Source organism: Pantoea conspicua (genome assembly GCF_002095315.1).
GTDB lineage: Bacteria > Pseudomonadota > Gammaproteobacteria > Enterobacterales > Enterobacteriaceae > Pantoea > Pantoea conspicua.
The window spans coordinates 109292-165535 of the sequence record NZ_MLFN01000001.1 but is presented as its reverse complement, the minus strand read 5'-3'; the positions used below and the strand labels follow the sequence as shown (position 1 = coordinate 165535).

Genomic DNA, 56244 nt, shown 5'->3' with positions numbered 1-56244 from the left:
TCCGCTTAGCCTGGCCGCAGTTTACGCAGCGTGAGGCCGATGATGCCGACGTGCGGGCGTTTAACGCCTTTATTCAGCAAGGCGGCGAAAGCCTGTTACATCAGGCGCTGTTTGATGCGCTGCATGCCGACCAGATGGCGCAGGATAGCCAGCGCTGGGGCTGGCCGGTGTGGCCAGAGGCGTTACAGCAACCTGACAGTCCGGCAGTGCAGCAATTCCTTCACCAGCAAGGCGATCAGGTGCGTTTCTGGCTGTGGTTACAATGGCTGGCTACAGAGCAGTTTGCCGCCTGTTGGCACTGCAGTCAGCAGCAGCAGATGCCGATTGGACTCTATCGCGATCTGGCGGTCGGCGTGGCGCAAGGCGGGGCCGAAACCTGGAGCGAGCGTCATCTCTACTGCCTGGATGCCAGCGTCGGCGCGCCACCCGATATTCTGGGCCCACGCGGCCAGGACTGGGGATTACCGCCGATGGACCCACAGGTGATGCAGCAGCGAGCCTGGCAGCCGTGGATTGCTCTGTTGCGCGCCAATATGCGCGACTGTGGCGCGTTGCGTATCGATCATGTGATGGCGTTACTGCGCCTGTGGTGGATCCCTGCTGGTCAGGGCGCAGCGAACGGCGCTTATGTCCACTATCCGATCGATGATTTACTGGCGATCCTGGCGCTGGAAAGTCAGCGTAACCGCTGCATGGTGATCGGTGAAGATCTCGGTACCGTTCCGGCAGAAATAGTCGATAAGCTGCGCGACGGCGGGGTTTACTCCTACAAAGTGCTCTATTTTGAACAGGCCACTGCGCAGGGTTTTCGTCCACCGGCCGAGTGGCCACGTCAGGCGATGGCCGTCGCCACCACGCATGATTTGCCGACGCTGCGCGGCTGGTGGCAAAGCGACGATCTCACCCTCGGGGCCAGGCTCGGTCTCTATCCTGACAAAGTGGTGCTGGCGGGGTTATATCAGGATCGGTTGCGGGCGAAACAGGCGTTGCTGAACAGCCTGCACCGGGTCGGCGCGCTGCCTAAACGTGCTGGCCGCGATGCACGCCGTACCCAGATGAGCAATGCGCTGAACCGGGCGATGCAGCGTTACCTGGCTGACAGCCACAGTGCATTGCTGGGTCTGCAACCGGAGGACTGGCTGGATATGGCGGCCCCGGTTAATATTCCCGGCACCAGCGACGAGTATCCGAACTGGCGACGCAAGCTCAGCGCCACGCTGGAGACGCTATTCAGCGATCCCGCCACCGACACGCTGCTGCGTGATCTGACGGCTCGCCGGAAAAGTCTTGTTAAGAGATAAGGGATGAAGCACTGAAGCACAGTTAAAAAACCAGGCGGTCAGTGATGAGCCTGGTTTTTAACTCAACCTCTGCCGGTGGGCGGGTTGTGCAAAACCGCAGGATCAGGGTTCAGGAGGAGAGAGATAGACGGCGTAAAACAGCAGCAACCTGATCGGGCGTAACAGCGCCGGTCGCGGCCGAGACGGTTAATTCCTCAAGTTCGTCATCTTCATCCCGAATAGCAATTCCGTTACGGTTTAAAAAAACCATCGCAACGAAAAAGGCTGTTCGCTTATTGCCATCATTGAAAATATGCCCACGGGCGATCGCAACCAGATAAATTGCGGCCAGCGCATAAATATCTGTCACATTTTCATAATAAAGCTGATTTTGTACCCGATGAATAATCGCCTCGGCCCTTTCGGGATCAGGCATCCCCGGGATGCCCGGCAGCAGAGTCAACAAGCGATCATGGAAGCCTATCACCTCCTGCGCACTGACCCAATTCATCGATCAGCCAGCGCCTTAATGGTTCGGCCATGTCGCCCCATAATGGTGGCAAATTCAGCATCCAGTTTCGCCTCTTGCCACGCGTTGAAGTCATTGCGGCTAATCAGCACGGCGGAAGAACCATCACGCCGGGTGATCTCTACCGGCTCGCCAGCGGTGGCTTTTTCCATAACCTCAGCAATATTTTGCCGGGCCTGAGTTGTGGTATAGCTGCGCATAAAACCTCCATCAATGTTATTCTGAAATGTACATAACAAACGTACAACTCACAAGGTATATCGTCTCCCTTTGGCAGCACAAAATCAGAAACCTTACGTTTTTTGCACGACGTGGAATGGGTTGCGGGTATCTCATAGATGGGCAGAGTAGCCGCCCGGGATGACGGATGGAACCGTTCTCAGACAGGGAATATCTGCCGCATAAAAAAGGTGCGCCGCAGCGCACCAGGTGGGACAACATCAGTATTGTCGGGGCGTTTCACCCCTTGCCTTTAACACTACTGATAAAGGTCTGCCGGGCAGAGGTCGATCCCAGCCGCTCGGCTTCATCCAGCAGCTTCAGCGCCTTATCGATATTGCCGCTATCAACCGCCTGTTTAATTTTCTGATTAAAGTAACCTTCTGTGTCACTCATGATCGGCTCCGCTTTTGCCGCAGGCGCTGTGGCCGCTGCAGGTGCAGCACGATAGGCCGCCGCCGGAGCCGTGTTGCCAACGGTAACCGAACCCGGACCGGAAGAGCCAAACAGCGGGCCGACCAGAATTGATGATCCGGAACTGGTCTGTAACTTCAGCTTCAGCGTGCCTTGACTGATGTGGCGCGCAATCGGATCGGGAATATCCGGCACCGCGTGACCCGTGCCCTGCGCGTAAGCCTTGGCCGGATCAAGCAGCGTGGTGGTCTGTGTCAGATCCTGTTCGGTGGTAAACACCAGCAGGTAAATTTTTTGCTGGCCCAGCGCGGGCGTCAGCTTCATCACCCCTTCCAGCCGGTCCGCTGCCATCACACCCGGTTTCTGGTAGGTAAAATAGCGGCTCGGGAACCAGGCGGCGGGCCGCATATTTTCATCCAGCACCAGCACGTTCGGGGCGAAAACCTGATTGTTCGCCACTTCGCTGCTCAGCGTCACCGTCAGTTCACCGATATTGGCTGGCAGACTAAAGGCCGCCACCGGTCCGGCAATGTGCGGGGCATTCAGCGATTGTCCGCTGTTCGCCAGCTGGATAGTCTGGGTCTGTGAAGCACTCACCGGCTGCCAGCTCAGGTGTTGCAGCTGGTCCGGTGCAACCTGCGGGGCAGAGGAGAGATCCTGCGGCACCAGATTGATGTCCGCCAGGGCTGGCAGACTGTGTCCGGCCAGTAACGCCGCGCTCAGGCAGAGCGCCGTCAGAGTTTTTGTCATTTTCATTATGCCTACCTTATTGCAGGCCACGGCGCGAACCAGGCAATGGCGCACCGTGACCCAAAAGACCTGTCAGGCGCGCAGCCGCGCCTGTGCTGGAGAGCGTCGGCTTACCACCAGATTTCCATCTGCGCACCGAAGGTAATCTCGTCGTTATCGCCACGGCTGTTAGTCAGGATGCCGTTACCGGTACTGTCAGCAGAGGCGAAGGTGGTGAGATCGCCAGAGCTGTCTTTGCTGTAGCCCCACTTCTCATCCCATTTGGCGTAAGTTGCGAACACGCGCAGTGCCGGACGGGACCAGATGCTGTCACCGGCCTGCCACTGCTGTGCCAGCGTCACTTTATACTGGCCGTTGCGCTCGTTAGCCTGCTGCGACTTCACATTGTCGTAGCCCAGCTCCAGCAGGGTACTCATGATAGGTGTCCATTTGTACATCGGGCGCACGCCCACGGTGTACCATTCGGTTCCGCGGTTATTATCCAGATCGATATTCTGATACATCGCCACGTACATCAGATCCCAGCGTTCCGCCAGCGAGATCGCGCCGTGATCGAGGATACGATACATGTCGCCGTTGTTGTTGAGGCTGGTACCCTGCGGCACGCCTTTGCCCTGCGAGGTCAGCGCATCAGTGGCATACTGCAGCACAAATTTGTTGTAGCCCTTCAGCATGCTCTGGGTATGTTCAGCCGTGAACATCCAGCCATCTTTGGAGGCGCCATCTTCCAGACGGTAGTCGTCACGGGCATTGGCGCGACCGTAGTCGACCCCCAGTTCCAGTACGCCGTTGGTGTTGGTTTCCAGCCCGGCCAGTCGCACGTCAAACACATCGTTGGCGGTGCTGGTGGCGAAGTCACGAATACGATCGCTGGAGAAGGTATATGAACCGCCCGCTTCTGACGAGCGGGTGGCGGCGAATGACAGCTTACCGAAACCGAGATCCACATCTTCCAGACCGGCGCCCGGACCGGAGATATCCCAGTAGTAGAAGTCAATCATGTGAACGTCATGGCGCTGATAGAAACGCTTACCGGCCCAGATGGTGGAGCCTGGCAGCGCATCGATCAGGTTTTTTCCCTTCACGTTCGCTTCACGGAAAGCTGGTGACGTCGCTTCCCAGTCATTCTGCTGCGCCACGGAGTAGGCCACGTTGGTGTCGAAATAGAAGCTCTTGTCGCCTTCTTTCCACACTTCCTGGCCTAATTTTAATTCGGCGTAGGTTTCGCATTCGTTACCCAGACGGTATTTACTTTGAGCACCGGTGGCCTGAAAGCATTGCTGTTCACCACCACTGCCGGTCCAGCCAATGCCGGAACGGGCGTACCCGGTAAAATCGACCGCCATCGTCGGGGCGGAGAGGGTTCCCACCGCGACGGCAACGGCGAGGGGAAGTTTGCGCATAGTTAACATTTTCTATCTCCTGAGGTCATTGCTTTTATTGTTTTGGCAGGGCTATACACCCGGCTCCTGATACAGCCTGCGACAGGCGCTCCCGTCCTCACGGAACAGGTGACAACGCTCGGGCGGCAGGCCGATACCGAGGATGGCGCCCTCTTTTACCAGCACGACGTCCTCCTGGCGGTAGACCAGGTTTTGACGAATGGCGGGAATCTGGATGTGGATCTGGGTTTCGTGTCCCAGTTGCTCCACCACCTGCACTTCACCCTCAAGGGTAACGTCAGCGATATCGCTGGAGAGCAGATGTTCAGGGCGGATGCCCAGTGACATGTTGCTGCCGATCTGCACGCCTGCGCTGTCGACCGGCAGCCAGACCAGCTGCTGATTGGGCAGCCGGACCTGCACCTGATCGATGGCGGTAGCGGTCACTTTGACCGGCAGAAAATTCATTTTCGGTGAGCCGATAAAGCCGGCAACGAAGCGATTGGCGGGATAGTGGTAGAGCTCCAGTGGCTTACCCACCTGCGCGATATGCCCGGCATCGAGCACCACAATCTTATCGGCCAGCGTCATCGCTTCGATCTGATCGTGCGTGACGTAAATCATGGTGCGTTTCAGTCGCTTATGCAGACGGGAGATCTCAATCCGCATCTGGACACGCAGCGCCGCATCGAGGTTTGAGAGCGGTTCATCCAGCAGGAAAACCCGCGGTTCCGCCACCAGCGTCCGGCCAATCGCCACGCGCTGACGCTGCCCGCCGGATAGCGCTTTGGGGCGACGGTCCAGCAGATGCGCCAGTTGCAGGATCTCCGCCACCTGATTCACCCGCTGATGAATTTCGGCTTTTTTTACCCCGGCCAGCTTCAGGCCAAAAGACATGTTTTCCGCTACCGACAGGTGCGGATAGAGCGCATAGGATTGAAACACCATGCCGATACCGCGCTCGGCGGGCGGCACCTCATTCATGCGGCGGTCACCAATCAGCAGCTCCCCGCTGGTGATGGTTTCCAGTCCGGCAATCATGCGCAGCAGTGTTGATTTTCCACAGCCTGATGGGCCAACAAAAACGACAAATTCCCCTTCACGAATAGTGAGATCGATATCTTTCGATACCACCGTATCGCCCCAGGCTTTTGTGACATTGCGTAGCACAACGCTCGCCATGATCCCTTCCCTCTTAGCTGCTCATTCGTGTCTGCTCTCGGCAGACGGGTTCCGGGGCTTACTATGCGCAACGATGGCGGGGCTAACATCCTCCGCCGTAGCGCAACCTGCTGGGGGAGGAGACGGGAGGAGGAGAAAGCGGGGCTGACGCGGCCGCAGGCGGCGGGCGGCTGTTTTTTGTGATCGCTAACGCAGACCTGCCGGTTTTTTTGCCCGTATCCGGCCGGTTCGCCCACTTTTTGCCAGCGCGATCACACCCCTCAGCCACAGGGCGTAGAGCGAAGGAGGATGAGAAGCGGTGACGGATGCGCACAATGTTGCCGGTAGAGTAATCACCGCTTCCGCAAACAGGATGGACTTATGACGATGAAAACCGGTGCACGAATTCTGGCCCTCTCTGCCCTCTCTGCCGTGCTGTTTTCAGCATCCGCAGTGGCGAAAATTGAGGAAGGCAAGTTGGTCATCTGGATCAACGGCGACAAGGGCTATAACGGCCTTGCCGAGGTCGGTAAGAAGTTTGAACAGGAGACCGGCATTAAAGTGACGGTGGAGCATCCTGACAAGATGGAAGAAAAATATCCGCAGGTTGCCGCCACCGGCGATGGCCCGGATATCATCTTCTGGGCGCATGACCGCTTTGGCGGCTACGCCCAATCCGGCCTGCTGGCTGAGATCAGCCCGGACGCCAGCTTCCAGCAAAAAATCTTCCCTTTCACCTGGGATGCGGTGCGCTTCGACGGCAAGCTGATCGGTTATCCGATTTCGGTTGAATCCCTGTCGCTGATTTACAACAAAAAGCTGCTGCCACAACCACCGAAAACTTGGGAAGAGATTGCCGGGCTCGACAAGCAACTGCGCGCCAAAGGCAAAAGCGCCCTCATGTTTAACCTGCAGGAACCCTACTTCACCTGGCCGCTGCTGGCCGCCGGTGGCGCTTATGCCTTTAAGCTGAATGACGGACGCTATGACGTGAAAGATGTCGGTGTGGATAACGCCGGTGCCAAAGCGGGTATGCAGTTCCTGGTCGATCAGGTTAAAGCCAAAACCCTGAATGCCGACACCGACTATTCGATTGCTGAAGCCGCCTTCAATAAAGGGGAAACCGCCATGACCATTAACGGTCCCTGGGCGTGGAGCAACATCGATAAAAGCGGCATCGACTACGGCGTAGCTGAGTTACCGACCCTGAACGGTAAACCGTCGAAAGCCTTTGTCGGGGTGCTGAGTGCCGGGATCAACGCCGCCAGCCCTAACAAAGAGCTGGCAAAAGAGTTCCTGGAAAACTACCTGCTGACCGATGCCGGACTGGATGCGGTTAACAAGGACAAGCCGCTGGGTGCCGTGGCGCTGAAATCATTCCAGCAGACGCTGGAAAAAGATTCCCGTATTGCCGCCACCATGAGCAACGCCCGCCACGGCGATATCATGCCGAACGTTCCGCAAATGGCCGCGTTCTGGTACGCGATGCGCACCGCTACCCTGAATGCGCTGGGTGGTCGTCAGAGCGTGGACGCCGCACTGAAAGATGCACAGGCGCGCCTGAAAAAGTAATCCTCCCTTTATAGCCGGGGCAACCCGGCTTGAGTGACCGTTAAGGAAAACCGCATCATGTCAGGAAAACCGAAAACGCCGGGTCTGTTGATTAAAAGCGTTCTCATCGGGATCTGCTGTCTGCTGGTCGGCTATCTGCTGGTGCTGATGTACGCACAGGGCGAGTATCTGTTTGCGCTGCTAACGCTGATTCTCAGTGCGCTCGGCCTGTGGATTTACGCTAATCGTCGCGCCTACGCCTGGCGCTATGTCTATCCCGGCGTGGCGGGAATGGCGCTGTTTGTGCTATTTCCCCTCGCCTGTACCATCGCTATCGCCTTCACCAACTACAGCAGCACTAACCAGCTTACCTTTGAACGGGCACAACAGGTGCTGATGAGCCGTTCTTTCCAGTCGGGCGAAGCGGTTAATTTCTCGCTTTATCCGGCGGGCGACCGCTGGCAGCTGGTGCTGAGCGAAGGCGAACAGCATTATGTTTCTCCGCCGTTTCGCTTTGGTGACGAACAACAGCTGAAAATGCAGCCCGCCGCGCAACCGGCTGGCGATCGCGCCACGCTGAGGGTGATCACCGGCAATCGCCAGGCGCTGAGCCAGATCAGTGCGGTGCTGCCGGATGGCCGCCAGTTACGCATGAGCTCGCTGCGCCAGTTCTCCGGTACTCAGCCGCTGTATCAGGTTGGCGCGCAGGATGAACTGACCAATCAACAGAGCGGCGTGCATTATCGCGCTAACCCGCAAACCGGTTTCTATCAGGCGATTAACGCCGACGGCAGCTGGGCAAATGAAACATTGAGTCCTGGTTTCACCGTCAATACCGGCTGGAAGAATTTCCTGCGGGTCTTTACCGATGAGGGCATACAGAAGCCGTTCCTGGCAATCTTTGGCTGGACGATGTTGTTCTCGTTGATCACTGTGGTGCTGACCGTGGCGGTCGGCATGGTGCTGGCCTGTCTGGTGCAGTGGGAGGCGCTGCGCGGCAAAGCGGTTTATCGGGTGATGCTGATCCTGCCTTATGCGGTGCCGGCGTTTATCTCGATCCTGATCTTTAAGGGACTGTTCAACCAAAGCTTTGGCGAGATCAACGTGATGCTCAGCGCACTGTTTGGTGTCAAACCGGCCTGGTTCAGCGATCCGACGCTGGCGCGCACCATGCTGATTATCGTCAACACCTGGCTCGGTTATCCCTACATGATGATTCTCTGCATGGGGCTGCTGAAAGCGATTCCTGACGATCTCTATGAAGCTTCGGCGATGGACGGTGCCGGGCCGTTGCAGAACTTCTTCCTGATTACGTTGCCGCTGCTGCTCAAGCCGTTGATGCCGCTGATGATCGCCAGCTTCGCCTTTAACTTTAATAACTTTGTGCTGGTGCAGTTGCTGACCAACGGCGGACCGGATCGCATCGGGACCACCACCCCAGCGGGCTATACCGATTTGCTGGTCAACTACACCTGGCGCATCGCTTTTGAAGGCGGCGGCGGACAGGACTTTGGACTGGCGGCGGCGATCGCTACCCTGATCTTCCTGCTGGTGGGTGCGCTGGCGGTGATTAACCTCAAAGCGTCGCGAATGAAATTCGACTAAGAGTCTGGCCCAACTGGCGTCATTGTTGCAGGCCGTCCGGAGACGGACAGCGCGGAACAAGCAGGCGTACACCTGGTACGTGAGGATGATGAGCACTGCCCAGGTTCAGACTGACAAATAAAATAGCCTGATGGACCAGGTTCTAAGGAGTTGTTATGGCTATGGTACAACCTAAATCGCAACGGCTGCGTCTGCTGATGACGCACCTGCTGCTGCTGTTATTTATTGCCGCAATCCTGTTTCCACTGCTGATGGTGATCGCTATTTCGCTGCGTGCCGGCAACTTCGCCACCGGCAGCCTGATCCCGGAGCAGATCTCCTGGGAGCACTGGCGGCTGGCGCTGGGCTTCAGCGTTGAACACGCGGATGGACGGATTACGCCGCCGCCTTTCCCGGTGCTGCTGTGGTTGTGGAACTCGGTCAAGATTGCCGCCATCAGTGCGCTGGGCATTGTGGCGCTCTCCACCACCTGCGCCTATGCGTTTGCACGTATGCGCTTCGCCGGTCGCGCCAGCCTGCTGAAAGGGATGCTGATTTTCCAGATGTTCCCGGCGGTACTGTCGCTGGTGGCGCTGTATGCCTTGTTTGATCGGCTTGGCCAGTATCTGCCCTTTATCGGACTGAATACGCATGGTGGGGTGATCTTCGCCTATCTGGGCGGCATCGCGCTGCATGTCTGGACCATCAAGGGCTATTTCGAAACCATCGACGGTTCGCTGGAAGAAGCCGCCGCGCTGGACGGTGCTACGCCCTGGCAGGCGTTCCGGCTGGTGCTGCTGCCGCTGTCAGTGCCGATTCTGGCGGTGGTGTTTATTCTGGCGTTTATTGCGGCGGTCACTGAGGTACCGGTCGCGTCGCTGCTGCTGCGTGATGTTAACAGTTACACCCTGGCGGTGGGGATGCAGCAATACCTGAATCCGCAAAACTATCTGTGGGGCGATTTTGCCGCGGCTGCGGTGCTCTCCGCCATTCCGATCACGCTGGTGTTCCTGCTGGCGCAGCGCTGGCTGGTCAGCGGTTTAACCGCTGGCGGCGTGAAAGGGTAAACGATCATCATTGTACGTTGCCACTGCTTACACAACATCTGTTGTGGTTGAGGATTCGGCGGCCTGCGGGCCGCCATTTTTATGCTGTCAGCGTCCGGCTACCGGCCACCAGTGCCAGGATTATCGCGGTTAACGTCTGCTGACCTTCTGCCTGACTGATATCGCCGCGCACCACCGCGCCGGCTATCGCATCTGCGGCCCCCAGCATCCCCCACATCCCGGCCTCAGCAATCCCGTTTTCGCCACTAAAAGGCGCAAACCAGTGCTGACAGCGGGCGATAAAGTCGAGCTGATAATGGCGTTTAACGGCGGCAAGTTCAGGCGAGGTGCTGAGCGCTGAAAGCAATTCAGGGATTTCACGCCCCTCCGTCATCACGCAATCCACATAACAGGCGGCGAGCACCTCCGCTTTCTGTTGTAGCACTACGGGCGCGGCACGCATGGCCGCCTCCATCAGGTCAGTCTGGCGGCGATCAAAGTCGGCATAGAGCGCCGCCAGCAGACCATGTCGGGTGATGAAGTGATCGTACACTACCGGCTTACTGACTCCCGCGGCTTCGCCAACCCGGGCCAGCGTCAAAGCCTCACTGCCTTCGGCCTGCATCAACTGCCATGCAACGTCTAACAACTGTCTGCGTCGGGCTTCACGCGACAGACGCGGCCTGGCGGACTTTTCACTGATCATAAGGTCTCCGATCGGCAAACAAACCCTGACCCAACTGCTGGGCCTGTTGAAAGTGCGACTCAGGATAGCCCTCATCGCCGGTCAGCAACAGTTCGCTGGTCACCACCGGCGCGCCACAGTAATCAAAGATGCCATGATCAATCTGATTCCGCATGCTGGCGAAGTAGCCGTGCCGCAGGTAGGTTCGGGTATCGGCAGCCCCCAATGCAATCAGATGAACAGGAAGATGGCCGAGACGTTTCACTATCCGCCCGTCCTGCTCCTGATAAGCCCAGCCCTGAGTGAAGACCCGATCAATCCAGCCTTTCAGCTGCGCCGGAAAGGACCACCAGTAGACCGGATAGACCAGCACCAGCGCATCGGCGCGATCCACGCGTTGCTGTTCTGCCAGCACATCCGGCGGCGAAGCAGCCAGCCCTTTGAACTGTGCGACATCACCGGGATTGAAACGCGGATCAAATCCTTCTGCTGCCAGGTCTGCCCGTTCAACCGTATGGTGGACTGTGGCGGTTATCCCCTGCTGCAGTTGGTCTGCAACGCGGTGAGTATGAGCATCCCGATCGGGATGGGCTGTCACTATTAATGCGTGCATCGTCGTCACCTGCCTTGAGTTACCGGTAAGTTACTAAAGGTAGGTTACGGTTAGTAGGTTAGCAAGCACTGTTTTACACCGGTGGCGCAGACCGCATTGACGGTTTAAACGCCGCGGTCGCCCGTAGCGCCTGTTCAAGCCGGTGTGAGTCAATAGTAAAGGGCAGATCCGCCAAGCTGGCGGCGGGGAAATGAATATCCTGGGCGATCTGCCGCAGCGCTGCATCAGGAAGAGTGGCGGGCAGCGTCAGCGGACTGTAGAAACGCCGCAGCAGTGATAACAGTGTCGGCTCCACCTGACCGTTATCCTGCTCGATCAATGAATGCACCAGCAGGCTGAAGCCCACCTTTTCACCGTGCAGCCAGTGATGAAGTTCAGGCTGATGCGTCAGCCGGTCGTGAATCACATGCGCAAAGCCGGGAGTCGCCATGCTGTCCTGAATGCTGTTCGCCAGTCCGGCCAGCACAATATTGGCTTCGATAATTTTTTCCAGCGCGGGGGTCACCTGCTGCGCGATGTTGGCCGCCACGGCCGCTTCGCCCCAGCGTTCACACCATTCCAGTGCCTGCCTGGCGGCGTTGACTTTCAAATCCAGCGCCAGCCGGTGCGGCGTCTGCCGCTGATAGGGTTCAAACTCAATCCATTTCGCCAGCGCATCTACCATGCCGGCGCGCAGATAGCGTATATCGCTGTTGGCAATCACCTCGCTATCCACCAGAATCCACTCCGGCATACAACTGAGCGGCTGGCTGCGCAGATGACCACCCTGTTGATTGTAAATAATCGCCAGCGGTGACCAGGCCGCGCAGGTCGCTGCCACCGTCGCCATATTAACCAGCCGTACCTGCGGCAGCGCATCATTGATCGCTTTGGCGCAGTCCAGCACCCGGCCGCCGCCGATCGCCAGAATCAGCGATGCGCCATGCGTCTGCACCTGTTGCTGGAGATCGGCAATCGCCGCATCGGTGCATTCACCGGGCAAATAGTCGAGCTGCCAGCGTATGCCGGCCTGCTCCAGACTGATACTGAGCTGCGGGTTGACCGCTTGCCAGGCGCGCGGCGAGGTCAGGATATGAATATGCGTGGCCAGCGGCCGGATGATTTCACCCACCTCCGCCCGCAGGCCGGGACGTTGCAGATAGCCTTTCGGCGACATCACACGAAACATCAGCGCCCCTTAGCGACGATAGGCCAGCGAACGGACCAGCCGATCGCCCAGTTTTTGAATCAGCATCACCAGCGCCAGCAGCACCACGATGGTGGCCGCCATAATCTGGTTATCAAAACGCTGATAACCGTAACGGATCGCCAGATCGCCCAATCCCCCTCCGCCGACTACACCGGCCATCGCTGAGAAGCCAATCAGCATCACAATGGTCAGGGTAATGCCCGCCACCAGCGCCGGTAACGCTTCCGGTAGCAGGACGCGACTGACGATATGCCACAGGGTGCCGCCCATCGACACCACCGCTTCAATCCGTCCGCGATCCACCTCATCCAGCGCGTTCTCGACGATGCGGGCAAAAAAGGGAAAAGCGCCCAGGGTGATCGGCACGATCGCGGCGGTACTGCCCAGCGTGGTGCCCACCAGTAAGCGGGTAAACGGAATCAGCGCGATCAACAGCACCACAAACGGCAGCGCCCGGCCCGTATTCACCAGCGCATTCAGCAGCCATGACACTCCCCGGTTAGGCAGAATGCCCTGCGGGCGGGTCAGAAACAGTAAGACGCCAACCGGCAAACCGATCGCCACGGTAAACAGGGCCGCCAGCAGCACCATGTAAAGCGTTTCTCCGGTGGCGTTCAGCAGCAGTTGCTGAAAACGTTCGCTGGTCAGGCTACGCATCGTGTCAGGGCTCCACGCTGATATTTTTCGATAAAGGCCCGGTCCGCTTCGCCATCTTTCAGCAAAAGCTGCCGCAGACGTCCCTCTTCACGTGCCATGATCTGACTCAGTGACCCGCTCTCCACCAGCCGGCCCTGTTCAAGCAGCGCGGCACCGTCGCAGATCCGTTTCACCACCGTCATCTCATGGGTGATGAGCACGATAGTAATATTCAGCTGCTGCTGAATATCCGCCAGTAAATCCAGAATCGATGCGGTGGTTTCAGGGTCAAGCGCGCTGGTTGCTTCATCACACAGCAAATAACGCGGCCTGGCCGCCAGCGCGCGGGCGATACCGACCCGCTGTTTTTGCCCGCCGGAGAGCTGCGACGGCCGCGCCGCTGCAAAAGGGGTCAGCCCAACCAGTTGCAGCAGTTCGCTGACCCGCTGACGCCGCGCGGCGGGCGGTACGCCAGCGATCTCCAGTGGCAGGTCGATGTTGTCATGCACATTGCGCGAGTGCAGCAGATTGAAGTGCTGAAAGATCATCCCCATCTGCTGCCGCTGCTGGCGCAACTGCGCCAGGCTCATGGCGGCAATGTCCGCTCCATCAATCTCAATCTGGCCACTGGACGGAGTCTCCAGCCGGTTCAGGCAACGCAGCAGGGTACTTTTCCCGGCGCCGCTGCGGCCTAAAATGCCAAAAATTGTCCCCTCTTCGATGGTCAGCGACAGGTCATCCAGGGCGGGGGTTGCCGCGCCGGGATAGTGTTTGCTGAGATGTGAAAGTTTAATCATGCTGCGGGTCCGCTACCGGGATCACCGAGCCGTGATAATTTTTGCGGATAAAGTCGGCCACCTGCGGCGAGCGCAGATCTTTCGCCAGCTGCAGAATACGCGGATCTTTAACCAGCCCGGGCGTGGTCACCAGCAGGTTGGCATACGGATTGTGATTCGCTGACTCCAGTCCCAGCGCATCTTTCGCTGGCGTCAGCCCCGCCTCCAGCGCGTAGTTGCCATTGATCACCGCCGCATCCACATCATCCAGCGCCCGTGGCAGCTGCGGTGACTCAATCTCAATGATTTTGATCTGTTTCGGGTTGTCGCTGATATCTTTTGGCGTCACCAGCGTTGAACCCGTTTCGCCCTGGGCGCCCAGTTTAATCAGCCCTTTGTCCTGCAACAGCCACAGCGCCCGGCTCAGGTTGGTGGAGTTGTTCGGCACCGCGATGCTGGCACCCTGCGGCAGGGCCGACAGGCTTTTCACTTTATGAGAGTAAATGCCCAGCGGCTCTATGTGCACACTGGCCGCCACCGCGAAGGTTTTCCCCAGCGCTTTTTCCTGATCTTTCAGATAAGGCAGATGCTGGAAATAGTTGGCGTCGACATCACCTGATGCCAGCAGCTCGTTGGCATTCACGCCGCCGCTCAGCTCGACGATTTTAAAATCGAGTGTCGGATCGAGGGTTTTGACATATTCCAGAATTTCCGCGTGTGGCACCGGATCGGCTGCGACACGTAATGGCGCTGCCTGCAAACTCTGAGCAATCAGCAAAGTGAGCCCGGCAAGGGCTAAGACGCGCTTTTTAATCATCATTTATCTCTTATTATCAGTGTTGAGCTTGTTCAGGGTAGAAACGCTGGGCGACTTCCGGATGGGAACGTAACCGGCCTTTGAGGTAGTTCCAGCCCACTTCACGTAACAGCGGATTAAGCGGATCGCTGCTCGGTCCCTGCGCCAGCCGGGCCAGCGACGGCGGCAACTGATAGATCGGCACCACGGCATCCAGCTGCGCCCCCAGGAAGAAGGCGATAGAGAGCCGTTCACTGGCCTGCTGAGGCGACACCACCCGATGCACGGTGGCGCGCAGGTAGCCGTTGGTCGCCAGCTCCAGCAGTTCGCCGATATTCACCACAAAAGCGCCGGGCAGCGGCGATGCGTCAACCCAGTGGTCAGGCGTAACCTCCACCTGCAAGCCTGGCTGATCGTCCTGCAGCAGCAGCGTCAGAAAGCCTGTGTCTTTATGCGCACCCACGCCCTGACGCGATTCGCTGTCGGTACGACCCGGGTAGCGGATCAGCTTAATGTGTTCGTTGGGGTAGTCGCCATACAGGTTGTCGAAGGCGTGACGCGGCAGATCCAGCGCCTCGGCAAAGGCCCGCAGCAGCTCCAGCGCCACCGAGGTCATCTCCTGCTGCCAGCGGGTCACCACCGTTTGCAGCTCAGGCAGCGCGGCGGGCCACTGGTTCGGACCCTGCATCCGCTGCCAGGCGGGAGACTCAGCGGTGACCGGCAACGCCTCGCGTTCAGCGCCAATATCAAACTGTTCACGGAAATCAGGCTGGCTGCGGGTAATTTCAACACCGGCAAGGTTATAGCCGCGGAAATGGGGCGAATTGGCCATTCTGACCGATAATTTATCCTGCTCGGGTAAAGCAAAAAAATCCCGGGAGACGCGCTGAACCGCATTTAATAAATCAGTATCAATGCCGTGATTAATTAAATAAAAGAAACCGACATCGCGCGCTGCCTGGCCTAATTTTTCAAGGCACTGCTGCTGCTGTTGTTTATTACCGGACAATAACGCGAAATCAATGATCGGTAATGATGATGACGTTAACTCACTCATTATTGACACCCTGTTGGCATGGAATGAATTAACCTTGCCAGTTCACCGGGTGTTTAACTACCAACTAATCCTGCAATCGATATTCAGACGGCGGGAATAACGCGATTATTCTTAACCGCCTCATTATTCAGTGCTTATTCAGTGGGCCACCGGACAAATTCCGGCGGCTGCCAGGCGGTGATAGCGGGTAACGGCGCGTCATAGCGCACGATATCGACAAAGCAGGTCTGGGCGCTGCATCCCTGCCCCAGTCGCGAGCTGCCGCAATCGCGGGTCAGCACGTTAGGGTTACCGTGTTTATCCAGCGGCAGGTCGCCATCCTGATCCAGCGGGTCATACCAGGCGCCGGTCGACATCTGTACCACGCCAGGCCGGATATCCTGCGTCAGATGAACACCCGCCAGCACCGCCCCGCGCCCATTAAACACCTTCACAATGCTGTTTTCGCTGATGCCGCGCGGTACCGCGTCATCCGGGTGCATCCAGAGCGGCTCGCGTCCGGCAATTTTGGTTTGCTGGCTGATACGCCCGTGATCGTACTGACTGTGCAGCCGGGTACGCGGCTGGCTGGAGAGCAGATGCAACGGCCACTGCTGCTTCTCCTGCTGCTGCGCCTGATATTCGTCCGGGTCCCACCAGGCAAATCCTGGCGCTTCGGCGTAGCCAAAACCGGCGACCGTCTGCGAAAACAGCTCAATCCGGCCAGAAGGTGTCGTCAGCGGTGCGGCATCAGGATCGTCACGAAATGCCTGCAACAGGATCTGCGACGTATCGGGCAGCGGATATTCCAGCTTGCCGGCGGCCCGGAACGTATCGAAGTCGGGCAGCACAATGCCCTGCTCCGCGGCGCGTGGGCGTGATGCATCGTAGATTGCCGCTAACCACTGGCGTACATCACGTCCTTCAGTGAAGCGCTCAGCGAAGCCAAGCCGTTCTGCCAGTGCAGCAAAAATCGCATAGTCAGACTGCGATCCGGCAAACGGCGGCAGATGCTGCGGCATGGCGATCATAAAACCATCATTGCTGGCACTGCCGATATCTTCGCGCTCAAGCGAGGTGCTGGCGGGCAGCACGATATCGGCAAACTTCGCCTGGGCAGTCCAGAACTGCTCATGCACGATAATGGTATCCGGCTGCTGCCAGGCGCGGATCAGCTTGTTGAGGTCCTGATGATGATGGAAAACGTTACCGCCCGCCCAGTAGACCAGCCGGATATCAGGGTAAGTCCGCTGCTGCCCATCAAATGCATAGCTGCCACCAGGGTTCAGCAGCATGTCAGCAATACGCGCCACCGGAATGTTTTGCTGCACCGGGTTGTGATCGGCAGGCAGTCGGGGACCGGAAAACTGACGCCGGGCAGCACCCGCCAGGTTGGTCGAGGCATAGCCAAAACCCAGCCCGCCACCCGGCGTGCCAATCTGGCCCAGCAGCGCCGTGGTGGCAACCGCCGCCCAGAACGCCTGTTCGCCCTGCCGCGCACGCTGCACCGACCAGGCAATATTGACCATGGTTTTGCTTTCCGCCATCTGCCGCGCCAGCTGGCGGATCTGCGCCGCCGCTAATCCGGTCAGTGGCGCGGCCCATTCCGGGGTTTTCACCACGCCGTCCCGTTCGCCGGTCAGATAAGCGGCATATTCATCGAACCCCACCGTGTAGCGGGCCACAAAGTCGGCGTCGTAGCGGGATTCCGCAATCAGCACCTGACCGATTGCCAGCAGCAGCGCGGTATCAGAGCCGGGCTGAATCGCCAGCCATTCCGCATCCGGCACCGCCGACAGATCGTTTCTGACCGGGCTGACATTAATAAAGCGGGTGCCGTTCTGGCGCAGCGTCGTCAGCCAGTGCGCCAGTGCATGATCGCTGGCCCCGCCGCCATTGACCTGGGCATTGCGGAGCGGCAAGCCACCGATCGCGACAAACAGCTCGCAATGCTGCGCCAGTACCGGCCAGTGGGTGTGCTGACGCTGCAACGTGTCGAGATCGCCGAGGATATGCGGTAAGGTGCGTTCACCGGCGGCAATACTGTAGGTGTTGGTGCTGCCGGTATAGCCGCCAAAACCGTTGAAGAAGCGGTGCAGCTGACTCTGCGCATGGTGAAAGCGTCCGGCACTCGACCAGCCGTAAGAGCCTGCATAAATGGCCTGAGTGCCGTGCTGCCGCCGCACCCGCGCCAGCTCATCCGACACCAGCTGTAACGCGTGTTCCCAGCTCACCTCAACAAACGGCTCTTTGCCGCGTGACTGGCGCGATGCGGGCTTACCCTGCAGGTAACCCAGCCGCACCGCCGGGTACTTCACCCGCGTGTCACTGTGTATCGCGTCCGGCAGCGACTGACCAATCAGAGAAGGATTGCGATCCCACGCCACCGGCGTTACCGCTGTCAGCCGCCCCTCTTCGGTGGTGACGTGATAAGTCCCCCAGTGCATCACGGCTAAATCACTGTTTTTCATTGGTTACTCGCGGCGAATACGACGCGACAGGCGCGTCCCCAGGGTTTGTAACAGCTGAACGATCACGATCAGCACCAGTGCGGTGGTGAGGGTGGCAAAGGCATCAAAACGTTGGTAGCCGTAGGTGATCGCCAGATCCCCTATCCCGCCGCCGCCTACCGTGCCGGCCATAGCAGTCGCACCCAACAAGCCGATGGTGGCCGTGGTCAGGGCGAGAACCAGCGACGAGGCGGCTTCCGGTAACATGAAGTACCAGATGGTCTGAAAGGTCGTGGCCCCCATGGCATTGGCAGATTCAAGAATGCCCTCATCGACCTCCAGCAGCGCACTCTCCACCAGCCGGGAAATGTAGGGCGCAATAAAAATCACCAGCGGGACGATGGCACCGGCGGTGCCGATAGTGGTGTTCACCAGCAGACGGGTCAGCGGCAGAATAGTAATCAGCAGAATAATAAACGGCAGCGAACGGATAATGTTCACCACCGGATTGAGGATTTGATGCATCAGCCGGTTCGGCATGATGCCGCCAGGACGGCAAATCACCAGAATCACGCCCAGCGGCAGGCCAAGCAGCGAACCAAACCCCAGCGATACGCTCACCATCACCAGCGTGTCCTGCAAGGCGATTAAAAACTGGTCGCCGGTAACCGCAGTATCAAACAGATCAGATATCACTGATTTTCACTCCTGTTGCCGTCAGAAAATCCTTTGCCGCCGCGATTTGTGCCGGCTCCCCGCTGAGCTGAACGATCATGAAGCCAAGAATGGTGCGCTGCACTTCCGACATATTGGCGAACAGGATATTGACCTCGACGGCAAAATTGCGGATCAGATGATGGATAATCGGCTGCTGGGCGGTGCTGCCGACGAATTCCAGCCGCAGTGACTGCAGGTTCGGCTGCTGGCTCAGCAGCGCCATCGTCTGCTGTGGCAGCCGATCATGGATCACCGATTGCACAAAGCTGGCGCTGACCGACTGTTGCGGATCGGCAAACAACGCCAGCACGTCACCCTGTTCAGCAATCCGGCCTTGCGCCATCACCGCCACTTTGTTGCAGATTTTTTGCACCACCGACATCTCATGCGTGATCAGAACGATGGTGATGCCGTAGCGCTGGTTAATCTCCTGCAGCAGCAACAAAATCTGCACCGTGGTTTGTGGGTCCAGCGCCGACGTCGCCTCGTCACACAGCAGAATGGCGGGGTTGGTTGCCAGCGCCCGGGCAATCCCGACGCGCTGTTTCTGGCCGCCGGAGAGTTCATCCGGATAACTGTGGGCCTTGTCGCTCAGGTTGACGAACGCCAGCAGCTCTTCAACCCGTGCAGTAATAAAAGCCTTATCCCGCCCCTGTAAAATCAGCGGGATCGCCACGTTATGAAAAACCGTCCGGGCATTCAGTAAATTGAAGTGCTGGAAAATCATGCCGATCTGCTTTTTGACCTGATTCAGGCGCGCTTTGCTGACGCCCTGTAACGCTTCGCCCTGCACCTCAACCGTGCCCGCCGTCGGCGTTTCCAGATGATTGATAAGCCGCAGCAGAGTACTTTTTCCGGCCCCGCTGGTGCCGATGACGCCGAAAATGTCGCCCTGATTAATGGTCAGGTTAACGTTATCCAGCGCCTTAACCTCAACGCCATTACGCGAGAAGGTTTTACTCACCTGGCGAAAGACGATAGTTGGCTGGCTCATTTGAAATAATCTGGCAGCAGATAGCCGCTATATTGCGGATCACTGACGATATACTGTCTGAATTCCGCTGAGTGATAGCCGGCAATAATATCGCGGGCAAACGCCGCCTGTTTATTCTTTCCGGCGACGGTAACCACGTTAATAAACTGACTGGTCGGTGCTTCCAGCTTCAGCGCTGAACTCAGTTTTATGCCGCTTGATACCGCGAAATTGCCCTGAATTACGCCAAAATCGACATCCGGCAACGCCCGCACCTGCTGCGCGTTATCCATCTCTTTCAGCACGATTTTGTACGGGTTTTCGCTGATGTTTTTCTGTGAAAATGTCGCTGCGTCACTGTCAGGATTGATCTTCAGCCAGCCGATGCTCTGTAACAGTAGCGCGGCGCGATATTCATTAGAGGGCTGATTCGGTACCGAAACCGTTGTACCCGGCGCTGGCGTAGGCAGTTGTCTGACGCGCTCAGAATAAAGCCCCATCGGCGGTGTCGGCACCTGAACAATGCCGACATTATCGATACCGAGCCGGTCATTAACCGATTTGAGATAGACCGGATGCTGCATGATATTGGCGTCAATAGTGCCACGGTGTACCGCGTCATTAACCTGAATACCATCGCTGAAATCTTTATATTCGATTTTATATCCCTGCTTAATTAGCCAGGGTGCAACCCCTTTTTCAAACTGCTCTTTATAGGGGCCGGGATTAAAGCCAATACGAATCACTTTTTCTTCCGCAGCATGGGCGGTGGAAATGAGCGTTGCGGCGGCGGCCATCAGATACCACGTTCCCTTAAAACTGATGCGCATAAAAAACCTTATTCATTATTGTGAGAAAAATTGATTTAATCACAGCCGCTGTAATCAGGAATAGTTAAAACCCGCCCGTCGCTTTGGCTTTTTTATGCTAACGATAGTTGTCTGCTGGAAATTCATTTAACGGCAATCGATAGTGTTATTTCTGCTAAAAAGGAATCACCAGGCTGTGTCATGCTCTGCCGCTTAGCAGACACTTTTCGGGGATATTATGGCGGAGTTTGCAGCATCGGAAATGGTGGCAGGGCTGGAGGAGAACCTCTTCAGTCTGTTAGAAAAGCAGGCGGCGCAGTTCGATGACCCGCACCTGCCGTTAATCGATCTCTCTTCGGGCAGTCCGCGCCAGCCGACACCGCCCGGCATTATTGCTTCCCTGCAGGCAGCCGCGGCGCAGCCTGAAAATCATGAATATCCCTCTTTCTGGGGCAAACCTGCGTTGCGCCGGGCTATTGCTGACTTTTATCAACGGCAGTACGGCGTGACACTCGATCCTGACAGCGAAATTGCGGTGTTTCAGGGAGCGCATATTGCGGTTAACGGCCTGCCGCGCGCGCTGCTCAACCCAGGCCAGGTGCTGATTTCCACCGATCTCTGCTATCCACTTTATCGCTCAGCGGCCCGCCAGGCGAATGCGGATTTTTACGGCATTCCGCTGGAGGCGAGTAACGCTTTCCTGCCGGACTTTAACGCGATCCCGGCGCCGATAGCAGCACGTGCCGGACTGCTGTTGCTGAATTATCCACATAACCCGACCGGCGCACTGGCGACGCCCGCGCTGTTTGCCGCCGCGCTGGCCTTTGCCCGTCAGCACCATGTGCCGCTGATGCACGACTTTGCCTATGCCACTCTCGGCAGCCAGCGCGGCGAACAGCCGATCAGCCTGCTCGCTCAGCCTGACGCCAAAGCATGGGGAGTGGAAATTTATACTCTGTCGAAGAGCTTTCTGATGGCCGGCTGGCGGATCGGCTTTGCCGTTGGCAATGCCTCGATCATCGCGGCGTTTAAAAAGTTGCATACCCACAGTTACAGCACGGTCTATGGTGCCGTGCAGGATGCCGCCATCACCGCGCTGGGATTGCCGTCTGAACAGATCGCGCAGCTGACCGAATGCTGGCATCAGCGACGGGTGCAGGTGCTGGCTAAGCTGGCCAGGCTGCGCTGGCCGGTACCATCCCGTCAGGGCACCTTTTTTCTCTGGCTTGCCACGCCATCTGGCATGACTGGCAAGCAGTTTGCCGCCCTGTTACTGGAGCAGGCACATCTGCTGGTCGCGCCTGGCGAAGGTTTCGGTCCGGCGGGTCAGCACTATATTCGCATCAGCCTCACCGCAGAGACGGATTTAATTATGCGCGCCCTTGATCGCGTTGCAGCGCTGAAATTATTTGGTTGATGCGGCCAGTATTATTAAATTATCAGCCCCAGCCATTCCGATAATAAAATCTGTAATTCGGTTACAAAATATTGATAAGCGTAAGCAGGGATGAATAAACAGACCCTGCTGCGTTTGTCAGGAACTGCGGTTATTTACTCCAAAAACTTGCAATAACTTACAATAATGGTCTAAGGTTTGGCGGCTGCGGTTACCAGCCGCTTCGCTTAACTATTATTCGGCTTCTTATAGCTTTCATTTCCACGGTTTCTTCTGAACATTATTTTGCGGCTGCGAAAGCTATAAGACTCCTTTATTTGAAGCATTTGAGGGGAATATGGACACCAGAAACTTATCGTCTGAACATCCAAAGAAACACTTCTGGAACAGGAAGCAAAAAGAGCTGACTGTTGATGACATTACCGTGATCGATAACGACATGCTGAAGCGTGCCGTGGGCGCTGCCGCACTGGGTAATGCGATGGAGTGGTTTGATTTCGGCGTGTACAGCTATCTCGCCGTGATTATCGGCAAAGTTTTCTTTCCGGATGCCAATAACGCGGTTCAGTTGATCGCCACTTTTGGTACTTTTGCTGCGGCCTTCCTGGTGCGTCCGATTGGCGGCCTGGTGTTTGGCCCGCTCGGCGACCGTATCGGCCGGCAGAAAGTGCTGGCGATGACCATGATCATGATGTCGATCGGTACCTTCTGTATCGGGCTGATCCCGGCATATTCATCGATAGGCATCATGGCACCGATCCTGTTGCTGGTGGCGCGTCTGATTCAGGGTTTCTCAACCGGCGGTGAATATGGTGGTGCGGCGACCTTTATCGCTGAATACTCTACCGATAAACGTCGTGGTTTTATGGGCAGCTTCCTGGAGTTTGGCACCATCGGCGGTTACCTGCTGGGCGCCAGCCTGGTGACGGTGATGACCACCCTGATGTCGAATGAAGCGATGATGACATGGGGCTGGCGCGTACCGTTCTTTATCGCCGCGCCGCTGGGTCTGTTCGGACTCTATGTGCGTCTGAAACTGGAAGAGACACCGGCATTCCAGCAGCATATGGAAAAACAAGAGGCGCTGGAGCAGAGTAAGCCGCGTCTGACGCTGATGCAGATGCTGAGCAAATACCGCGCACCGATGCTGAAATGTATCGGACTGGTGCTGCTGTTTAACGTTTCGAACTACATGCTGACCTCCTACATGCCGAGCTATCTGACTGGCGTTCTGGGTCTGCCCGAACTGAGCGGTCTGCTGCTGGTGATGGTGGCGATGTTTGTGATGATGCCGCTGACGCTGCTGTGGGGGCGCTGGACGGACCGCATTGGTCGTCGCCCGGTGATTGGTTTTGGTGCGGTAGGTCTGATCCTGCTGGCAATTCCCAGCTTTATGCTGATCGGCTCCGGTAATATGTGGGCGGTGTTTGGCGGGCTGCTGATTCTGGGCGTACTGCACACCTGCTTTAGCGGCACCATGCCCTCTACGCTGCCCGCGCTGTTCACCACTGACATTCGCTATAGCGCACTGGCGATCGGTTTTAACCTGTCAGTATCGCTGTTCGGTGGCACCACGCCGCTGATCACCGCCTGGCTGGTGGATACCACCAAAAACAACATGATGCCCGCCTACTACATGATGGGTGCCGGTGTGATTGGTCTGATCACTATCCTTACGGTGCATGAAACCGCCCGTCAACCGCTGACCGGCTCATCGCCTGCGGTGGCCACCAAAGCCGAAGCGCAGCGCCTGATTGATAAGCTGCGCAAACGCCCTAAGCCCACGGCAGCGCCGGCAAAATAGCCTGACCGACGACACCCTGCATTTGCAGGGTGTCTTTTTATCAGCCGTCGGTTATTTCCCTGCCGGATTCAACTGCCTGAAGCGCGCGACTTTAGCCCGATTGCCGCACAGCGCCATACTGCACCAGCGACGACGATGTGCTTTGGTGCGATCGTAAAACCACAGGGTACAGGCCGGGTGTTCGCAGGCCCGCAGCCGGCTGACATCCTCCTGCGTCAGTAACGTCGCCGCCTGTTCTGCAACCCGCCCCAGCTGCTGCATCGCAGTGTGATCCGGATAAACCCGCCGAAGCTGCAGCCCACCGTCACCGTCATTATCGAGCTGCAAATGGCTCTCTGCCACCTGCAGATAAGCGTTAAGCGCCTGCGGATCAACCGCCGCGCCCGCTTTCAGCTGCTGTACCGCATCACGAATGATCTGCCGCAGCTGTCGCGCTGCCTGTAACAATGCACCTGGCTGGTACTGAACCGGCGTGGTGTTTGTCACCAGATCGGCCTGCTGTAGCCAGGCCTCGACATCCCGATCGCTTTGCCAGAAATCGTGCGGCTGGCCGTCGACCTGGCTACCGTGTTAATGAAATCCAGTGCCGGATGATCCGCCAGAAACCACGGTCTGCGGGTTAATTGTGTGCTTCTCCGCCATCTCTTTATCCTGTATCGCCAGTATCCGCTGCGGCCAATGTAACCGATGAAAACACTTTTGAACAGTTACAGTGGCGTCAGGTAACCATTAAAAGTATCTTTACAGGTTACAAAGAGGGTGCATAATGACTTTTCGTAACCCCTTAAACATAGCTTTAACAGTTACAGGAAGCGCCCATGTCGATTCAACCGGTACCGATCGCCTACCGCTATCAGCAAGCTGACGGCGTAAATATTTTTTATCGTGAAGCGGGCAATACTGCGCTGCCTGCGCTGCTGTTGCTGCACGGCTTTCCCACCTCGTCTCATCAATTCCGCGATTTAATTCCGCTGCTGGCCGATAAATTCCACATTATTGCCCCCGACCTGCCCGGTTTCGGCTTTACTGAGGTGCCTGCGGAACGCAACTATCCGTATACCTTCGATGCCTTTGGTCAGACGCTGACCGCCTTTGTGGATGCATTAGGGCTTAAGCGCTATGCGATGTATGTTTTCGATTATGGTGCGCCTGCCGGGCTGCGGCTGGCGCTGGCTTATCCCGAGCGCGTCAGCGGATTGATCTCTCAAAATGGCAATGCTTATCTGGAGGGGCTCGGTGATGCCTGGGCGCCGGTGCGGGCTTACTGGGACGATCCGACCGAAGCAAATGGAGAGGTGATCCGCGACGCCATCCTGACGCCGGAAGGCGTTAAGTGGCAGTATTTGCATGGCGTCAGCGATCCGCAGCAGATCGCGCCGGAGAGTTATACCCTCGACACGCTGTTAATGGATCGCCCCGGCAATAAAGAGATTCAGCTCGCGCTGTTTCTGGATTACGCCAGCAATCTGCGGCTCTATCCGGCCTTTCAGGCCTTCTTCCGCCAGCAGCAGCTGCCGACCCTGGTGATCTGGGGCAAACACGATCCGTTCTTTATTCCGCCTGGCGCGGCGGCCTGGCAGCGCGATAATCCGCTGGCGGTGGTGGAGATGCTGGAGAGTGGCCATTTTGCGCTGGAAACCCATACCGCTTACATCGCCCAGCGTATCCGCGAAATGTTCAGCGGCGACTAACCGTCTCTGCTGCCGTAAAGTCACTCACCTTACGGCAGGCTGTTCACGCAGGATTACTCGTTACTGAAGCGGCCCACGGTACTGGCCGCGCCAATCGCGTGACCTTTAAGCTGGCTCAGCAGCTCCGTCTGGGTTAACCCCGCTTTGAGCTGGCCTGCCGGCAGATCGGTCGCAATCAGCACGAAGTTATAATGATGCAGACCGCTGCCCGCTGGTGGACAGGGTCCGTAATAGTGTTGAGTGCCAGGGGTATTTTTGCCGCCGGTATACCCTTTGCCCTGCGTCAGTTCGCCCTGAGCAAAGGCGCTGCGATCCGGCGCAATGTTATAGGCTACCATATGCGTCACGCCCTGCCCTTTAGCGCCCACCGGATCGGTCATCAGCAGGGCCAGACTGCGGGTGCCGGCGGGAACGGCAGACCAGTTAAGTTCTGGTGAAATGTTCTCGCCAGTGCAGGACGGATTACTTTTATTCGCACCGGCAAACTTTTTATCCAGCAGCGCATTATCGCTGAAATCTTTTGACTGCAAGGTAAATACTGACGCTGCCAGGGTGGTCGCAGGCAGCGTAGCCAGCATCATTGCACAGAGTAATTTCTTCACCAGTCACTCCTTTACAGGGTTTTATCAGGGTAAATTGCGGCAGGCTAGCGGGTTGTTGCCGGTTGCTGCTGCTTAAATATAACGGTTTTGTAAGATTTAGCGGCTTTATGCCGGGATCAGCCTGATAAGCGATGCGGAGCGCGACGCCGTTGTTCTTTAGCAATTTAATCGATATAAGTTAACGCTTCTGAATAATAAACAAGACAATGCTCAGCCTTGTCACCCGGAAGCAGAATTAATGCAGATCGAAGACCTCCGGATCTACGTCGCCGTCATTCATGCAGGCAACTTTACCGCAGCGGCGGACCAGTTAATGTTATCGAAGCAGTATGTGAGTCGTCGTATGGCCGCGCTTGAAGCCTCGCTTGGCGCACGCCTGCTGATTCGAAATACCCGCAAACTGTCAGTAACTGATGCCGGTCTGCTGTTCGCGCAGCACGCCCAGCGCATTCTTGATGACATTCAGGAAGCGGAGCTGGCGGTATCGGAACAGCGTCAGACTCTGCGCGGCAGCTTTCGCATCAATCTGCCGATGTCATTTGGCATGAACCATCTTTCGCCGCTGATCGCGGAGTTTCTCAGCCAGCATCCGGCACTGCAGTTTCAGATTGAGCTGGCCGACCGCTATGTCGATGTGATTGGTGAAGGCGTTGATATGGCAATCCGCATTGGCGCACTGGCCGACTCCACACTGATTGCCCGTCCGTTAGGCGAGCTGAAACGGGTGATTTGTGGCAGTCCCGCCTATCTGGCCCGGGCCGGCACGCCACAACAGCCGGAAGAACTGCTGCAACACGCCTGCCTGCGCTATGGTCGGGAGGGTCAGAATGGCTGGGAGTTACAGGTCAGCGGCAAACCTAAATGGCTGGCAGTCCAGGGGCCGATGGTCAGCAACAACGGTGAAGTGCTACTGGATGCGGCGCTGGCGGGCCTGGGGCTGGTCCTGCTGCCCGAGTTCATTGTCGGTCCTGCGTTACAGCGGGGCGAGCTGGTGACGGTGCTGGAACCGTTTCATCCGACGTCGCTGGCGCTGAATGCGGTTTACCCCCAGCACCGTCAGCGCAGTGAGGTAAACCGTCAGTTACTGGCCTTTTTACAGGCGCGACTACTCTCCTAACCGCGCCGTCAGCGTTAACCTTTATTCAGGGCGGCAAACACCCGTGCCACCGCCACCGCACCGGGATCGGGTACGCCATTGAGATTATCGCTGTTGAGGTAGGATGAGCGTCCCGCTTTGGCTTTACCCATGGTGGCGGTGGCGTCGCTGCCCTGCTGCGCCGCAGCGGCCACCTCCGCCAGCGATTTGCCTGCGACCATCGCCTCAATCACCGGTTGCAGCGCATCGATCAGGGTACGATCACCCTGTTGCGCGCCACCATACTGCTTCATTTTTTCCAGCCCCTGCTGCAGCGCGGCGGGCAAGGCATCGCCTTCAGCCAGTTGCTGAGCAGCTGCGGTAAAGAAAATGGCCATCAGCACGCCGCTGGAACCCCCCATCACCGTGGCCAGCCGTTCTCCGGTGACCGCGAGCAGATCAGGTAACGCGTTGAGCGGCAGCTGGTTGTCCGCACATTCGCGCTGGATCTGGCGAGCACCGGCAGCGAAGGTCGAGCCGGTGTCACCATCGCCCACCTGCGCATCCAGCTGGTTCAGTTCACTTTCACTGGCGATCAGGGTTTCGCATATGCTGTTCACTATACGGGCGACAGCCGGATTTTCCGAAGGCGTGGCGGTATGTTCAGTCACCTGCTGCTCCGCACTAACCGGCTGTAATTCACTCAGTTTAATCGCCTTCGCCCAACCCGTAACCTCTACCGGCGCACAAAGCGCCTGTTCAAACAGGGGTGTCAGCGTCATGCTGGTAACCGAAAAACCTTTCATATCCAGCGCCGTCATCAGCGGCGCGGGTCCAATCAGATAGCTGACCTGCTGGCTAAGTGACGAAGCAATCAGGTCACGGGTGACCAGACTCATCTCCAGCGCCGACATGCCGCCCAGATTATTGACCAGCAGCGCCCGCGGCTGCTGCGGATCGCCCTTCTGCATCACTTTCTCCAGCAGATGCTGCACAATTTGCTCGCTGTTCTGCGTTTTCAGCACGTCCACGCCCGGCTCACCATGGATACCCAGCCCCATCTCAACGCTGCCCTCCGGCACGCGTTGACCGCTCTGTTCATCAGGCAGATGGCAGCTCGATAGCGCCACACCCATGCTCGCGATGGCCTGGCTGGCTGACTCTGCTGCCGCGGTCACTGCCGCCAGATCGTCACCACGTTCGGCGACAAAACCCGCCACTTTATGCACCAGCAGCGTACCGGCTACCCCACGCGGCTGAGGATTATCGGGCAAAGCGACATCATCACCCACAATCACCATGTTGACCATAAAGCCCGCTTTGCGCGCTTTCTCCGCCGCCAGACCAAAATTGAGCCGGTCACCGGTGTAATTTTTGACGATCAACAGGCAGCCCGCGTCACCGGTCAGATTGATAATGGCGTTATACACCGCATCGACGCTGGGCGAGGCAAACAGATCGCCGCACACCGCGGCCGTCAGCATCCCTTTACCAATAAACCCGACGTGCGCCGGTTCATGCCCCGATCCGCCACCGGAAATCAGCGCAACCTGCTGTTTCTGCCACTCTTTACGCATCACGATACGGATGCGAGGCGCGACCGCCAGCCGCACCAGATTGCCCCATGGGCTGGCGTAAATCATGCCGTCTAACGCGCTATCAACAAGGTCATCCTTTTTGTTCATTACGAACCGGGTCATGGCTTTTCCTCTTATGAAAGTGTCAGTTGCTCCTGACGAAGTGTTACACAGCAAAAGAAGACGTGGGGAAATTCACGCCGCTAAGCGCAGAAATCAGACTGTTCGGCACGCGTCACCGCCGGGCGGTCTGCGGCACGTCTGCCTCCAGTCGATACACTTCTCGTTAATTGATTGATTTTTATCAAATGCCTTTACCTTTTTCTGAGAGCTTATGCGCAGAACGTCACTGATTAAACGCGGAAGGTAAATGTTCATTTGTTAACAGAGGATGTTTTGATGACCCAACGTATGATTCTGAATGAGACCGCCTGGTTTGGCGCGGGTGCGTTACGCCATTTACCGGAAGAGGTTCAGCGTCGTGGAATGCGTAAAGCGCTGATCGTCACTGATAAAGCACTGGTGGCAGCCGGTGCTCTGAAGCGGGTGACAGATTTACTGGCACAACATCAGCTCAACTGGGCACTCTATGATGAGGTTGTCCCGAACCCTACCATTCGGGTGGTGCAGGCAGGGGTTGAATGTTTTAAACGATCGGGTGCTGACTATCTGATCGCCATTGGCGGCGGGTCACCGCAGGACACCAGCAAAGCGATCGGCATTATTATCAATAATCCTGAGTTTGAAGATGTGCGCAGCCTTGAAGGCGTCTCCCCCACCCGCCATCCCTGCGTGCCCATCATTGCCATTCCGACCACCGCCGGTACGGCGGCGGAAGTGACCATTAACTACGTCATCACCGACGAAGAGAACCGCCGCAAATTCGTCTGCGTTGATCCGCATGACATTCCTAAAGTGGCAATAATTGATGCCGAAATGATGGCCAGTATGCCCGCCTCGCTCAAAGCCGCGACCGGTATTGATGCCCTGACCCACGCGATAGAAGGATACATTACCCGTGGTGCCTGGGCGTTAACCGATATGCTGCACCTCAAGGCGATTGAGATGATCAGCCACTCGCTGCGTGACGCGGTGGCGGGAAACATCGATGCGGTGGAGCAGATGGCGCTGGGCCAATATGTGGCGGGCATGGGGTTCTCCAACGTCGGACTGGGGCTGGTTCACGGCATGGCCCATCCGCTGGGTGCGTTTTATAACGTGCCGCACGGCGTGGCTAACGCGATTTTACTGCCGCAGGTGATGGCGTGGAATGCGCCCGCCACCGGCGAAAAATATCGCGATATTGCTCATGCGATGGGCGTGAAGCAGGTGGATACCCTGTCGCTCGATCAGGCGCGACAGGCGGCTGTGGAAGCGGTCAGACAGCTCTGCCAGGATGTAGGCATTCCGCGATCCCTGCGGGAAGTCGGCCTGCAGGATAAGGATATTGCTGCGCTGGCCCAGGCGGCGCTGGATGATGTCTGTACCGGCGGTAACCCTCGTGAACCCAATCTCGATGAGGTAATGGCGTTGTATCTGCAGAGCTAACGCCTGTGCCTGCAGCACGCGCTGCGCGCTGCAGGCAAACCGGTCCGCCTGCTCCGGCCGGCCGGTTTCTTAACCTCTGCTTCGCCAGCGCGCTTTCTCGTCAGTCAACGGCAGCCGGCAACGGCTCAACCGCTTTTTAGCCGCCCGGTTTCAGCCTGAAATCGCCCGTTCCTCTCTCAACTTATCACCGCGTACAGCGTGCAGTTTCTTTAGATTTTTAACGGCGTTTGACTTGATCTGGATCACAAAAATCCGCATTATGCGCTGCGAAAACCTTAATGACGCTGCGGAGATATCAATGACACTGTACCAGGGTATGCTAATTTTTTATGCCGTTGTTGCATTGGTCGCTACGCTGATCACCTTCTTTATCGCTAAAGATAAACTGAGCATTAAACTGCTGAGCGCATTTTTAGTCGGGGCAACCTGGCCGATGAGTTTCCCGGTCGCATTGATGTTTGCTCTGTTTTAATTGACAATTTACGCTTTCCCACCACACTGAGGTATATACGCCTCTGGCCGGATATCACCTGGCCACCGACGTTTGTTTGCTCAAGATAATCTCATTAAGGAGCGGATATGCGTTTTCTCAGCCTGATGATGGTAGTTACTGCCCTGACCGCCTGTAGTGCCCAACCGGGTAATGAAAAACCGGTGACTGCCAGTGAAACCCGTCAGCAAACCTGCCCGCCGGGTACCAATCCTAATCAAAACGATTGTGGTCATTTTCCGGAACCCGAATTTCACTGACACAGTAAGCTATCCCTGCAGCCTGACTCGTTCTCGCAGTCACTGGCAGAGGGGTGAAAGTGTGACGACACAAATATCAACGGATAACAAGGCTTTACAGCGGTAATAGCGGTCAGTAAAGTAGCGTCCAGACATCACTTGTGATGCGTAAGCGTTAACGTCAATCAACGCCCCCGCAGCGCTGCTGCCTGTGACGATTATCCTGATGACCCCAGTTAAACACGTTTCTACCTCTCAACCGCGGTTTTCCAGCGCCGCTTTTTTTCTGTTCGTTCTGCTACTCACTGCCGCTAACCTGCGTGCCCCGATCACGGCTGTTGGCCCGGTGTTGCAGGATATCCGCCTGACGTTTGGCCTGACCGCCGGTGAAGCAGGGCTGTTTAACTTTATCCCGCTGATGCTGTTTGCCCTGCTGGCGCCGGTGGCGGCCTGGCTGGGCAACCGTATCGGGCTGGAACGCAGTTTGTGGGGCGCGCTCTGCCTGATTACTGTGGGTTCACTGATGCGCTGGCTGCCTGCCGAAGCGGCATTATGGGGCGGCACCCTGCTGCTGAGTGCCGGTATCGCGGCGGCAAATGTACTGCTTCCGCCGTTGATAAAGCGCGACTTCACCGCCCATACCGCCAGATATATCGGCCTCTACGCCGCCACCATGTCGATTACCGCCAGTCTGGCATCGGGCGTGGCAGTGCCGCTGAGTCAGTTATCGCCAGCGGGCTGGCGGCTGTCGCTGGTAGTCTGGGCGCTGCCCGGGCTGGTGGCGCTGATTGCCTGGCTGCCGCTGTTACGTCGTCACGCCACTACCCTGCCGCCCTCCTCAGAAATGGTGGCACCTCGTCATCCCTGGCGGTCGCCCGGAGGCTGGCAGATTGCGCTGTTTATGGCGCTGCAGTCGCTGGCGTTTTATACCCTGATTGACTGGTTCGCGCTGTATGCCCAGGCCAATGGCTTTAGTCAGGCTGCTGCGGGCTGGCTGCTGTTCTGGTATCAGGCGATAGCGATCGTCGCCAATCTTGGCTGCATGGTGGCGCTGAAGCGGGTAAAAGATGCCCGGCTCACCGCCTTTGTTGCCTCCACCGCCATTTTTCTGGGGATGCTGGGCCTGCTGTTACTGCCGCAGGCGGCGCTGGCCTGGCTGACGCTGGCCGGACTCGGCGCGGGCGCGTCGCTGGTGCTTTGCCTGTCGTTATTTAATCTGCGGGCCAGTAATCATCGCCAGGCCTCACAGCTGTCGGGTATGGCTCAGTGCGTCGGTTATGCACTGGCGGCGCTCGGGCCGCTGTTTTTTGGCGTGCTGCATGACTACAGCGGCAACTGGACCTTACCGTTCACCTTGTTGACCGGCCTGAGCCTGCTGCAGATGCTGCTGGCTCCGCTGGCCGCCCAGTCAAAGCCCATCGGCTGACTCTGCGCTTCGGTATGGCTGACAACGGCAGAAAATTAGCCTTGATTCGCTGGCCGCTGACACTCATCATCCCGGCCAGTAATTATCGACGGGAGAAGAGTGCGTGTCCGATCTGAGTAATGATCTGCTACAGGAAGTGCTGGACCAGGTGCGTCCACTGGTCCACCAGGGAAAAGTGGCCAATTACATTCCGGCGCTGGCGGACGTTGCCGCTGACCATTTAGGGATTGCCGTCTGTCTGCGTGACGGCACGCTCTATCAGGCGGGCGATGCGGAAACACGTTTTTCGATTCAGTCGATCTCCAAAGCGCTGTCGCTGACCGTCGCGCTGACCCGCTATGACGACGGTGAAATCTGGCAGCGGGTCGGCAAGGAGCCGTCGGGCCAGCCGTTTAATTCGCTGGTGCAGCTGGAGCTGGAACAGGGCAAGCCCCGCAATCCGTTTATCAACGCCGGTGCGCTGGTAATTTGCGACCTGCTGGAGACCCGCCTGACCGCGCCGCGTCAGCGAATGCTGGAGATCGTGCGTCAGCTAAGTCAGCAGCCAGATATCAATTACGATCGCCATGTCGCCCGCTCCGAGTTCGAGCATTCCGCGCGCAATGCCGCCATCGCCTGGCTGATGAAATCGTTCGGGAATTTTGATAACGACGTCACCAGCGTAATGCAAACCTATTTCCACTACTGCTCGCTATCGATGAGGCTTAGTAGAAACAGGAAATTGCAGGAAGTAGGATTTAAGTACGGTTAAAGCAGATGCTTACCGCAAAGCGACTAACTACTCAGCAGGTAGTAACATCGTTTTGCGGTAATTTTTGCCCCATACATGCCCCACCAAGCGCACCTACCTTTGCGTGTCTCAAATCTGTCCCATCAGATAGTCGGCCGGTATGGCTCATAAACCGCCAGCACTTCGGCCGTCACCTTTCCGAGCACCACTACCCCATCCAGTCCCTGACCGTCGATCGTCTCGCCGTCCTGAGTGATGATGCCCGAGGGGAACAGTTTCCCAATCTGCGGGTAATCCTCAAACTGGAATGCAACCTTGTCGCCAGGCTTAGGAGGGATAGAACGGTCTACCAGCACAAACCCTTCCGGTGTTTCAATGCGCATCATATTGGCCGGATTAGGCATCAGAATGTCATTCAGGCTCAGGAGGTGCTCAACATGGTCCTGCGCAGGAGATGGAAATCCCATAGCTACCTCACATATCCCATGTTCATCAGTGCGTAAGTGCGGTTTTCACCGCCATCAGTTACCAGTTCTCTGAACATGTTCTGTTCGCGACGTATCCACTGATTGCACTGTTGCAGCGTCCATATGTGATTTACCGCCTCAAGGTTTCGCTGAAATGTACCGGTAGTAACTACCTGCCGGCCCCTGCCGTCTCTGCTTATCGCCTGTAAAAAGGCACCTTTGATTTCGTAGTCGCGTGGCATGATAAATCCTCCATTGATAAATACTGTATGGATAAACAGTAATATCGATCGGTGGTTTTGATCAAGACGGAGCGGCTAACAGATTTGTAAAGGTGCGGTTGTGAATGGGTTTTTATTTGAGCAGCAGGCGGGGGAGTGACTAATCTCAAATGACCTACACCGCAATCTGCTCAGACAGGTTCGGCTTAGTCATTGCCCGGTCGCCGGGCCTTTTTTAATGGATTCTTATGAATCTTCGAATCTTAATGCCGCCTTTACTTGATCGATGCCCCTTGAAGTGACAAACTTTGCCCGCCCGCAGAAGACGAGGCAGGAAACTAAATGTAGTATTTATTGACGGAAGATGATATGCGTGGGACCAGTTTATGACAAGAAGAAAAATTGATATTTTATTTATTATATTTGCCTTAATTTCCTTCCTGGTTTTTGTGTCTGGATACCATTCTTTTAACTCCTCAAAAAAATACGAATTGCCGCACATAGCTGGTAACTTTGACGGCTGGGGAGTGACATCGTGTGAATTTGGAGATGGATTCGTAAACGTATCCGGCTGGTCCGCACCTAAAGATGCGTATAAGCTGAAAACCGAACTTTACTTAAAGGATGATAAAGGCGGGGGTTACTACAAGATCAAAACCCTAATGTATCAGAGAGGTCATGAAACAGATGAGATGAAAGCCAACCGGTATTTCGACAACTCTGGCTTTGTTTCGGCCCTGCGTCTTCCTTTCATACAGGAGTCAGCATCCAAAAAAATAACTATTCTGTCAATGGGAAGAGATGGGCAATGGTATAGAGGTGAATATGACTGCTCAAAATAAAATAAATTATGTAATAGCTTTTTTTGTTGCCATTGCTCTTGCTGGGATTTCTGCTTCGTTAAACTTACAGAACTTCGCAGACGACCTGGTTTTCTCGCATGCTCTTGACAACACGTCGCTCTATGATTTCATGGTTGGAAGCTATGCAGGCTGGAGCGGAAGGTTTACCCTAAACGCGTTGATGGTCGGAACGATCAATTATCACGCTGTTTGGAAGGTTGGAATTCCATTAAGCATTATCTTGCTCTGTTCCTCTGCTTCGCGAATCATCACAGGTAAATTCGATTTAAAAGTTACTGCACTTTCAGTTTTTATTTACCTGCTTTTGCCAAAAGAGATACTGGCCAATGGTTCATGGTGGATAACCGGGTTTTACAATTACCTCCTGCCTGCTGCTGCCATGCTCTATTCACTTTCAGTTTTCATGAAGCGCGGAGCTGTTGGCTGGACTGAAGGAGCTCTGTCGCTGCTTTGCCTGACAATATCGTGCTTTAGCGAACAGACATCCATTGTAACTGCGGTCTCTGCTCTGCTCCTTATTTTCTTTTGCCGTGATTTCCGCAGGCCTTTTTCTTACGCCTATATCCTTGTGACCGCAGTCCTGTCATGGTTGATGTTTTCAGCACCAGGAAACTTTCATCGGCTTCAGGAAGAAACATGGAGATGGATGCCGGGGTATGAATCTGAAAGTCTTGTTAATAAACTGATTTACGGATACGACAGGATCCACCAAGCAATGGTAATGCCTGATAGTATCGTCTTCTGCCTCCTGTGCATACTATGCATAATTCTTATCATCAAAGATAAAAACAGAACAAAGGTCGGGTCAGTTTTTGCGCTGGTAATGATGGCTCACGTCGCGTTAATGCTACTAATCAGGCTGGGCCTGCTCCATCCGAGCGAGTCATTTTATAATCCTGAATATCTGAACCCACAGAGATGGATCTCGATCAGCAGATATTGCTCTTATTTATTCACAGGTTTTGTGATTCTGGGAACGTGTTACGCTCTCGCTGTTGCAGCGCTTAAAGACCGAGATTTCGTTAAACCTTTGGTCATGATTATTCTTGGATTTGCCACCATATTAATGGTTGGTTTCTCACCTACTGTATATGCCTCGGGAATGCGTGTTTTATATCTGTGGGCTGTTATGATTATGTGCTCATCATGCTTTATATTTTATAAAATATACGGGCATGAAAAAGAAATACTAAGAAATGTCGTCGCATGCATTATTGCTGCGTACATTATTTCAATTTGAAGCAGGAGATCTATTGTGAATAAAAGCAAAAGCAGGAAGTTATTTCCAATTGCAATGTGCATTGGCCTGTTAATTATTGTTATTATTGCCTTTGTCATGCCGGTAATGCCTTACTGATAAAAAAGGCTGCACGTAACAATGCAGCCTAATTACATTACTGCTTTTCTTGATCTAACCCATTGCTAGCACTCATTTCATTTGATGGTGATGACTCGGCCTGCATCATGACCTGCGCGTCAATACTAGCAATAAGTCTGGCAACCTGGCTGTATGGCATGTTGCCAAGAGCGGCCCCGACAACTCTTAACTCATCTTTGGTTAATTCTAATTTATAAGTCATATCACACCGCGTAGTAAGGAATTTTATAAAGTGTGTTAGCAAGACGTATCTGAAAATACCCCTGCTGAGCCCCGGCTCCTGCTGATACTTGTGGGTTATTTATCTTAACAACTCCTGTTCCTTTTGGCGTCAAAGCGACGTCAATATTTGTATCAGTTCCGGTAGCCTGAATAGCAGCGGCGAACCCTGCGTTAGCGGGGATAACCTCAAGGCCATTTACATAGGTATCGGATACATCAACACGAAACATCGTGCGCGTTACTCTGTTTCTGAATAGCATTCCTGAGTCAGTGAACGCTAGTTGCTGCGTTGCTGCCGGATTACTTACACCTGATGTCAGGGATGCGCCAAGATCCCCCGCGCCAAACATCCAACGCATAGCCTGGTTTTTTGCCATCTCAATAGCAACCCCAGCGCCGGTTATCCCGTCCGTTCCGGCAAGCGAGGTTGAATGGAAGACAATCCCCTTATCAAAAGGAGCTCCATTATTGATAATTGCCAGAGCTGCTGAAGCTTTGGTTGAGGAAAATTCCGCCCCAGAAGCAATCCACCCGCCTACAGTTAATCCATCCTGGAACATGTCATAGGGTTGAATACCCACAGCTGAACCAAAGTTAACAATATCAAGCTCAAAACCGTGGGTCCGACCGGCCCCAGCGAACCGCTGAGCCTCCAGGTATGCACCATAAGCAGTCTGAGGGAAGGCGGTATTATCGTTAATGCCGTAACCAGAAAGACCAATACAGCCTAACGAACCTGCTGATGCGAAATCAGAGCTTCGTGACGCACCCAAAACCGCTCCCTGACCAATGGTAGACAGAACTGCAAACTGCGCATTGTTAGTCGTGGCCGGGCGGATAAGCTCCATCCAGTCCTTAGTAGAAGAACTTGGCGTGCTTGATATTTTTCCATCGTTATCCGCGGCTGCTCCGATGAAAAGCCTGTCGTTTTGGCGATGAATTTTAGCCTCGGGGTGAACATCAATCCAAAAATTGCCCGTCTTCGGCTGCTCAACCAGGATATCTGCAAATCCATCGATTAATTGCGATCTTAATGCTGAATCACCCACTGTAAGCCACTTTCCAGCGCCCTCACCACCCGAGCTAGCTGGCGTTGAATTTTCTGGCACTACTTTAGGTCCTGATGCAAACGACCCCGTCCATTTGTAGTATTCGCCATCTGCTGGATTGAACAATATTTCATTTGGATTGGATATAGTTGCGCCCGTAGTGAACGACTTACCATTTAAAATGACATAACCAAAAGCTTTCATCGCCTGCTGCGACAAATAGTTTAACCCCTCAATGGTATAATGCTCATTCCCCAATCGATCTGTATAAGTTCTATTGGAAGATGAAACGAACTCGTCAACTTTTCCTGCGTTGAATTTAAGATCGCGAGGCGACTCGCTTGGAACTTGGTTTTGTGTCGGTTGAGTGGCCATATTTTTTCCATAAAAAACCCGGCACGGCGCCGGGTCTGGTTGGTCGGTGACGGTTCTTATTGATAGATAGCGTCGCTGTATTCCGCGACTGTCAGAGATACCGTGTTATCAGTGTTAGGTTTGATACTGCTGACCGTCCATAGTTGACTGTCCATCTCTTCCACTGTCGCTATGAGATAGCGCGATGGAAGCTGCACTGAGTCTCCGTTCCATATATTGAGCTGAATGTTAGGCATTGCGGCGGTGAAGCCATATTCGGTATCAGCGCGGGGCGTTGCCGGGTAACGCAGTGTCGGTTTACCCAGACTATCGGTGACCAGCACATACATATCCCCGGAAAAGGTAATCTGCTCGCTGGTATCAAAGTCATTCCCGGCGCGGCCGGTGATATATCCCTGTTGTTCGTTGCTGTCATAGATGTCAGGCATCTGAATAACGCTACCTACCTGGATGATGCCGTCCTCAAATACTTTGGCGTTCATTCTGGTTCGTGAATACATCAGCCGCTTTGCTTCACGTAATGCACGCTCGCGTGCCTGGTACTCGTTGCGGAGCCCGACGATCTCCATCTTATTTGGGTTCTCTGCTTCCTGCTCTGTAATGGCGCCGTTGATGATGCGATAGTTAATGTACGTCTTGTTGTTCGTTGATGGATGCACATAGGACACCTGAACTCCGTCATAACCTCCCGGAAGCGTGGCTTCATACGTTATTTTGTATTCATCCGTTTTCATGTTGGCCCGGTTAAATACGGCGGCGGGATTGGCAACCTTTTGATCACGCGTAAACGTCAGCACGTTGTCATCCATGAATGCGATAACGCTTGCGGCATTGCATATAGCCTGCACTCGGTCGCCCAGCGAATCGTTCTCATCGTCAAACGTGTAATCGAAGTAGCCAAGGCGAGCATCAGGCAGTGCTTCTGCGATCGCATACAGGCCGTAGAGGTCGATGCTACTGACTGGTTGCTCACCAATAACCAGCCACTCATGCGCGACTGCATCGGCAAAGGAACGGGACGCTCGCAGCGTATAATCTACTGCGCGCGCGTCGAGGTTGTAGCTAATAGTTTTGCGGGTGGCTAACAGATTATATTTTCGCTCGCGACTTCCTAGTGCGTTCTCCGTTGCCCTGACCCTGACGCGCACAAGCGTATCAGTTGGGTGCGTCACGTTCTGGCGTATATTGATACTGTGAATCTCTTCTACTTTCAGAAGAGAAGCGTCGCCAGAGTTATCGGTACGCTGGAAACTGATTGCATATTTCCCAAAGCCTCCAGCAGGCGTCAGCTTGTCTGTTCGGTAAAAAACCTCGCTGGTTGACTGGTGTGGCGTTGTCTGGCGATAAGTAAAAGTCTGCTGAGTCCCGGGAACTTGCGTGTAGTCATCATTGATCTTCCAGATGATGACTTTCCAGTTGGTCTCTTTCTTCCCGCCTAAGCTCGACTGCGTATGTAACCACAGTTGATCGGACGCGACAGGCGAGAAGAATGGCCCCACAACCAGCGCTTCGTTGTCATTCAGTACGAACTTGGTGGTATTAATAGTGGCATTAGCCGGGATGTCCTGCGGCCCCTCCAGTTGGCTGAAGGTGAAGGTGTACCAGCGTACCGGATTTGTCACCGCGCCGTCGTTCGTTTCCACAGCTGATACCAGCGAGCCAGAAAACGTTGCGTCCGTTGTCACGTTGCCGGATGCCGTGCTGTACGTTACGTTAATTGTGAACGTAACCGCGTGTGGCAGGACCAAATTTTTGAAATATTCGAACTCTGCCTGCTTCACTATCTTTATGGCTATCTGGCCGCCGGAATAACTTCCGCTGACCATCGTATTGGCGGTGGAAGACTGGATTGGGAAGTCACTTGCCTCGTTCTGTCCTGGCACTTCTTGACCGTCTACATCGTCGAAACCATAGCCTTCTACGATTTGCGGAATTACTTCTCCGGGCTGATAAACCTGATATTCCGCACCGGCTAACGACCCGATACTGGACTCGGAGTAACGCACTGAGTCGTAGTCATAACTTCCAATGCCAATACACATCCATTCCGTGACATACTTCAGCCCGCCGCTCTTCACATTCTGTGTAACGTACTCAAATACCGATTCCTGAATCAGATCGGGGAATGAGCGTACCTGACCGTAAATGTCCGGCTTAGCCTTATAAACTCGAGCGGTATTTGTCTGTCCGGTCAGGGAATTATTCGGAGAGTCCACTGAGTTCCCGCCGGAGTTAGCAATGGCCGGCTTTGGCATCAGGAAAGAAAATACCTGCCCAACCACCTTGAATATTGGGCTAAGGATGTCACCTACGACACCTTTTGGCTGATCGAATATCTGAATGTGGTCCAGCTCTGACAGCTCGAAATTCAGCTCATCATCCTCTTCCAGTTTCACGCCATTACGCACAATAAGCACGTCACGGTGCAGCGCGGTGTCATTATCTTTCAGCCAGGCATAAAAAAAGGTGCCGTTAGGCACCCTGTAACGCTCTTTAGGCGTTCCGGGAAATCTCTGCAGTTCAATCAGTGCCATATCGAAAGTATTCCACTTTGGTGAATGCGCGCTGGATCAGCATCAAAGAGTCCTGCCTGACACTTCCGTTTTCGCCACGAGAATGCAGCGCCTGACGCCGCAGAATAAGCCCAACATGTGCCGGCCGCGTGCCGGTATAGCCAACAAATATCCCGCCCTCTACAGGATGCGGCACCTGCTGCCAGAAAACCACGTCACCCTGATAGCAGGTGAAGAAGTCTGCACCCGATTCGTAGTCTGGTGTCTGATGCAGCTCTATACCCAGCACCTGCCGGTAATAAAGCACCACCAGTCCCCAGCAGTCGACGGAATCAGTCGTACATGACCGGTTTGCCCAAGGAACGCCGATCATGCGCGCAATAAAATCATAGGTACTGCAGTCCAGTGTATTCCCGTGGGTCATAGAGGCGGCCAACGTTATTGTTGAGTGGGTTGGTGACAGATAAGGTGACGGAGGCATTTTCAGCATCTATGTCCACAGTTTTGACGTAGAGCTGCCATGATTTAATCGGTGCTGACACGTCGCCACTGTCAAATATCTGCCGGGTGGCGGTTATCGCTGTTAAACGCGATGCACCCTTCCATTGCTTCATCATTGATTTGACGTCTGAGGATATCCGCCCAAGCTTGACGGTAGCGTCGATTACCGGCGCCCCACTCTGCTGGCTTTCCTCAATTTCAAATCTCGCCGGTTGGTAAACCAAGCCTCCGAGCGTTTTGTTGTAAAACTGCTTATCGACGAGACGCACATAACCGAATGATGGATGGTAAAACGTCAGCGTGTCATACAGGCCGCGTGTCGGTCGCTGTTGCTTGTATTCTCGAAAGGAAGGCATCAGGGAACCCTCGGCAAGGACTCTGGATCGCGGTTATCTGGGTATCCAGTTACAACAATATCCAGCCAAGAATCCCATGGCGGCGGCAACTCAACAATGATGTCATCGAAGTCGTCATCTGGGTTATTCAGGCGGTTAGCTATTACCGTCCCCGTCCACGTCACAACACCCCCGTCTATGCTGGTCTGCACAGGCATCTGTGTGAAGTGCAGTTCCTGTATCTGAATACCGCTGCCGCCAATGTCGATTTTCATGCGGAACCAGTTTACGCCCCGGTTTAGGTAGTTAGGGCTTCTCAGCCATTGCTGAAAAGCCCTTTCTTGCGCCAGTGTGAATATCCATGTTAGCGACCAGGTAACCTTCAGATCATCGGTAAGGTTTTGAAAGATAGCAGGCCCAACCGCAGGCTGATCCGAAAGGAATCCAGTATCCAGCGTCATATTCTTGCTGGCTTTCTGCGCCAGCGGCAGCCAGTCGGGATAGTCAATAATCGGCATTAACTTTGCCCCCTTGGCGTGCGTTTAACATTAAAGTTGCTGGTGATGCTGCTACTGATAGGCCCGCCGTTATTCAAATCTGCAACAATCACGTCGACAGTTAGTCCACCATTGCCGTCATTACCAGCCTGTGCATCGACAGATGCCGAGGTGTAGTTCTGAATGTTGATTACCACTCCGCCTCCGCCAGCACCCTGCATATCCTTATTGCTGATTACCGAACCGTTATCGCCGGGGATCATGTATTGCTTGCCACTGCTGGCCTGATATATTTCAGGCAAACCACCTTCGCCCACCTGATACATCGACCCAGCCGAAACAGGACCGCCGTTCTTACGTGCTCCGGCAACAGACAGTGCTTGCGCCATTCCAACGGTTGCGCCTATTCCTATTTGAGCTGGCACGGCGTTTGCTCCTGATGTTGCGAGCGAGGTCATAGCCGCAGCTGGCGCCATGGCAGCAGCTATAACTGCCCCTTGTGCCGCCGCAACTCCCGCCGCAGCGGTCATCCCCACCTGCCCCATAATTACCGACTGAAGCCATGCAACACCCATCTGTACAAATGAGTTGATTACGCTGTTAAGCACGGTCGAACCAAGCGAGCGCATTGCGTCCTGAACAGACATGCTTCCGGTCAGGATGCCGGTCAGGGCATTAGAAGCATTACCTGCAAAACTATCAAAGGCAGCGGCTGCAACTTCATTGCCAGCACTCTGTTGCCGCCATATTTCCCACTGAGCTTCGATTCGCTGCTGCTCATATTGGGTGTTAGCGGCATTTCTCAGTGCCAGACCCTGCTGCTCGGTGAGGGTTTTATTAGCCTCGAATTGCTGGATCAGCGCCAGTTTCTGCGCGTTTTCATTAGCCAGTTGCTGGACTGGGTCAACCATACCCGCGGCGGATTGCTGCGGGGATACTGCCTGGTCAGCACGTATTTTTGCGAGGTTAGACTGATGCTCTTGCTCCAATCTCTCTGAGGTGGCGTTGTACTGCTCCTGGCTAATCTTTTTCGCAGACAATGCTGTGTTTAGATCTTCAACATCCTGCTTGTAGCTGGCGTTTTCTTTGGCCTCTGGCAGTAGCTTTTCAGCCGCAGCCTGAGCCCTGATCGCGTTTCCGGCATCCCACTTGGCAGCTGCATACTGTCCAGCAAGCGCGATATCTTCCTTGGTGGCAGCGATACCCAGCGATTGCTGTGCGTTAAGGATGGCTTGCTCGCGGCTTAACTGGCTTGTTGACCCTGCTGCCAGCTCTGACTGCCCTTTGAGGTTCTCAAGCTTCTGCGTGATTGCCTCTGCCCGACTTGCAGTAGTCTTGCCTTCCCTGTTGTTCTCTTTCTGAGCCTCAGTATTGCGGTAAGTTGCTGCGTACTGATCCTCAATAGCTTTAACTCTTTTCTGATCAGTTACCCCTGCATCCTCGGCGTCGTATTGCGCCTGAAGACGGGCGCGCGCCTCACCTTCAAGCTTTGACAGAGCAAGCCTTCTCTCAGAGTTCTTGACCAGCTTTTGGGTGGCTGCATCGTCGCCTTTAGTGCCAGAAGGCTTAAATCCGCTGTTATTTTTTGCATCCTGCGCTGCCTTGGCTCGAATGCTGGCTATTTCCTGCTCGGTCTTTTTGAGCTCGAATGCTGCCTGGCCTCGACGCTGCTGGAATACGGTGTCAGTCTCGTACCAGCGCTGGCCCTCTTGGACCTCTTTATTTAGATCTTGCTGGAGCTTAATCAACTTCGGCATCCTTGCCGCATCGCCAGCATTGTTGTTATAGAAATTCAGGTTATCAGCAACGTTCTGCATCAGACCGGCAAGCGTAGACGTCAGGCCAATAGCCTGGTTCAGATCGCTGATCGCATTTCTGAATGCCACATCTAGGCTGTTTTTTGCCCTCTCGATGCTGACCGGCATCTTATCGAATTCTTCATTCACCGCCTGAGAACGACCCTGAATAGCATTAAGCGCGTCAGTTGCACTTAATTTCCCCTCAAGCATTCTTTTACGTAGTTCGCCGATAGAAATTCCGAGCCCGGAAGCGATCTGGCGAGCAAGCTCTGGCATCTGCTCCAGTATTGAGTTGAATTCTTCAGCTCGAATCGTTCCGCCTGCAATAGACTGACCAAACTGGCGAAGTGCGTTAGACATTTCTTCAGCCGAAGAACCGCCAATTGTTCCAATTTTTTGAAGGGTGGATGTGAGTGCCAGAATCTGAGAGTTTGTCGCGCCTGTTTCCTTAAGAGCAGATGTCATGGATTCCCATAACCGCTCGGTGTCAGCAAGGCTACTGCCAGTTTGCGATGCAATAACAGAAAGGGACTTCATTGTCTCTCTGGCGGCATCAATACTTGGACTTAGCCTCGCTACGCGCGCCTGAAGCGTGCTCATCTCATCGCCAATTGCGATCAGACGCTTTGCTGTTTCCAGAGTGAAAGCAGCGCCGATAGCAATGCCAACCTTGTTCAGCGCCCCCTCAAACCGGCCGGCAGACTGAGATGATTTGTTGAAACTTCCATCCATCTGGTCAAGGCGCTGGTTAACTTTTTGCTGAGCGGCAATCAGATCAGCGACATCCATCTCTACCTGGTAAACAATGGTGCCTAGTTGCTTATCACCTGCCATTCGCTTCTCTCCGGGCATAAAAAAACCCGCTTAAAGCGGGTTCTTGCATTTTTGGCTTAGCGCTTTTCGCGCTACTGCTGGTTCTTTTGATTTGTCATATAGCTGAGGCGTTCCAACTCTCACCCCGCCGTTTACCTCTTCAGCCTCTGATATAAAGTTGAGGGAAACTTTTTGCCCCCCTGACCTGGCTGTAATTACACCGCACACGTTCCCCGAACGTGAGTATTCAGAATATTCTGCGCTAGGAAAGAACTTAGCATTTTCAAAAGACTCAACTGTTACTTCGGAAGGAAACCACACAGCTTCAGCTTCTTTTTTGACTGACGTAACTATCTCATCGTCTGTTACAGCAAGCGCTGAAAATGGAAGCAACATTGCCAACATTGTGATTAAAATTTTCATAATTTACGCCTTTAGTTATTTGGAAATCATCCTACCAGGAGGCGGTTTTTTTTCAATAAAGACGAGTAAATTTTGCGCAGTGTTTCGGTATTAAGCAGCTTTCGCTCTCCGCCTTTCCTGTTTGGCTAAGAACTCGTCTCGCGTGGCGTCATATTCTTCACGAGTAAAGCCTTTCTGGTCAGGGTATTTCGCTGCAAGCATCATCTGGAACTCTGTCATGCTTAACTGCTCAGCCTCATTCCTGCTCATCCCGAAGTGGTTTCTTGCGGCGTTAATGTAATCGAAGGAATTAAACTCTGTCGTTGCCTTGCCGCTTTCATGGCGCTGTAACTGCCGAACCTTTGCCTTACCGATGATGCCATGTGTTATCAAGGACTGAGCGATTAGCAGCATCTCAAAATCACCCATCAAGCCCATGCGGCGCTTAAATGGCCTGCCTTTCGCTCTGGCCGGACGGAACTCACCAATAAGAGCAGACAAATCATCCTCACAGCACGCCTGCATCACAGTCATGGCAGCCATAAGCGCTCGCTTTCCGTAATTGCAGCTGCGGATGTGCTCGATTAGCCAGGCTGGAACATGTCCATATGCGGCAGTTGCACGCTCTATCAGAGGTGTCAGCTCATCGTGGTGCAGATCGGCGAAGGTCTGAACAATCTCCTGCGGTTCACCGATTCGGCTCATTGCAGCGAACGAAGGACGGAAGAAATATTCATCCTCTCCAGCTGTAATCATGCACTCGCCAATCTCTTTGTAAGGTGTCATGGGTTAATCCGGTAACAGACATTTTCGGGGCCACCAGGTGGAAGCCCCTGAAATGGATATTATGCGGTGATGGTCGCAGCAGTGGAGCCAGTAAACGCACCATCAGTCGATGTGAAGGTGATGCTTGCAGTGCCGACTGCGACACCCGTCACCAGCCCGGTAGAACTTACCGTTGCTTTTGTCGCGTCTGAAGTTGTCCAGGTTCCTGACTTGTCTGTTGCATCAGCCGGTAATACGGTCGCTGTAAGCTGGCGGGTCGCACTAACTGCAATAGAGGTTGTCGCTGGTGTAACAGTGACACCCGTAGCAGGCACTCTGTCATCGGTATCGACTACCTGGATGGTATCGGCTGCCGCCACCTTGAACTCCGTGGAGAAGGTGATGATGTCGTTAGTGCCGCCATCAGAACTCAATGCGTTGATCAGCATGTACCCCTGGAAGGTGATCGGCCCGAACTCCATGCGAACCCAAAGAGTAGGCTGGCGCGCCGCCTGAATTTCAGTGTTGAAATACTTAATCAGGCGACCAACACCATACTGGTCGAGCTTATCGTTACGGCGAACCTCACCCTCAAACGAGATAGTGAAGTCAGCGTTTGTAACAATGTTCTCTACGTAGCCTTTGGTGTCATCGGCATCTGACGTCACGCTGTTCGGCGAGAAGTCGAAGCCTTTACTGGTGCCTGCAGCCAAAGCCTTCCACTCTGACTCCTGCGGCACTGTATCGGCGCAACCATCAGCTACTTCGAGCACAATGGCGCGGCCAAACAACTTTGTGTTGTCCGTTGGGCAATTTGCTGCCATGGGTAATTCCTCTTTTGATTAACTTTCGCCGTAAGAACAGGCAAATTGCAGGCGCCAGACCATACGCCCCTCTGCCGTGGGGATTGGTGATGGTATGCCACCCATATTGGTGATTTGGCCGACGCAGGGGTCGCTGATAGGGTTTTGCTGCACGTAGTCGATGATGGCCTGCACGTCAGACTCTGACTTTGCGTAATCTCCTGCAGATTTGCCGGTGATCAGGTCAACAAGCACGTAATGATCGGAGCCGATATCTCTGTCTACCGGAGTGCCACCGTTAGGCCGGAACACGATGAACCGCTGCTTCAGGTCACCTGTATCAGTCCAGATGAGTGACTGAACCGTGTATCCGGATGTCAGGCCCGTATCGATAAGCAGATTTTTAACACGCTGATGCATCGGAGGATTCACAAGCTCATCTCCTTTTTAATGGTGCGGTCGATGAGGTCGCGGGTATCCTCGAAGCCTTTGGTCAAAAACTCCTTCTGGCTGTCGCCCTTCGGAATGTCTGCAGCACATTCGGGTCGTGAACATAAACCGCATAGTTTGCTGAGTAGCCAACCCGCCCGGTTAACCTCGTACCTTTGATGTCGAGCTCTCGATACTGGCTGTTGATGAGCGTGGACGTGTCGATAGGCGTATACAGCGCTGCCTGTGATGAACCGATGATTAATGCGCTCTGAATGGCCCTGACAGCCTTCCTGCCCTGAATGTCACCAATCAGGCGATTAAGGTTCTGCTGAGCCTGTCGGATACCGCGGACTTTTACTCCCATATCAGCCCCCGGTCAGAATTGCATAATCATCAACCAGCCGCTCAAAGGTGTCAGCATAGCGAATAGCCTGCATAACCTCATCAGCGCCCGCTGCTATCGGGTCTGGATTGCTCGACGCGCCAATCAGTATGTAATCACCGGTATCTGCCAGTGCGTACTCCGTCCATATGGTGTTCTTAACTACCTTCTCGCCGCCAATCGCCCCTAGCCGCTTGCTCAGTCCACCCTGATAGTCGCAGGCAATCACCATCGGCTCAGACCAGCCTAGAGAATCTCCGTACTCATCCAGCCCTAAATGCTTCCAGATGGTCGCCTGAGCTGTGTATGACCAACTGTCTAGGCTGCTCAATGCTCACCTCCAAATTGATTGTGACGTCACCATGTGACTTTTCTGCCCTATAATCCACGCGGGGCATGAGGTGGTCACAGCAGTGTTCGCCTGCGATGTAGGGTTTGCCTGATTCGACAAAGCCGCCGGTTCTGGTCATATCATGCCCTCCAACTAACAACGGTGGGCTTTACAGCAGCGATGCGAGGGCAGTTAATACGCCACTCGCCAGCCTGGTTAACGTAACCGGTAGCCTGAACGCCGGTGTCGGTTTTCACCCACACCCGGCTGAATGCCTTGGGTAGCCTTTCTGCTACAGGAATCCACATCAGCAGCCTCCCACAACGTCAAAGAAACCAACGCTGCTGCCTACATCAATCGGCAATGATGACGTACAGCCAGACGTATCCAGTGCGGCAAGAGTGTTGCGCATAGTCTTCACATCACCGCTGTAATCGAATGACCGGGACGCCCCTGAAGGCGCTGACTGTGATTTGATACGCTGGCTGTATGCGGTGATAGCCATCAACGTCACGGCGTACACCTGAATCAGCATCAGATCGCATTCGTCGTAGCCAGCCGCCTCCAGGCACATGCTGATACTGCCTAGCTTGCACAGATAGGCATCAATCATGAAGTCCGGGACGGAGTAACCCAGCGCAGATAACTGCTGTTTAACCTGCGCTGCCGTTATCTGCACTGCCATGGTTACTTATCCTTTTTGGTTGCGGCCGCCAGCGCTGCTTCGGCATTGTCAGCACGCTTGGTTTCTGCTTCCAGAGCGGCTGCGTGCTCTTTCTCTTTCGACTCCGCTGCATCCTGCAGAGATTTAATCTGCGCGTTCGCATCATCGAGTTTTGCCTGCAGTGCCGACGCGTCACCAGATGACGGCGTTGCCACCTCAAAGGAGGTCAGCTTAGCGCCCTTCTTCTTGTCGGTTTCTTTCGCCTTTCCGGTATCGACCCAACGCTTTGCAGTCGCATCGTCAACTTCGACAATCTCACCAACCTCCAGCTTACGGAGGTTGGCACCGGCATGCAGGCTACCTGACGTGATTTCTACCAGTGCCATAATTGCTCCTTAGCTTGAGGCGTGGATAACAGAGTATTTGCTGTTGATGTCCTGCTTGACCATCAGTCCCATAGCACCCCATGTACGCCAGATGTAATCGCTGTTGTAGTGCGGACGCGGCTCTGCAACGGTGCCAACAGCCTGACCAACGATTGGTGCGATAACCTGCGCGGTCAGCGGAACGATGACAATTTCGTTACCGGTTAGCTGGCTGTCTTCTTTAATCGCGGAGATGCCGGTGAGTTTCAGCAATTCAGCCAGGATGGTGCCGCTCTGGTAGTTATCAGAGAAGAAGCGTTCAAGGTTAGAGATGATGTCCCCTGACACGTACCAGGTCTGATCTGCATACTGGTTGTTGATGCGGCGCATCTGGTCACGCAGCGCGATAGCGCCGTTGCGGATGTCAGCAGATGAAACAGAGGCAGAACTGAAATCAATATTCAGGCCGGTTGAGCCCAAATCGATCTGCATCACGCGCTCATCATCACGCAGTCCTTTCCAGGTCAGGCCGTCGAACACAGCCCAGTTACCGACTTTGTCTTTGAAGCCGTTGAAGATGTAGTTCACATACTGACGTCGCACATCATCAACAGATCCGCGCTGCGCATCAGCCTGAGACTGCCAATGCTGAAGGGCTGTTGAAAATCGGATCACGCCATTCGAACTTGAAGCCCGAATCATGGATCGGAACCATCGTGCCGTCGAAGGTGTATGACTTGGCATCCAGTGCCGCGCCAATCTGGCCGGACATTGAAGTATGCGCCCAGCCACGACCACCGGTACGCGCATAGTCATAACGAGACTGCTCCAGACGCACTGAGCGTGACAATGGCATCAGGTCATTCAGCAGGGTGAACTCGGTGTTCGGCTCAAACTGCTGCGTAACAGTGGTGTCGTATGCGCGGTAAAGGCGGCGGATATCATCCACAGCATTAACTGCATCCAGTGAGCCATGCTCACCAAAGCGTGTGCGGGCAAGGAAGTCAGCCATTGATTGCGCGGAAGCATCACGCTCACGCTGCAGGTTATTGAACTGCCACTGGTTGACTTCTAGGTTGCCGGTTCGCTCGCCAATAGAACGGGAAAATACAAACATTCAGGTGCTCCTTACTTGAACACAACGCGAATCAGATCACCCGCCACCGCAGTGACAGCAACATCTTCTTCGACATAAGCAAAAACAGCAGCGCCATCTGCTACTGCGGTAATCTGACCGTTAGCTACGGCAACAGGCTGACCTTTGGTGTAAGTGCCAGCAGCGGCGCGCACGTTCAGGAACATGCCAGACAAGGGATGAATACCTACCACCAACTCGTTAGCTGCAATGTTGTCATCCACGCTCAGGCAACGCAGGTAGTCTTTGTTCGCTACATACAGGATTGCTGACTCAGCACCATCAACCGATGCGGTGAACTTGTCAGTTGCGCTGAAAAAGCCGATGGTTCCGGGTGCAGTCACGGCCGCAGCGCCGCCTTCACGGTTTAGCAGCGGGTTTGGATACACACCGCCAGCGTGAATTACGTGTTTTCCGTCTTTAGCCATTTCTTACTCCGGCATTTCGCTGAAAGATTGGTTTGAGTTAGCCTGGCGGAAAGAACCATTCAGGCCGGTAGAGGTCTGGCACTGCGCATACAGGCCATCAAGCGCCGCACCTTCCAGTGCGTTAACTGCTGCTTCTTCAAGACCGAATTTCGCTTTAACAGCAGCGCGCTTCTCGCCTTTTTCTTTGTCAGAATTGGCATTGAACTGAGTGTTCAGCGCAGAAACCTGATCGGTAAGCAGTTTTGCCCAGGCTGGCATTTCTTCAGAGTTGGTGGCGGTTTCTTTGGCTTTCTTGTCGTCAGCCTCTTTCTTCTCGCGAGCGGCCTTCTCTTCAGGCGTTTCGTTTTTGGTTCCCGCCTTCTCGGCAGTCATCTGGTTATACGCATCGAGCAATTCTGCTTCGGTTTTGCCTTCAGTCGGCTTACCAGCGGCTTGCAGCGCATTGATAATCATTTCTTTCATCGGATTACTTTCTCCGTTGGTTTTAATTTCGTACTCAGTAGGTTTGCGCACGACTTCTTGTGGTTCGCCGACGAATTCAGCGGCGCCGTCATCGCCGATCAGGTACTTCTGCTGGAACATCTTTTCGCCTTCGCGATAGATGAACTTTTCCGGCCATACCGTTTCCGGCCAGGCGTAGTAATCGCTTCCCTTGCCGTCGCGCAGCTTTGTGCAAATGGCTCGCTGAATGTCGTCAAAGGAGAAATTGGAGGCGTTGGTGAAGAAGAACTTCGTTTTGTTGATCAGACCTTCCTGCGTGCAGTTGGATGCTGAGGTCAGGTCTACTGTTTCGGTTTCTACCTCTTCAGTCGAGTTGTCCGCGTTCACGAAGATGCCGACGCCATCGTCAGGAGTGGCCGCGCCTGGCTCATCAAGCAGAATCGCCACATGGTCAAAGCGCATATTGCGCGCCACCCATGAATAGCTTTTTCCTTTTGACTTACCCTTGTTCTGCTCGCGACTCAACAAGAGGCCGGTAGAGACATGGATTGGTTCAGCTGCTGAGTTAACCTGCATCTCTTCAATGCGGGTAAGTACACGCTTGCCGTTTTCAGTGGCAGAGGCGTATCGCTTGTTGATCTTCATATCCATGACGACACGGTCGCCATCTTTGCGGACGTTTTCAGCCCAGGCACCTACATGGAACTTGTTCACCGCGCGTGGGTTACTGGCGCTGACATACTCATTCCCGATCTTCGGGTGCTGTAATGGCATTGGGTTGCCCTCAATGCTCATATAGCTTTTGTTAATCTCCGTCGCCGGGTAAAGGCCGCCATTCATGACAACGTCATCCACGACAGGCACAACGCCACGAATGACGATATGCTCGTCACCGTCGATGGTTTCAGTTGATATATTGGCTGCGTTAATGGCGAGGGATTTAACGTGGATGCTGGATAGCTTCACGCTCCGTCCTCATTGAATTGCTTTATGTATCGCTCGCGCAATGGTTTTGACTTGGCGAACATTTCCGCGCCCGACCACCGACATATGTTTCATGTCATTAATCTGGCTTAACGTAACCTTCAAGCGATCGACCTCCACAACAGTGCGGGAGCGGTTGCCAATTTTTGCTGACTGGATATTCGCATTGCTCATAACAGCCTCATCGTTGAATTGCGGGCAATAAAAAAGGCCGCTATGTGCGACCTCTCTTCTGTTCGAAGCCTGACCATTGCTGGCGCTCTTTGGTTAGCTTATCTACCAACCCCGGATTAACTACCTTTCCATCCTCATCCAGAATCACTGGGATGTTTGCGCAATAGCAGTGATAGCGGTTACCGTTGACTGCATAGAACGCCTCCACCTCTTCTGTGGTGTAAGTTTTTCCATGCCTTGCTGCGTGCCATGATCGCGTTGTCGGCTTAAGCGCAGACAGCCACAAAACGGCAGTGTTAAGCCCCAGCCTTTCTCTTGACCAGTCCACTTCCTGCAATTGGGCCTTTCGCAGTGCGCCTACCTGCTCGGTCTGCGCCATGTTCTTGGCCCGCGCCATTGAAACATCGAGGCGCTGACTGATTATGCGTCCGGTTTCTCGCGGATTAATTCCCCGGCCAATCGCATCAGAAATCACGTTAGCCAGGTCACCGCGAGCACGGTCTGATTCAAGTAGCCAGTCGCTATACGTCGATACGTACGCGGCCGCTACCTGATTCTGGTATGCAGCCGAACTGAGTAGCTGCTGCAATGTCGTCTGCTGCTCGTAGATGGGCGACTGCACCGATAGATTGGTGAAGGCTTGATGAGTACCGCGCTCATATTCTGCCGCAACGTACTGAAGCGCCCACAGGCTGTTGCTGCCTCCTTCAAGCAGATAGTCATCAAGGATTAGCTGAACACGCTGCAGCAGGTCAGCCAGTTGAGGTGCCGACATGTCGTAGATGTAAGTGCCGGCATTCACCTGATAAATCACGTTGCCATGCACCGCATAGCTCTGCGTGTTGCTCGCCCTCTCCTGCCCGGTCAGGCGCTCATCGAATAGCTTCTTCAGCGCCACCTTAATCTGGTAGTAGCGATTCTCGATGTCGCGGAACATCCGGTTAACGGGTCGGGCGGATTGGGTCGGGTCAGCTTTGTTGCGGGGTATTACCGGAGTCCGGATTAGTTTCAGGGTTGTCACTTAACGGGTCTCCAGGTGGTACTTCCGGTGGTAGCTTATCCTCTGGCATTGGCTCAAGCTCACCCACGGCGCGAATCTCGTTCTCGCTGACGGCTGGAGTGCCAAAGGCCGCCTGAGTATCTTTCGCCACGGTAGCCATTGCCTGCATATTGGCGATCTTCTCTTTCTCACTTGGAGCGAGTAAGTCAGACCACGCCAGCGTGACTTCGCCTGACTTAGGAGTCTCAATAACACCAAGAGTCCAGAGACGCTCCAGAATCGTCTGCACAACAGAACTCATGAACCCCCAGCGGCGCCCATTGCAGCGCTTAGCCCAGTCTGCTTTGTCCTGATCTGATGCCAGGCGGCCGGTTTGCTGACCAAACAGAATGGTGAACGGGCATTGAATTGATGCTGCGAACTCGTTGGCTGTCACTTCCCATGTTGGCTTAGGGTCTGCCGGGGCAACGGAGAGCACAGAAGGTGTACCTGCCTGCATCACCAGCGCCGCATCTGTCCCCCGATTCATCTTGGCGACCTTGTCGTTAAGTGCCTCGCCCAGGTCTTTGAAGCCAGCATCGGTGGCCGCCCTTTTAAGCGAGTCCATGTCGGTTTCTTTATCGAAAGCGATACCTAGTTGACGGCTGGCATTCTTCAGGAACCCCTCTGCGCTACCGCCTGACACCTTTTCAAGGTCGAGCAGTTTGTTGTAACCGGCGCGGAGATAAGGAACACCAGAAAGCATGTTCTCGTCTTCTGAACCCTCACAGAGGATTATGACGCGGTCTGGATGTACCGTTACGCCGCGCACCGTTCCGTATGTGCCGTCATCACCAACAGGTTGCTCGTTGAAGTTGTACGATACCGGCTGGCCGTAGGTTTCCGATAATGTGTCTGTATCGAAATTTCCGGGCTTAACCTGAGACTCCCATGCAGGGATCAGCTTCACGATTGCCTTATCAGCAAGCCGACCAACAACAACGCGATCAACTGGCTGGCTCCATTCCCTGCCATCTCTGAACTGAATCAGGATCGCCGAGTACCGCCCGATGAGGTTGCGTCGGTCTGCATCCTTAATCTTCGGCCAGTGCTTTTTCAGCAGCTTCGTTACCGTCTTTTCCCACTCTGTGGTTTCGGTGGACTCTCTGTTTTCATCGCCGTCAATGATGGTCGGATTATCTACCCAGCAGGAGTCGAGCAGCTTGTGTACGGCGGCATAGCCTACGGCGTTACGCTCATAGGCGCGGTAGTAACGGTCAAATTCGAGACTGTCCGGGTAACCGAACTCATCCCAAAGCTTCGTGCGCTTGGTGTTACCGGGCTTTCCGGCATACATCATGCGCTGGCGCCCTATCTCATGAGCGAGGGCGTTCACAAGGAATTGTTCCCCGTTGCTTAGTTCACTCACTGATGAGCTCCTTAGAAGAATATTGCGCCGGTCTGTTTGTGATTCGTTTTCGCCACAGCAAAGTAGCGGAACGCATCAGCGCCGTGCGATGTGAAGTCATGAAGCGGTTTATCTTTCCAGCAGCCTCGTTTGTCGTCCCACTCCTTGCGGTATCCCTCAAGATGAGAGATGCCCTGCTCACATTTGGAAGCGTCAAAGGCGCACCTGGGGAGGATTTCACGCACTGAGTCGATACCGGTATCAACACCAAGCTTTGGTGCGACCTTGAAGCGGATTGAATAAACCTGACCGTCGATTTCAAAGCCTTCTGCTGCTATCTGCTTGCGGCTCTTGCCATCACCGGCAAACTCACGGTTATCGATATCGTGCGGCGCCCAGTGATCGCCATACTCATACCCGCGGTCTTTCAGCACCTTCATGTAATGCCTGAGGCCTTCACCACTGTTCTCGTAGTAGTCGATGACGTGGAATTCATCGCCGACTTCACGGATGAACCATATAGCTGTCGAGTCGCCTACCCCGATATCCCAGAAGGTATGAACCAGCTGATGAGAGTTATCAGGTAACTCACCAACACGTTTATTCGTGTAGAGCCAGCGGAACTGTTTGGCGTAATAGGCACCCTCGACAGACTGTTCAAATGCTTCAGCCGGTATGGATGGGTACTCGCGCTTCATATCATCGCCGAGCGTCTTCTCTTTGGCGTAATACCAGGCCTTCTGGCGCTCATTGAGAATTACGCCATGCTTCTGCTCGATTTCGTCAAAGTAATCGCTCAGGCGCTGCGGCAGCGGCTCTACGGGGTCGATTGCATAGAGTGGATTCTTCCACCAGGAGAAGAAGAAAAACTTCCAGTCGAGATTGGAAAGCGTCTTACCCTGCAACTGAGCTTTCTCTGCAGTCTGGCAATAGTCAAAGAAGTAACTGGCCCGCCCTTCTGCTGTGCTCTCAATAGTGGTGAAGCAATCGCTGGATACCGCCTCAAACGCACCAGTGACAATCTCACGGGCTTTGTCGGGGAACTTAGCGCATATCTTCCCGAACTCGGAAACGTGCAGGAAACGCAGCGTACCGCCACGGAATGACGTGCTGACGTAGAGAGATCCGCCCTTCCTGAATACGAGTTCACCTGCCGAATCGTTACTCGCTGGATTGGCCGCCCTGATTTCTGCTGGAAGGCGGTCGTAGGCGTATTTCACCTTTTCCCGGAACAGTCGCTTAGCATCGTTGAGGGTGTGTGCAATGAGCGCGCATTTGGCAGACTCGAAAAGCGCCGCATCTAACTGAATGATGCAGACCTCGGTGGTAAAACCGAGCTGACGAGCTTTCAGGATAATGTTGCGAGTGTGGATGCCTTCAAAGTATTCGCGCTGCTCTGGTGTCATCCGGAATCGCTGAGGTTTCCCCTCTTTGTCGGTGATCCAGTAGAGATTGTTTAACCGGAAATCTTTATCGGATAGCAATTTGAAATGCTCAGGTTTCATTAAGCCCCCTGAGACAATGAGTCCATCAGGTTCGACAGGTCATCGACCGTCTTATTTCCTTCCTCGCTATCGAGGTTGTAGGCCTTGCGCTCGGCGTTGATCACCTTAATCTGAGCATCAACTCCGGCAGTGATAGAGCGAGACATTGATGCGTGATTGTCTTCGGTGATTTCAGCATCCTCGAGGAAGTCTCGGAGCTTGTTGGTAATGACACGCCATGCTGCTAACCCCTCACGGTGAGCCATCACTACTGAGGCGGCTTCGTCGGATGCTTGGTCAACTATTTGAGCTTCGGTTTCCACTTCATTCTGGAAACTATCTCTGGAAACCTTGCTGGAAACTTTAGCCTGCGTGGCTGCCCTGACCTTTTGTGTAAGGTCTCTTTGCCAGCCTTCTTTTCCTGCCCGATTGTTAATAGCGGTGTGGCTAACTCCATGCTTCTCAGCTATAGCGCGTATGGACAACGAACCAGCCCGGTAAGCCGACTCGATGGCCTCCCAGTCAGGTGATGCCATAATTATTCCTATTCGGTTTTGTTCTTAATCGCTTCGAGGTAGTCGAACGTGACTTCTAGCAGCAGGCTGCGCAACACGTAATCTTCAGAGGCGCCCGGAGAAAACTGCTTGAGCCTCGCCTGCAACTCTTCGAGCACAGCCTGAGACTTCGCTACGTGCTCTTTCATGTCGAGGGTCACAGTAAGTGGCGCGATTATCTTCATGCTTTATCAGCCTCTTCAGTAGTGGGCCCGTGCGGCACGTACTCCATCTTGAGTACGTCATCCGGAGCCAGGTATACCCACGCGCCGTCTTCTTTGGCCACACCGATGAAGCCGTTTACTA

General features: G+C 54.8%; 56 protein-coding genes and 4 pseudogenes (1 of these 60 running past the window's edge). 15 read left to right on the top strand and 45 right to left on the bottom strand.

Translation table 11 applies throughout. The features are described 5' to 3' along the window. Positions 1–1301, top strand: the 3' portion of a protein-coding gene (gene malQ / locus HA41_RS00930; RefSeq protein WP_094119170.1) for a 4-alpha-glucanotransferase. It extends 775 nt beyond the left edge of the window; only the last 1301 of its 2076 coding nucleotides appear in the window; its start codon lies beyond the left edge, outside the window; it ends in the stop codon at positions 1299–1301. Positions 1302–1410: 109 nt separating this feature from the next. On the opposite strand, the gene HA41_RS00925 is transcribed toward malQ, so the two are convergent. The 5 genes from HA41_RS00925 to malK form a co-directional block, all read right to left on the bottom strand. Further along, complete coding sequence (locus HA41_RS00925; RefSeq protein WP_094119169.1) at positions 1411–1791, bottom strand: type II toxin-antitoxin system death-on-curing family toxin; 381 nt, start codon at positions 1789–1791, stop codon at positions 1411–1413. Further along, the gene (locus tag HA41_RS00920) at positions 1788–2009 is read right to left on the bottom strand and encodes a type II toxin-antitoxin system Phd/YefM family antitoxin (protein ID WP_094119168.1); all 222 of its coding nucleotides are present in this window, start codon (positions 2007–2009) and stop codon (positions 1788–1790) included. Before HA41_RS00920 ends, HA41_RS00925 begins: the two co-directional genes overlap by 4 nt. A gap of 259 nt (positions 2010–2268) precedes the next feature. After that, positions 2269–3198 (bottom strand): maltose operon protein MalM, encoded by a 930-nt coding sequence (gene malM, locus HA41_RS00915; protein WP_094119167.1) that lies wholly within the window; start codon positions 3196–3198, stop codon positions 2269–2271. A gap of 104 nt (positions 3199–3302) precedes the next feature. Next, on the bottom strand, positions 3303–4604 hold the full coding sequence (locus HA41_RS00910; RefSeq protein ID WP_094119166.1) for a maltoporin: 1302 nt from the start codon (positions 4602–4604) through the stop codon (positions 3303–3305). A 42-nt stretch (positions 4605–4646) separates the two neighbouring features. Continuing rightward, positions 4647–5756: a maltose/maltodextrin ABC transporter ATP-binding protein MalK gene (malK, locus tag HA41_RS00905; protein ID WP_094119165.1), complete on the bottom strand. Its 1110-nt coding sequence runs from the start codon at positions 5754–5756 to the stop codon at positions 4647–4649. A gap of 360 nt (positions 5757–6116) precedes the next feature. On the opposite strand from malK, the gene malE reads away from it, so the two are divergent. From malE to malG, 3 genes are all read left to right on the top strand, one after another. Beyond that, positions 6117–7307, top strand: a complete 1191-nt coding sequence (gene malE / locus HA41_RS00900) for a maltose/maltodextrin ABC transporter substrate-binding protein MalE (RefSeq protein ID WP_162287197.1) — start codon at positions 6117–6119, stop codon at positions 7305–7307. 57 nt (positions 7308–7364) lie between these two features. Next, positions 7365–8891 carry a maltose ABC transporter permease MalF gene (malF, locus tag HA41_RS00895; RefSeq protein ID WP_094119164.1) on the top strand — a complete coding sequence of 509 codons (1527 nt, stop codon included), beginning with the start codon at positions 7365–7367 and terminating at the stop codon, positions 8889–8891. 155 nt (positions 8892–9046) lie between these two features. Further along, on the top strand, positions 9047–9937 hold the full coding sequence (gene malG / locus HA41_RS00890) for a maltose ABC transporter permease MalG (RefSeq protein WP_094119163.1): 891 nt from the start codon (positions 9047–9049) through the stop codon (positions 9935–9937). Between the two features lie 79 nt (positions 9938–10016). Here malG and HA41_RS00885 read toward each other — a convergent pair whose 3' ends face one another. The 11 genes from HA41_RS00885 to HA41_RS00835 form a co-directional block, all read right to left on the bottom strand. Then, complete coding sequence (locus HA41_RS00885; RefSeq protein ID WP_094119162.1) at positions 10017–10622, bottom strand: TetR/AcrR family transcriptional regulator; 606 nt, start codon at positions 10620–10622, stop codon at positions 10017–10019. Continuing rightward, on the bottom strand, positions 10612–11214 hold the full coding sequence (locus HA41_RS00880) for an NAD(P)H-dependent oxidoreductase (protein WP_094119161.1): 603 nt from the start codon (positions 11212–11214) through the stop codon (positions 10612–10614). Before HA41_RS00880 ends, HA41_RS00885 begins: the two co-directional genes overlap by 11 nt. A gap of 73 nt (positions 11215–11287) precedes the next feature. Then, entirely contained in the window at positions 11288–12382 is a 1095-nt protein-coding gene (locus HA41_RS00875) for an iron-containing alcohol dehydrogenase family protein (protein WP_094119160.1), read from the bottom strand. Positions 12383–12391: 9 nt separating this feature from the next. Beyond that, a complete protein-coding gene (locus tag HA41_RS00870; RefSeq protein WP_094119159.1) occupies positions 12392–13060 on the bottom strand; it encodes a methionine ABC transporter permease in 669 nt (222 codons plus the stop codon). Next, the gene (locus tag HA41_RS00865; protein ID WP_094119158.1) at positions 13048–13836 is read right to left on the bottom strand and encodes a methionine ABC transporter ATP-binding protein; all 789 of its coding nucleotides are present in this window, start codon (positions 13834–13836) and stop codon (positions 13048–13050) included. Before HA41_RS00865 ends, HA41_RS00870 begins: the two co-directional genes overlap by 13 nt. Next, positions 13829–14632: a MetQ/NlpA family ABC transporter substrate-binding protein gene (locus HA41_RS00860; RefSeq protein ID WP_094119187.1), complete on the bottom strand. Its 804-nt coding sequence runs from the start codon at positions 14630–14632 to the stop codon at positions 13829–13831. Before HA41_RS00860 ends, HA41_RS00865 begins: the two co-directional genes overlap by 8 nt. Positions 14633–14648: 16 nt before the next feature. Next, a complete protein-coding gene (locus tag HA41_RS00855) occupies positions 14649–15668 on the bottom strand; it encodes an isopenicillin N synthase family dioxygenase (protein WP_094119157.1) in 1020 nt (339 codons plus the stop codon). Between the two features lie 134 nt (positions 15669–15802). Continuing rightward, positions 15803–18118: a molybdopterin-dependent oxidoreductase gene (locus HA41_RS00850; protein WP_094119156.1), complete on the bottom strand. Its 2316-nt coding sequence runs from the start codon at positions 18116–18118 to the stop codon at positions 15803–15805. A 3-nt stretch (positions 18119–18121) separates the two neighbouring features. Further along, positions 18122–18790, bottom strand: a complete 669-nt coding sequence (locus HA41_RS00845) for a methionine ABC transporter permease (RefSeq protein ID WP_094119186.1) — start codon at positions 18788–18790, stop codon at positions 18122–18124. Next, positions 18783–19808 (bottom strand): methionine ABC transporter ATP-binding protein, encoded by a 1026-nt coding sequence (locus tag HA41_RS00840; protein WP_094119155.1) that lies wholly within the window; start codon positions 19806–19808, stop codon positions 18783–18785. The genes HA41_RS00845 and HA41_RS00840 overlap by 8 nt, the downstream gene beginning before the upstream one ends. Then, on the bottom strand, positions 19805–20584 hold the full coding sequence (locus HA41_RS00835; RefSeq protein ID WP_208612729.1) for a MetQ/NlpA family ABC transporter substrate-binding protein: 780 nt from the start codon (positions 20582–20584) through the stop codon (positions 19805–19807). The genes HA41_RS00840 and HA41_RS00835 overlap by 4 nt, the downstream gene beginning before the upstream one ends. A gap of 250 nt (positions 20585–20834) precedes the next feature. Between HA41_RS00835 and HA41_RS00830 the strand changes: the two genes are divergently transcribed. Together HA41_RS00830 and proP are read left to right on the top strand one after the other, a co-directional pair. Further along, positions 20835–22013 carry an aminotransferase class I/II-fold pyridoxal phosphate-dependent enzyme gene (locus tag HA41_RS00830; RefSeq protein ID WP_094119153.1) on the top strand — a complete coding sequence of 393 codons (1179 nt, stop codon included), beginning with the start codon at positions 20835–20837 and terminating at the stop codon, positions 22011–22013. A gap of 316 nt (positions 22014–22329) precedes the next feature. Then, the gene (proP, locus tag HA41_RS00825) at positions 22330–23796 is read left to right on the top strand and encodes a glycine betaine/L-proline transporter ProP (protein ID WP_094119152.1); all 1467 of its coding nucleotides are present in this window, start codon (positions 22330–22332) and stop codon (positions 23794–23796) included. A 51-nt stretch (positions 23797–23847) separates the two neighbouring features. Here proP and HA41_RS21575 read toward each other — a convergent pair whose 3' ends face one another. Together HA41_RS21575 and HA41_RS21570 are read right to left on the bottom strand one after the other, a co-directional pair. Further along, a complete protein-coding gene (locus HA41_RS21575; protein WP_341865058.1) occupies positions 23848–24057 on the bottom strand; it encodes a CGNR zinc finger domain-containing protein in 210 nt (69 codons plus the stop codon). A 9-nt stretch (positions 24058–24066) separates the two neighbouring features. Then, positions 24067–24294: pseudogene (locus HA41_RS21570) on the bottom strand (ABATE domain-containing protein); the annotation flags it as partial. A gap of 320 nt (positions 24295–24614) precedes the next feature. Here HA41_RS21570 and HA41_RS00815 point away from each other — a divergent pair. Further along, positions 24615–25487 carry an alpha/beta fold hydrolase gene (locus tag HA41_RS00815; protein ID WP_094119151.1) on the top strand — a complete coding sequence of 291 codons (873 nt, stop codon included), beginning with the start codon at positions 24615–24617 and terminating at the stop codon, positions 25485–25487. A 53-nt stretch (positions 25488–25540) separates the two neighbouring features. Here HA41_RS00815 and HA41_RS00810 read toward each other — a convergent pair whose 3' ends face one another. Then, entirely contained in the window at positions 25541–26089 is a 549-nt protein-coding gene (locus HA41_RS00810; protein WP_094119150.1) for a YbhB/YbcL family Raf kinase inhibitor-like protein, read from the bottom strand. Between the two features lie 238 nt (positions 26090–26327). Between HA41_RS00810 and HA41_RS00805 the strand changes: the two genes are divergently transcribed. Then, positions 26328–27206 (top strand): LysR family transcriptional regulator, encoded by an 879-nt coding sequence (locus tag HA41_RS00805; protein ID WP_094119149.1) that lies wholly within the window; start codon positions 26328–26330, stop codon positions 27204–27206. A 14-nt stretch (positions 27207–27220) separates the two neighbouring features. Here the strand turns inward: HA41_RS00805 and HA41_RS00800 are convergent, their stop codons facing one another. Continuing rightward, positions 27221–28864, bottom strand: a complete 1644-nt coding sequence (locus tag HA41_RS00800) for a dihydroxyacetone kinase subunit DhaK (protein ID WP_094119148.1) — start codon at positions 28862–28864, stop codon at positions 27221–27223. A 276-nt stretch (positions 28865–29140) separates the two neighbouring features. Here HA41_RS00800 and fucO point away from each other — a divergent pair, with 276 nt between their 5' ends. From fucO to HA41_RS00780, 5 genes and pseudogenes are all read left to right on the top strand, one after another. Next, a complete protein-coding gene (fucO, locus tag HA41_RS00795; protein ID WP_094119147.1) occupies positions 29141–30289 on the top strand; it encodes a lactaldehyde reductase in 1149 nt (382 codons plus the stop codon). A 298-nt stretch (positions 30290–30587) separates the two neighbouring features. Beyond that, positions 30588–30761, top strand: a complete 174-nt coding sequence (locus tag HA41_RS00790; protein ID WP_008924737.1) for a GhoT/OrtT family toxin — start codon at positions 30588–30590, stop codon at positions 30759–30761. A gap of 107 nt (positions 30762–30868) precedes the next feature. Next, positions 30869–31039, top strand: coding sequence for a hypothetical protein (locus tag HA41_RS21060; RefSeq protein WP_167373369.1), 171 nt, complete (start codon positions 30869–30871; stop codon positions 31037–31039). A 205-nt stretch (positions 31040–31244) separates the two neighbouring features. After that, positions 31245–32444: a CynX/NimT family MFS transporter gene (locus HA41_RS00785; RefSeq protein WP_094119185.1), complete on the top strand. Its 1200-nt coding sequence runs from the start codon at positions 31245–31247 to the stop codon at positions 32442–32444. A gap of 103 nt (positions 32445–32547) precedes the next feature. Continuing rightward, positions 32548–33144: pseudogene (locus HA41_RS00780) on the top strand (glutaminase); the annotation flags it as partial. A gap of 173 nt (positions 33145–33317) precedes the next feature. Here HA41_RS00780 and HA41_RS00775 read toward each other — a convergent pair. Continuing rightward, the gene (locus HA41_RS00775; protein ID WP_094119146.1) at positions 33318–33641 is read right to left on the bottom strand and encodes a LexA family protein; all 324 of its coding nucleotides are present in this window, start codon (positions 33639–33641) and stop codon (positions 33318–33320) included. Between the two features lie 607 nt (positions 33642–34248). Here HA41_RS00775 and HA41_RS00765 point away from each other — a divergent pair. Then, the gene (locus HA41_RS00765; RefSeq protein WP_094119144.1) at positions 34249–34704 is read left to right on the top strand and encodes a hypothetical protein; all 456 of its coding nucleotides are present in this window, start codon (positions 34249–34251) and stop codon (positions 34702–34704) included. Continuing rightward, on the top strand, positions 34688–35965 hold the full coding sequence (locus HA41_RS00760) for a hypothetical protein (RefSeq protein ID WP_094119143.1): 1278 nt from the start codon (positions 34688–34690) through the stop codon (positions 35963–35965). The genes HA41_RS00765 and HA41_RS00760 overlap by 17 nt, the downstream gene beginning before the upstream one ends. A 154-nt stretch (positions 35966–36119) precedes the next feature. Here the strand turns inward: HA41_RS00760 and HA41_RS00755 are convergent, their stop codons facing one another. The 24 genes and pseudogenes from HA41_RS00755 to HA41_RS00635 form a co-directional block, all read right to left on the bottom strand. Next, complete coding sequence (locus tag HA41_RS00755; RefSeq protein WP_094119142.1) at positions 36120–36305, bottom strand: hypothetical protein; 186 nt, start codon at positions 36303–36305, stop codon at positions 36120–36122. 1 nt (position 36306) lies between these two features. Beyond that, positions 36307–37749: a tail fiber/spike domain-containing protein gene (locus HA41_RS20935; protein WP_158086609.1), complete on the bottom strand. Its 1443-nt coding sequence runs from the start codon at positions 37747–37749 to the stop codon at positions 36307–36309. A 56-nt stretch (positions 37750–37805) separates the two neighbouring features. Continuing rightward, positions 37806–40283: a host specificity factor TipJ family phage tail protein gene (locus tag HA41_RS00745; protein ID WP_094119141.1), complete on the bottom strand. Its 2478-nt coding sequence runs from the start codon at positions 40281–40283 to the stop codon at positions 37806–37808. Continuing rightward, the gene (locus HA41_RS00740) at positions 40270–40635 is read right to left on the bottom strand and encodes an NlpC/P60 family protein (protein WP_094119140.1); all 366 of its coding nucleotides are present in this window, start codon (positions 40633–40635) and stop codon (positions 40270–40272) included. Before HA41_RS00740 ends, HA41_RS00745 begins: the two co-directional genes overlap by 14 nt. Positions 40636–40648: 13 nt before the next feature. Beyond that, a complete protein-coding gene (locus HA41_RS00735; RefSeq protein WP_094119139.1) occupies positions 40649–41119 on the bottom strand; it encodes a hypothetical protein in 471 nt (156 codons plus the stop codon). Continuing rightward, positions 41119–41616 (bottom strand): hypothetical protein, encoded by a 498-nt coding sequence (locus tag HA41_RS00730; RefSeq protein WP_094119138.1) that lies wholly within the window; start codon positions 41614–41616, stop codon positions 41119–41121. The genes HA41_RS00735 and HA41_RS00730 overlap by 1 nt, the downstream gene beginning before the upstream one ends. Beyond that, positions 41616–44228 (bottom strand): tape measure protein, encoded by a 2613-nt coding sequence (locus tag HA41_RS00725; protein ID WP_094119137.1) that lies wholly within the window; start codon positions 44226–44228, stop codon positions 41616–41618. The genes HA41_RS00730 and HA41_RS00725 overlap by 1 nt, the downstream gene beginning before the upstream one ends. Before the next feature lie 30 nt (positions 44229–44258). Beyond that, entirely contained in the window at positions 44259–44630 is a 372-nt protein-coding gene (locus tag HA41_RS00720) for a hypothetical protein (RefSeq protein ID WP_094119136.1), read from the bottom strand. Between the two features lie 90 nt (positions 44631–44720). Next, positions 44721–45395: a DUF6246 family protein gene (locus HA41_RS00715; protein WP_094119135.1), complete on the bottom strand. Its 675-nt coding sequence runs from the start codon at positions 45393–45395 to the stop codon at positions 44721–44723. Positions 45396–45454: 59 nt separating this feature from the next. Next, positions 45455–46198 (bottom strand): Ig-like domain-containing protein, encoded by a 744-nt coding sequence (locus HA41_RS00710; RefSeq protein WP_094119134.1) that lies wholly within the window; start codon positions 46196–46198, stop codon positions 45455–45457. Positions 46199–46216: 18 nt separating this feature from the next. After that, positions 46217–46609 (bottom strand): phage tail termination protein, encoded by a 393-nt coding sequence (locus HA41_RS00705; protein ID WP_094119133.1) that lies wholly within the window; start codon positions 46607–46609, stop codon positions 46217–46219. Next, a pseudogene (locus HA41_RS00700) lies at positions 46606–46973 on the bottom strand (HK97 gp10 family phage protein). The gene HA41_RS00705 and the pseudogene HA41_RS00700 overlap by 4 nt, the downstream one beginning before the upstream one ends. A 1-nt stretch (position 46974) precedes the next feature. After that, the gene (locus HA41_RS00695; RefSeq protein WP_094119132.1) at positions 46975–47322 is read right to left on the bottom strand and encodes an uL10 family ribosomal protein; all 348 of its coding nucleotides are present in this window, start codon (positions 47320–47322) and stop codon (positions 46975–46977) included. 307 nt (positions 47323–47629) lie between these two features. After that, positions 47630–48007, bottom strand: coding sequence for a DUF7370 family protein (locus HA41_RS00685; protein ID WP_094119130.1), 378 nt, complete (start codon positions 48005–48007; stop codon positions 47630–47632). A gap of 2 nt (positions 48008–48009) precedes the next feature. Next, positions 48010–48372, bottom strand: coding sequence for a hypothetical protein (locus HA41_RS00680; RefSeq protein WP_094119129.1), 363 nt, complete (start codon positions 48370–48372; stop codon positions 48010–48012). Positions 48373–48381: 9 nt separating this feature from the next. After that, positions 48382–49468, bottom strand: a pseudogene (locus HA41_RS00675) (major capsid protein). Positions 49469–49479: 11 nt separating this feature from the next. Then, a complete protein-coding gene (locus tag HA41_RS00670; protein ID WP_094119128.1) occupies positions 49480–49914 on the bottom strand; it encodes a hypothetical protein in 435 nt (144 codons plus the stop codon). A gap of 3 nt (positions 49915–49917) precedes the next feature. Continuing rightward, positions 49918–51321 (bottom strand): DUF2213 domain-containing protein, encoded by a 1404-nt coding sequence (locus tag HA41_RS00665; RefSeq protein ID WP_094119127.1) that lies wholly within the window; start codon positions 51319–51321, stop codon positions 49918–49920. Between the two features lie 9 nt (positions 51322–51330). After that, positions 51331–51513 carry a hypothetical protein gene (locus HA41_RS00660; RefSeq protein ID WP_094119126.1) on the bottom strand — a complete coding sequence of 61 codons (183 nt, stop codon included), beginning with the start codon at positions 51511–51513 and terminating at the stop codon, positions 51331–51333. Between the two features lie 40 nt (positions 51514–51553). After that, positions 51554–52450 carry a phage minor head protein gene (locus tag HA41_RS00655; protein WP_094119125.1) on the bottom strand — a complete coding sequence of 299 codons (897 nt, stop codon included), beginning with the start codon at positions 52448–52450 and terminating at the stop codon, positions 51554–51556. A 31-nt stretch (positions 52451–52481) separates the two neighbouring features. After that, positions 52482–53852, bottom strand: coding sequence for a DUF1073 domain-containing protein (locus tag HA41_RS00650; RefSeq protein WP_143807218.1), 1371 nt, complete (start codon positions 53850–53852; stop codon positions 52482–52484). Positions 53853–53932: 80 nt separating this feature from the next. After that, a complete protein-coding gene (locus HA41_RS00645) occupies positions 53933–55405 on the bottom strand; it encodes a terminase large subunit (RefSeq protein ID WP_094119123.1) in 1473 nt (490 codons plus the stop codon). Next, a complete protein-coding gene (locus HA41_RS00640) occupies positions 55405–55920 on the bottom strand; it encodes a hypothetical protein (protein WP_094119122.1) in 516 nt (171 codons plus the stop codon). The genes HA41_RS00645 and HA41_RS00640 overlap by 1 nt, the downstream gene beginning before the upstream one ends. Before the next feature lie 8 nt (positions 55921–55928). Then, complete coding sequence (locus HA41_RS00635) at positions 55929–56123, bottom strand: hypothetical protein (protein WP_094119121.1); 195 nt, start codon at positions 56121–56123, stop codon at positions 55929–55931. Between the last annotated feature and the right edge of the window lie 121 nt (positions 56124–56244).

What these genes read in the sequence shown, in the direction of transcription:
- HA41_RS00925 (WP_094119169.1), bottom strand. Translation starts at nt 1,791, where the DNA reads ATGAATTGGGTCAGTGCGCAGGAGGTGATAGGCTTCCATGATCGCTTG.
- HA41_RS00920 (WP_094119168.1), bottom strand. Translation starts at nt 2,009, where the DNA reads ATGCGCAGCTATACCACAACTCAGGCCCGGCAAAATATTGCTGAGGTT.
- malM (WP_094119167.1), bottom strand. Translation starts at nt 3,198, where the DNA reads ATGAAAATGACAAAAACTCTGACGGCGCTCTGCCTGAGCGCGGCGTTA.
- HA41_RS00910 (WP_094119166.1), bottom strand. Translation starts at nt 4,604, where the DNA reads ATGTTAACTATGCGCAAACTTCCCCTCGCCGTTGCCGTCGCGGTGGGA.
- malK (WP_094119165.1), bottom strand. Translation starts at nt 5,756, where the DNA reads ATGGCGAGCGTTGTGCTACGCAATGTCACAAAAGCCTGGGGCGATACG.
- malE (WP_162287197.1), top strand. Translation starts at nt 6,117, where the DNA reads ATGACGATGAAAACCGGTGCACGAATTCTGGCCCTCTCTGCCCTCTCT.
- malF (WP_094119164.1), top strand. Translation starts at nt 7,365, where the DNA reads ATGTCAGGAAAACCGAAAACGCCGGGTCTGTTGATTAAAAGCGTTCTC.
- malG (WP_094119163.1), top strand. Translation starts at nt 9,047, where the DNA reads ATGGCTATGGTACAACCTAAATCGCAACGGCTGCGTCTGCTGATGACG.
- HA41_RS00885 (WP_094119162.1), bottom strand. Translation starts at nt 10,622, where the DNA reads ATGATCAGTGAAAAGTCCGCCAGGCCGCGTCTGTCGCGTGAAGCCCGA.
- HA41_RS00880 (WP_094119161.1), bottom strand. Translation starts at nt 11,214, where the DNA reads ATGCACGCATTAATAGTGACAGCCCATCCCGATCGGGATGCTCATACT.
- HA41_RS00875 (WP_094119160.1), bottom strand. Translation starts at nt 12,382, where the DNA reads ATGTTTCGTGTGATGTCGCCGAAAGGCTATCTGCAACGTCCCGGCCTG.
- HA41_RS00870 (WP_094119159.1), bottom strand. Translation starts at nt 13,060, where the DNA reads ATGCGTAGCCTGACCAGCGAACGTTTTCAGCAACTGCTGCTGAACGCC.
- HA41_RS00865 (WP_094119158.1), bottom strand. Translation starts at nt 13,836, where the DNA reads ATGATTAAACTTTCACATCTCAGCAAACACTATCCCGGCGCGGCAACC.
- HA41_RS00860 (WP_094119187.1), bottom strand. Translation starts at nt 14,632, where the DNA reads ATGATTAAAAAGCGCGTCTTAGCCCTTGCCGGGCTCACTTTGCTGATT.
- HA41_RS00855 (WP_094119157.1), bottom strand. Translation starts at nt 15,668, where the DNA reads ATGAGTGAGTTAACGTCATCATCATTACCGATCATTGATTTCGCGTTA.
- HA41_RS00850 (WP_094119156.1), bottom strand. Translation starts at nt 18,118, where the DNA reads ATGAAAAACAGTGATTTAGCCGTGATGCACTGGGGGACTTATCACGTC.
- HA41_RS00840 (WP_094119155.1), bottom strand. Translation starts at nt 19,808, where the DNA reads ATGAGCCAGCCAACTATCGTCTTTCGCCAGGTGAGTAAAACCTTCTCG.
- HA41_RS00835 (WP_208612729.1), bottom strand. Translation starts at nt 20,584, where the DNA reads ATGGCCGCCGCCGCAACGCTCATTTCCACCGCCCATGCTGCGGAAGAA.
- HA41_RS00830 (WP_094119153.1), top strand. Translation starts at nt 20,835, where the DNA reads ATGGCGGAGTTTGCAGCATCGGAAATGGTGGCAGGGCTGGAGGAGAAC.
- proP (WP_094119152.1), top strand. Translation starts at nt 22,330, where the DNA reads ATGGACACCAGAAACTTATCGTCTGAACATCCAAAGAAACACTTCTGG.
- HA41_RS21575 (WP_341865058.1), bottom strand. Translation starts at nt 24,057, where the DNA reads ATGCAGCAGCTGGGGCGGGTTGCAGAACAGGCGGCGACGTTACTGACG.
- HA41_RS00815 (WP_094119151.1), top strand. Translation starts at nt 24,615, where the DNA reads ATGTCGATTCAACCGGTACCGATCGCCTACCGCTATCAGCAAGCTGAC.
- HA41_RS00805 (WP_094119149.1), top strand. Translation starts at nt 26,328, where the DNA reads ATGCAGATCGAAGACCTCCGGATCTACGTCGCCGTCATTCATGCAGGC.
- HA41_RS00800 (WP_094119148.1), bottom strand. Translation starts at nt 28,864, where the DNA reads ATGACCCGGTTCGTAATGAACAAAAAGGATGACCTTGTTGATAGCGCG.
- fucO (WP_094119147.1), top strand. Translation starts at nt 29,141, where the DNA reads ATGACCCAACGTATGATTCTGAATGAGACCGCCTGGTTTGGCGCGGGT.
- HA41_RS00790 (WP_008924737.1), top strand. Translation starts at nt 30,588, where the DNA reads ATGACACTGTACCAGGGTATGCTAATTTTTTATGCCGTTGTTGCATTG.
- HA41_RS21060 (WP_167373369.1), top strand. Translation starts at nt 30,869, where the DNA reads ATGCGTTTTCTCAGCCTGATGATGGTAGTTACTGCCCTGACCGCCTGT.
- HA41_RS00785 (WP_094119185.1), top strand. Translation starts at nt 31,245, where the DNA reads ATGACCCCAGTTAAACACGTTTCTACCTCTCAACCGCGGTTTTCCAGC.
- HA41_RS00775 (WP_094119146.1), bottom strand. Translation starts at nt 33,641, where the DNA reads ATGGGATTTCCATCTCCTGCGCAGGACCATGTTGAGCACCTCCTGAGC.
- HA41_RS00765 (WP_094119144.1), top strand. Translation starts at nt 34,249, where the DNA reads ATGACAAGAAGAAAAATTGATATTTTATTTATTATATTTGCCTTAATT.
- HA41_RS00760 (WP_094119143.1), top strand. Translation starts at nt 34,688, where the DNA reads ATGACTGCTCAAAATAAAATAAATTATGTAATAGCTTTTTTTGTTGCC.
- HA41_RS00755 (WP_094119142.1), bottom strand. Translation starts at nt 36,305, where the DNA reads ATGACTTATAAATTAGAATTAACCAAAGATGAGTTAAGAGTTGTCGGG.
- HA41_RS20935 (WP_158086609.1), bottom strand. Translation starts at nt 37,749, where the DNA reads ATGGCCACTCAACCGACACAAAACCAAGTTCCAAGCGAGTCGCCTCGC.
- HA41_RS00745 (WP_094119141.1), bottom strand. Translation starts at nt 40,283, where the DNA reads ATGGCACTGATTGAACTGCAGAGATTTCCCGGAACGCCTAAAGAGCGT.
- HA41_RS00740 (WP_094119140.1), bottom strand. Translation starts at nt 40,635, where the DNA reads ATGATCGGCGTTCCTTGGGCAAACCGGTCATGTACGACTGATTCCGTC.
- HA41_RS00735 (WP_094119139.1), bottom strand. Translation starts at nt 41,119, where the DNA reads ATGCCTTCCTTTCGAGAATACAAGCAACAGCGACCGACACGCGGCCTG.
- HA41_RS00730 (WP_094119138.1), bottom strand. Translation starts at nt 41,616, where the DNA reads ATGCCGATTATTGACTATCCCGACTGGCTGCCGCTGGCGCAGAAAGCC.
- HA41_RS00725 (WP_094119137.1), bottom strand. Translation starts at nt 44,228, where the DNA reads ATGGCAGGTGATAAGCAACTAGGCACCATTGTTTACCAGGTAGAGATG.
- HA41_RS00720 (WP_094119136.1), bottom strand. Translation starts at nt 44,630, where the DNA reads ATGAAAATTTTAATCACAATGTTGGCAATGTTGCTTCCATTTTCAGCG.
- HA41_RS00715 (WP_094119135.1), bottom strand. Translation starts at nt 45,395, where the DNA reads ATGACACCTTACAAAGAGATTGGCGAGTGCATGATTACAGCTGGAGAG.
- HA41_RS00710 (WP_094119134.1), bottom strand. Translation starts at nt 46,198, where the DNA reads ATGGCAGCAAATTGCCCAACGGACAACACAAAGTTGTTTGGCCGCGCC.
- HA41_RS00685 (WP_094119130.1), bottom strand. Translation starts at nt 48,007, where the DNA reads ATGGCAGTGCAGATAACGGCAGCGCAGGTTAAACAGCAGTTATCTGCG.
- HA41_RS00680 (WP_094119129.1), bottom strand. Translation starts at nt 48,372, where the DNA reads ATGGCACTGGTAGAAATCACGTCAGGTAGCCTGCATGCCGGTGCCAAC.
- HA41_RS00670 (WP_094119128.1), bottom strand. Translation starts at nt 49,914, where the DNA reads ATGGCTAAAGACGGAAAACACGTAATTCACGCTGGCGGTGTGTATCCA.
- HA41_RS00660 (WP_094119126.1), bottom strand. Translation starts at nt 51,513, where the DNA reads ATGAGCAATGCGAATATCCAGTCAGCAAAAATTGGCAACCGCTCCCGC.
- HA41_RS00655 (WP_094119125.1), bottom strand. Translation starts at nt 52,450, where the DNA reads ATGTTCCGCGACATCGAGAATCGCTACTACCAGATTAAGGTGGCGCTG.
- HA41_RS00650 (WP_143807218.1), bottom strand. Translation starts at nt 53,852, where the DNA reads ATGATGTATGCCGGAAAGCCCGGTAACACCAAGCGCACGAAGCTTTGG.
- HA41_RS00645 (WP_094119123.1), bottom strand. Translation starts at nt 55,405, where the DNA reads ATGAAACCTGAGCATTTCAAATTGCTATCCGATAAAGATTTCCGGTTA.
- HA41_RS00640 (WP_094119122.1), bottom strand. Translation starts at nt 55,920, where the DNA reads ATGGCATCACCTGACTGGGAGGCCATCGAGTCGGCTTACCGGGCTGGT.
- HA41_RS00635 (WP_094119121.1), bottom strand. Translation starts at nt 56,123, where the DNA reads ATGAAGATAATCGCGCCACTTACTGTGACCCTCGACATGAAAGAGCAC.